Source organism: Paenibacillus sp. FSL M7-0420 (assembly GCF_038002345.1).
In the GTDB taxonomy this organism is placed as follows: Bacteria; Bacillota; Bacilli; order Paenibacillales; family Paenibacillaceae; genus Paenibacillus_AQ.
Genome location: NZ_JBBOCJ010000001.1, coordinates 2,883,188 through 2,940,636 on the forward strand (window position 1 = coordinate 2,883,188; position 57,449 = coordinate 2,940,636).

Consider the following 57,449-nt stretch of genomic DNA (forward strand, 5'->3'; position numbering starts at 1 on the left):
AAATAACATTGGAGTTGATCCCTTTGAGCACGATATCTGTTACTAGAGACACAGAGGGAAACACTGGTGTATTCTCACTCGATATTGCGAAAATAACTTTTATGGAATTTGAACGGACTATCTATCGGATCATTGTCCATACGTACGATCAGACCTTTTATACAGTAGGTACGCTGAAATATTGGCTTAATACCCTGGCCAGTTCAGGATATCACTTCGTTCTAGCAGATAGAAACACGTTAATTCAGGTTTCTAATATTATCCAGCTGGATAAGACGTTTCATATTGCTTATTTTGGGGAAGACCACAGAGGAGTCGAGCAAAAGTGTTTTCTGTCAGAGAAGGGCTACAAACAAATTCTAAAATACGTAAAAACATCCGCATCGGATGTTAAATTAGTGGAGCTGCCCCAGTGGTAGCTTATTTTTTTGGAGGTTTGTATATAAAATAAGGCTGACCCAGCGTAGTTCATTTTGTAGCGCCCGGGTCAGCCTTTGTTCGGATTATCCTAATCTGTAGCTAATCTGGAATACATACACAGATCAATGAAGCTTCCTTTGGACCGCTCACTCTGCCTCAATATTCCTTCCAGCGAAAAGTTTAATTTCTGCAGTACCTTAATAGAATTGATATTAGCAGGCTGGGCCTTTGCTTCTATTCTATTGAAGCCCAGCGTATCAAACGCATAATCTATTAGTGCGCGAAGGGCTTCAGGCACATATCCTTTTCCCCAGCACTCGCGGCTAAGGTCATAACCGATCTCTGTCTTGGCATTGTCATAGTCCAGCGCATTGAAACCACAGGAGCCGATAATCCGACCGGATTCTGCTTCCGTGATGGAATAGCGGATCGCCTGATTCTCGGTGGCTAACTTATGAAGCAGCTCAATCATTTCCACGGCCTGACTCTCATCCGTGAAGCTGCTGATATTCATGAACCGGGTGACTTCAGGATCGGACCAGATCGGGAACAGGCTGGCTGAATCGGCGGTGCGCATTTGTCTTAATACTAATCTTTCGGTTTGTAATTCTGTAATCATCAATAAGTTACCTCCATTAAATATATATGGTATTGGTGAGGTACAACTATTGATATCTGCGCATAGTTCAGTCCTTTCCGTGTGTAAGCTGCCTCTATTATATAGAATACAGGGGAGAATGTTAATCAGGGACGCGCCTGTTTCGTATTCCTCCTGACATGGTAAACTTTAGATAAAAACATCTGGGAGGGTATTATGAGAAAAACGTTACTGGTAGTATTGTTCTTGTTCGTATTGACAGCTTGTGGGGATTCCAAAGACGGGGTAACCACTAAAGACTTAGCCATCCAAAAGGTGAACGATCATAAAGCCATTGTTGAGTATGGTATGAGCCGCGCGGAAGCAGAAGAGGTATTGGGCAAAGGAGAAGATAAGGATATTGCGAATTCAGTCATGTACAGCCCTGGCGTAAGAATTATGTACCGTGAGGATAAAGTGGCAGGGATTACTCTGGCAAAGGAATCGAAAGATATGTATGAAACCACAGGCGGTTTTAAAATTGGCATGTCCAAAGATGATTTCAAGCAAATCTATGGCGATCAATATCTGAAGGATATGGAGAGGAACCTGGACTATGCTTACGATTCAGTCAACAAACGTTATTTGCAGGAAAAAGAATGGGTAGCGAAAGCTGAAGATGACACGAAAATATATGTAATATCAGCCATGTTCAACGGTAAGGGTGAAGCAGACGCCGTTGTATTGGTGGATAAGCGAATGGCGATCACGTTTAGGTAAAAGGGGAGGGCTGACGATCAAGCATGTGCTAGTATGTTTCTTTGAGCTTTGGGGACAGAATAGCAATATAGGGACCTTAAAGGCTGGCTTTGTCTACAACGAGTAGTTCCGCCATGATATAATCAATGTATATGATTGGAGTGATAATCGTGGAACTACTCGACGCACGGAATGACTTTATCTTCAAGAAAATTTTCGGCAGTGAGAATAACAAGGATGTCCTGCTGGCCTTCCTCAACAGTACCTTTATGGAGGCAGGCGAACCCCCGCTGACAGAGATTGTATTAATGAATCCGTACACTGATAAGGATGCTCCAGCGGATAAACAGTCTATTCTGGACATCAAGGCCAAGACGGCTGAGGGCAAACGGATCAACATCGAAATGCAGCTGTTCAATCCATACAATATGGAGAAGCGGACACTGTTCTACTGGAGCGAGATGTATTACCACCAGATTCAAAAAGGCGACGATTACAGTCAATTGAAGAAGTGTGTGACGATCAATATACTGAACTATTCCTGTCTTCCTAATGACCGCCATCATAATGTGTTTCATCTTCGGGAAGATCACACCGGAATTCAGTTGAACAACGATCTGGAGATTCATGTGATGGAATTAACAAAGCTTGAGGAGCAGGCCGTTCCATTAACTGGTGGTCTGATCAACTGGCTGTTATTCCTGAAGGGTGTTGAACAACCAAATTGGGAGGTGCTGACCATGAATGAACCGATGTTGAAAAAAGCAATGGATACGCTGGAGTTCCTGAGTCAGGATGCCGCTACACGTATGGAATATGATGCCCGGATGAAGTATTTGCGGGATGAGGCGTCACGAATGAATGGTGCTAAGGCTGAGGGGCGAGCTGAGGGACGAGCAGAAGGTGAGCGGAATAAGGCAGAGGCAATGGTGCGTGAACTTCTTGCTCTTGGAGTGGAAACCTCAATTATTGTTAGAGCCTCAGGTCTCTCAGAGCAAGAAGTTTTAAGCTTGAAAACACAAATGGGTAGACACTGACCATGAATGAACCGATGAGAAAAAAGAGAAACTGCTAGAAAGCTCTTGGCAATGGGGCAATGGAATTCAAAATTTAAAACTGCTGCAATGATAACAACGAAAAACGAAGCCGATCATATGATCGGCTTCGTTTCTTTAAGGCTTTCCATTTATAGGACGGATGGGGTTCGAACCCATGACCCCTACCCTGTCAAGATGAAATGGTAGGAAATGTGATTCGGCCTTACTCCGACAACGTTTATAATTAATCGACCATCAAATTTAAGAACTCGTTAGTGTTATTATATGGTGGTCTATTCTGAAAGTAAAGTGGTCTGTCCAAAAAAGGAAGATAGTGGTCTGAAATATCGGTCTACAACACTGATCTCAATTTAATCCGCTGCCATACGAATATTGACGGATCGCTATTAAGCGTACATTTCAACTGTACGTAGAACGTGTATTTTATTCCCTTCAATGTTATTGTCGATGCTGTAGTGGCTGTAATCTGTACATTCGCTGTATCATATGGACTAACCTGGTCATCAGCATACAACGCCCATGTGACAGGCTCTGATCCATCTGTGATTAATGTAGCACCATCATAGATATTGGCCGTTATAGTTTTTGACTGAGTTGCTTTTAATTCTGTGATTGGAGAGGTATTTGCAGTCAGTACAATTGACTTGGACACTGGAACATCTTCAACCGCTAGAATTACAGTATCTGTGATACGCCCATTTGTAGCATTGGCAATTGTAATAGTAACACTACCTACTGAATGACCTGTCACAAGCCCTGTAGCGTTCACTGTAGCGATTGCACTATTAGAGGATGTAAATGTTACAGGTGCATTGCTTGTGCTTGTATAGACTAACTGGAGTGTAGAGCCGAGAACAACAGAAGTTGGTTCTGTCGTAATATCAACTGGACACGCAAGGCCACCAGCAATTCCATTAGCAACGTCATCTGTACCGCTGTTAATCAGATCCTTTTCACATGACAAATTAGCAATTCCTTTTTGAGAAAATGTATCTATCCCAGTGATCTTAAACATCTGACCATCGACAAAGAATCTATTACCGATTTCTAGCCCCAAATCCTTATAATAATTGTTAGTAAAAACATTGATACTGCCATCCACTACACTTATTACCTTCCCCGATGTTACCCCTAAATCTCCAACAGTAATATAACAATCCACATGAATAAAACGACATGAGGAATTGACAATTATAGTTTGCGGCAATCTTCGGATGATCCCCTTGTATTTGTTGTAGCGCTCACTGTTTATTTCACTGATAAGCATGTATTTATTGCCTTCATAAACAACAATATCGCCACGATGGATAGGAGTAAGGGAAGTGATTTTCTTATCGTCATAATTTTGTTCAAGATTCGTGTTAGTAATGACTACTCGCGTAGGTGTAGCAGAACGATTTATATAGACATCCGTACCAATTTGACTCTGAATAAATTCAAAATCGGCTGTATCGTTGACACTGAATAAATCAAACATTGAATCACTCCTTTCATTAAGAATTGAATAACATAAAGGTTGAACTATTACTGGATGAATCATCTGTAACTGCCATCATGCGGATTTTTCGTTCAAGTTGGTCAATACGATTCTGGAGAGAATCAGCAAAATCAGTGATAGTGATATCATCGGATTTGTATGACTTCATCAACGCTGGATTATTAGCAATACTGTTCAGAACAGATAGCGCTGCTGAATAGATATTGCGTTTATCTGTATTAGAGGACGGAGAGTATTCCGCTTCAGGATCGGTAACTCCTTCTTCTGCAAGGTATACGGACAATTCAGCAGAGGATAAGGTGATTCCCTGTGTTTCAAGTTGAAGGCGTTCTGTAAATTTCATATTATTGCTCCTTTTGTATAGGGATTTTTGGGCATAGAAAAAGACATCGCTTGGATGTCTTGGTATACTTTTTATTCGAAATACTTATTTAAGTTATTTGTTAATTTGTCCTTAATTAACAAGATGTCTTCTTGGCTGATATGTGCTCCACCTTCGATTATGTATTCACCGTTTTCGTTTTTGTCTAATAGTGGTTCCTCGTATTTTGTTCCATCAACGATAACAGTAAATATACTTGCCAAATCCAAAAGCGAATTAAATTTGTTGTCATTATCCATAGAGAGTTGAGCACTGGTTTGTATAATATTCAGTGCTTCTAATAAATCATCGTCCATTTCTATTAGATTAGTATCTTTATCCCTATTGTTATATTTATTCACGATAGAAGTATAAACCTTACTAATTGCATCCTCAACAATTGTATCGTCAATAATAGATGCGTATTCTTGTTTCAGTTTTAGTTCTTTGGAAATATTAATCAAATCCTTATTCCTACTCCCTGAACATCCACTAATCCCTAAAATAACCATCAAACCGACAATGCACATTATAAATTTATTTGTCATCTTATTCACCCAATGATCCGCCTAACATTTCTTCTAATTCGGCTTGAATTTCTTCTTGTGTCATTTCATCAACGGGTTTATATTCCCCATCAAAATTATAATCTTCAGGGTTGTCACTAATTCCGTTTTCAGGAACATATTGACCATCGCTATTATAATCGTTGGGATTTGTCGATGGCGCTCTAGGATCAGTTACAAGTTCCTGCTCGGTAATTTTGTTGTATGTACTCGATGTTTCGCTAGACTCATTATTAATGACTTTAGCATCTGAATTAACTGCTACTTCCTTTGTAGTTAAAATAGTATTCCCCCAGGTAGGGTCAGAAATCACTATATTTCCTTCTAAATTCGCACCGTTTTCACCAATGAGTTCTTTTACATGGTAAGGTTGAACGTTGGCAGTTGGTGAAGTTACTTCTAATGAATATGCTCCCTTTTCTAGGCCATTGCCATTATCAGAAAAAGAACTACTTGTAAATGATCCATTAAGAACTATGGCTTTCTCTTGAGCAGAATAGTTATTCGAAGTATTCTTTAGAGTTAGCATTAACTCCATTCCACTTGGAAGGTTGGTTTTGCCACTAACAGTTACGGTATTTTCTGGGCTAATATCTGTTGAGATATCTAATTTAACATCAATTGTAGATGCTTTAGTACTCATATCGTTTGTTACCAAAACATTTTCAGACTCATTAGTTAATGTAACTTCTGATGTTTGATTTGAATTTGAACAGCCAGCCAGTAAACAAAACATTATTGATGAAATTAATATTATTCCACACTTATTCATTTGCCCATCCCCCAATATATTTTACCTAAATTCTACCATCAGGTGAGTTGATAGGTCTATAGAATTAGGAAATTATATGGATAGTGGTCTGAAAGTATGAGGGAGGACAAAATAAAAAGCACCCTGGGGAGAGTGCTTCGAATAATAAATCAACGGGAATTTAAATCTCTAAATAAATCGGCTTGTTTTTTTGCATTTTGCTGTTTAGTTTCCTCAATTTTTTTAACGGATTTAATCGTAGCCGCTAAAGAATCAAAAGAATCTAGCGAGTAAGATTGAAACGATATTATCAACCGTTTAAAATCCTCTTTTTCAGTAATAAACTGTTTGGTATACTCCAGTTTCGGATGGAAAGATTCAAGAAATACCTGACAGTCAGATAACCACGAAAAAATATCTGCGTTATTTTCTTCCTTTTTAACATTTTCTCTGGTTGCTTCAATACCTTCAACAAGATTATTAATGTCCATATTATTCACCTCCCATAATTATCAAAATTCGACAGGAGGGAACAATTCCCTTTTTTTATTTTTTATTCAATGTGTAAATCCATACGATGCAGGACTGTTTTCCAGTTTTGGGGTATCCAAACCAATTTTAAAGCCGATTCAGCACCGTGCCATATGCATAATAGTACAAATCAGAGTCCAAAATCATCAAATTGGATAAATATAGTCGATAAATAGACCACTAACTAGACCAGATAGCGGTTCGGATAGCATACAACTATACTTATGTGCTATCTAGGGCTGATTTCATCATATATCACTCATAAATGGTAAATAATAGTAAAATTTGATTAAAAATTGAGTGAAAATTTGAATGAAAAATTAGCCAAATGACACCATATATATAATAATAGTAGCCAGTAGCAATTTACGCACACCTATAATCAATATATAACGTGTGCGCGAATCACTATTGTTCCACGGGAAATGTTCCACGTTATATCTACTCTTTTATATATTCAATGCCATATCTTTGCTTACTATTAGTTAGTCACTGTTTTATTGTCATTGTCATTACTCGTATCATTATTTACACGCTCACCACTTAATCTAACTAATTCGCTGTTCACATCTGTCGTATACGGTGAATGTCCTAATACACTTTCTACACTAATAGCACTCATCTCTCTCAACTTACTGAGATTATCAATAATATCCTTTTCAGATTGTGGCATAGCATATTGGAATACGATATCCAATGTATCCCATTCTTCATCTTTGAATACAATCCCTTGCAACTCCAGTAAGCGTCTAACCTTGTTATAGCGCATCTTCATACTGTCTTTAATATACTTCTCACTGATCATGGCTTTAAGGTTACTGAGTGAGAACAGTAGTTTAATACTAACTTCACTCAGATTACTTATGTCTGTCTTACCCAATACGATACCAGGCGTTGAACTGATATCAAGTAAACTGGTCATAAGGTGCTTATACAATGTCTCAAACGCTTGATGATCAAATTGATTCTGAACAAATGCAAACTCTGAATCTGAATCTAACACCAGTCCAGCACCAATGATAGATGCAGGGAGTTTATCGCCTGTTAATTGCTGGCCTTTAATTACCGGAATACCTGTTATGTATTTGTAGAAAGCATCTACACTCCGACTAATAAGATCTTCCATACTGTCGAGGATGCTTTTGTAATCTTCCAAATCACTACGTCCATACACATCATCAATAGGATTATCATTGCGATATAGCACAGGCAATCCAGTTAAATTGTCAAATGTTCCACGACTTTGTAATGTTCCACCGCTGTTACTATACTTCTCAACACGATCAGGATAGTAGACGCTATAGAAAGTAACATTGTTAATCGTATAGGCTTCAACAAATGCGACATATTCATTATCTGCTGTCACAACTGGATAAGAATCCGCTACATCAATCAATTTACTTGTGATCTTGCCATCCTTAACATGAACATATTCATAAGCATTGCCGTAACGATTGACACTATGTACTAAATCAAAATCCAGTTTATCATAACCATTTTTATAAACAGTTTTAATTGCTTCTACAACCTTCTCATTTCCCGTTAGAGTGACTTTATTACCGATAAGATATGCAGTCCCAAACTCAAGTAATTTCTTGGCATATTGAAGCACAATGCGTCTAGGAACGAACTCTTTCCCGTTAAACATCTCACTTGGTCTAGTATTAATTAAATGTTTACCAGATATGTATTCTTTAATGTCGAGTATGTTCATGATCCTCATTTGGTTGTTGACTTCATCCACATACTCAACAAACCAAGTGTTACTATATCCGAAATCATTTATAAAGTCATTGATTGTACCCATCTGTACACGCTCCTTTTATTATACGTACCATTTTTTTGCTTGAATCGCCGCTACACTCAAAGCATGGCTAATCACGAGATCATCGTGTAAATTTTTTCCTTTAACATTGCCCATCTTGCCATCATTCTCAACAAAAATAATCATTTGCTGTAAGGTATCCCTGTCTTCAATAAGGATTAGTCCTTTTTCAAATGATTCTTTAAAGTCAGATATGAGAGTGGCCTTTGTCGCAGAAGTGGTTAGAAATCCTAATACTAATTTCTTGTTACCTTTTTTATCAAACGATCTATGTTTATATAGATTCATATATCCGTGGTCTTCACGTAGCCGTTGAATTACAGGCAAACCGTAACTGTTCTTTTCGACCGCTAAGAACGCATAATTATAGAATCTACCAATATCATTTAGGAATGCTGCAAACTCATATACGCTTATTTTATTACTAGCAAACGCTAGTACTTGAACTCCGTCAGCATCCATCAATGTTAAAGATGAACTATCACCGCCTGAACCACTTGAAACGTCACTGCCACCGTAATATTTAACATTACGCTTCGGCAAATGGTAGACACTCAAACCTTTGCCTATATATTGGAGTACAGTTTCGGGTAATTCGGTTTTAAGTTGATCCTTAGACATAGGAGGGAGGACGTTTTCTAGTCGTTCCAGCACCTTAGTTTGATCAAATACATTGCGTCCGCTTGTCTTAAACGATTCTTCGGGGAACGATGGGAATTCGGTCTGGAAATCTATCAGTTTCATTGTGGAGAGTTTCCATTGCCGCCACATCAATGCACGTAATGATCCACCACTGTCATGGATGCGTTTTTCTTCTTCCGTTAAATCCTTGGTACTCAAACGCTGGCCTTTATTTGATGCTTTAAACCATTCCTCTGCAATATCCCACTCGTACTTGAACTGATTTTTATATGCTGCTGATAACCAACCATAGAAGAATGCTTTATAATTGGTTTTACCTTTCCAACTCTTCATAAATAACTCATAGTAATGGTTGTTTGTGCCGTTCGAAGTGGATTCAATCACGATCTTACTGTCTGGATTCTTCGCCAATGCTTGTGTAACCGAAGTTAATAGTTTAGATTGATCAAGGTCATAGAAGGCAAACTCCGATAACAACACATATTGGAATGTACTACCCCGTCCGAGGTTAACATTTGGTGGGCTGACCTGAATTCGGCTACCATTCGACAACACTAATTCATCTCGATTATCACGAACTGTTTCAGGGAACTTGTATTTTGTTCTTGGCAAATTATCATTCATTAATTTTAAGCGTCCAAATAGTACGCTAACTTGCTTGCTATCTTGAGACACAATCATATAACTGGAGTTAGGGCGATTAATTGCATTCCAGATACAGTATGAAAGTGATATGGTAGAAAATCCGATTTGGCGGCTCTTGCTTATGATATTGTATCGGCCCATCTGTTTCACAAATTCCGCTTGTTCCTGATTGAAGACGAAGGGAATAAGGTTTCCCAAATTGTCTACGATTTTAACAAAGTTCTTCGAGAATAAAGTGAAATCTTCCATAACTAAATCAAATTTGCTTTTCTTATTCACAGTTTCAACAGCCATATATTTTCCTTTCCAGAACGCAAAAAAGGACTCAGCAAAATTACCAAGTCCTCTTCATACATTCTTATGTATTTTTATTCTTCTTTCTCTTTATTCTTCAGCACAAGGATAATATCTTTCACCTTCTGAGGTAGTGGGATACCCAATTTACCGCCATTTTCTGTGATCGAAGTAAACTCAATCAAACAAAATGCACCACTAACACCATCAGTCACAACACCATTGCCTTTGAGTACAGCAACTTCAATTAGATAAACGGCTCCGATCAAGAGAACAACATATATTTTCCTGATTAGCCCTAACGTTCCGATTCGACTATTTATGTTTTTTTGGTAAATACCGACCATAAATCCGGTTATAAAATCCAACATCATGAGTCCCAGGAGTACAGTGAATACTAATCCAAATCCTCCAACCATCCACGACACGATTCCTGTCACGGCTCCAATTGCCAATTTAACTACAATATCAACACGTTCCAATTTGACACCTCCTTTCAGATTATCAGAGGTGCATTTTGCGCTTCTGATTTTCTACATTTCCAAATCATCTTCTTCATCATCCTTGCCACTTGCCGAAAAGAAACGTTCCGCTTCCTTATTGTGCAGATTGATCTCTTTCATGAGTTTCAACATCATCTCAATATCTTTAGGATTAGGATCAGATTCAACTTTCTTTTTTAGATTCTCATATATAGTCAACAAGTCATTTGCCTGTTTAGCCGCTAACACAATTGAAACGATGTGTTTATACTCAGGACTTCGCTCCCAACGGTAATAGGTTCCCATGCCTTTCAAATCAACCTGTTTCAAGAATTCTTCCTCAGTCATATTCCGCTCATTTTGCATCCAGATATTGAATTTGTACTTTATGTATAGTTGCTTTTTGTATGGCAACTTCTTTAACACATCATAAATAGTCATAGCCATGTCTTAACCTCCCACGCAAATATGATAGATACCTTTGATAACATCACAGACAGTAAAAACAAATGTGCTAATCAAATAACCAGCACAAACGTAAACAACTACTTTGACCAATTTATTACCGATTTTCTTCATTACATTTTTCATTTAAATTATCTCCTTCGATTTCCTTATAATTGAATAACAAAAAGAAGGGTCAACTGCTCACCCTCCCAATCACCCTACCTATATAGTTGATGTTCAAATTCATACAATAACTCTTATGAATTTTTGCTTAGAATTGATATGCTGCAAACACATTAACGAATCTTGAATTTATCCTTAACTTCTGCTCGAATATCATTGACTACATCGATCGTTAGTAATTCATTCTTACAAACAATTTCAACATATTTATCTACTGTATAGTTCCAAATATCTACATTAACATACTTTTTATCCTCGGAAGTGGCTGCAAGATAAATCATTGGACCGTGTTCTTTGGTTGTTCCGCTTTTAATATAATAAACTTCAATATCCATATTGCCTTTCATAACATTGACATATTTACTTATGTTGTCTTTGTTTAAGACAATAATTTCTTCATCAATGATTATAGCGTGGTTCACAGTTTTCAAAAGTTCTTGTAGTTCTTCTTGTATTTTTTCCTCTTTCAACATTTCAATCTTTCTTTCCTTTACTTTCTCATATTGATCAATCCAAGAGTTGATGTCATTCATATCAAATGTTCTTGCCATAGAAGTAATAGCGTTTCTAGATTTCTTAGTAAACGCTGGTTCAATTCCCAACTCTTCGCAAGTCATCATAATATTAATATCATCTTCAACAAGAGCAGCATTAACAGTTTTACCTTGTTTATTTGTAGTCTTCTTTCCCCAATTACTATGATGAATTTTACGTTGTAAATATTCAAGTGTTACCTCACCATACATAGTCATAAACAATTCTGAATCAGTGGGGGTGTTGGTTGAAACTACATCCTCAGTAACCGTTGTATCAGGTTCAGTATCAACTTCAAATACACCACGAATAAAGTATGTGTTAGGTTTTTTACTATATTGACCGTTCTTGCCTTGGAAAACTTCTCCTTGAACATACTTGATTAACTTTTTCTCTTTCATAGTTGCAATAGTTCGTTCTGCTGTTTTAATATTACAATCAAATAGAGTTGCAATTTGCTCCATACTATGATTGAAACCCTTTGAATTGAAACGTTGTAATACACACATAAAATACAATTCATTTGGATCAGTAGTTCTATTATAAACATCGTTGTAGATTGATTCCGATTGAACATAATCAGTGAAAGAAATCAGTAACGTTCTATCATAGTTTGTTTTACCATTAACCGTTAATTCATCGTAGTTACTAATTGTAATTACACCTTTAGATTGTAAATTTGTAATTTGCTTTAGAGTATTAACCTTGTCATTGGTTGGTCTTTTCTTATCCTTGTAAACAGTTTGAACTTCAGATATTCTAGAAATAGTTGTTTCAGCCATATTCAAAAATGGATTCCATCTTGCTGCTAGAAGAGAATAGAAGTACCATTCTTTAGGTGTCAACTTAAACTCTCCATTTTCCATAAAACAATTATAAAATTTAATAAAACCCTTCTCGTAACTCATTAGACATTTCTCCTTGTTATAGATGCTTTTCATTTTTTCATGTTTTGACCTTGAACTTGATCTTTCCAATAGCGTAGCGAAAAACAAACAAACTTTCCTCTTTATGTTGGTAGGTTTTATGTTAATAGGTCTTATGTTGATATCGCCCCAGTAAACACTCATTGCAATGTATATTAACTGGGGCATAGGAATGCTCACTTCAATGTATATTTATCGGGGTATCGGTATACTCATTTTAATGTATATTATGTGGGGTGTCGGTGACGTTAATCACTCACTTACATGTATATTCGTTGGGGTAATGGTTTTCTTTGCAATAATATATTCATTAATGCACTCAAACAGATATTCGGATTTGGTAAATTGCCAAAACTGATCTTTTGTTTTTACATTAAGACCCGAACAATTCCACTCGATATTCTTATCAAATCTCAAAAACTTTCTCAATCCATTGTCATACACGTAGAAGAAACCTTTGTCGCTTACTTGATTTTCCATTATTATTATCTCCTTTGAGTTGAATAGTAGGAGAGGTAAGCGAATTTTCACGCTCACCTCACCAATTTAGTTAATCTACTTTATGTCCTGCTGCTGTATATTTGTATTCATTGCGACTGGTTAAAGCAAAACTGAATACATTGGGCTTTGAAATCCCAATAGAAGAATGTCTGCCACGATCATCAAACGCATAACTTTTTTTAAAGCACTCTTCTGACAGTTTCAGGTCAACGTCAAATAAGCCTTGCATGGCTGCAAGGTCAATTGTTGTTTCTAGAAGTCCGTTGTTGACAAGAATCTTGCCGTTTAGATTAAACTTGCGCTTAACATCATAATACGCCTGTGTAGACGTTTCATGCTCCAGCGTGTCTATTAGTTCATTTAATTCTAACTCTTTCATATAGCGGCTATGAGTGTCCCTAAAATCACTGTTGTAATGTCCCATGTAACTGGAATCAATGGCTAGGAGGATTAAACGGGCTTCTTTGCTCTTAGGAATGGGGATATTGTAATAGGATATGATTTGTAGGAGGGTAGAACCTGCATATTTAGTGAAATAGTTCCTGCGGTTGATACCATTGATTGCGTTAATGTTGGCTGATTCAGTATTCACTTTGTCATCTGGCATTATTTTAACTACATGATTATCCCATGTCATTCCTTGTTCAACGGCAATATCAACGCATACTGTAGGTTTATGTATATGTTCCGTGGAATAGATTGAATTGAAATCATAAAAGTATTTGACTTCATAGCCGAATAATTGATTTAGAATAGCGCAAGAGAAAAGGGAATCCAAATCATCAGACATACATAAATTAAATTTGCCTTGTTCTTGATTATTACACCATGCTGGAAATTGTGCTTTAAGTTCATTTTTCATAATTAGATGAAATGAAAATCATCTAACCCATACTTTTGATACTCCCTATCAAAATGACTGGTTTGAATTTACCTGCTACAGTACCCAATCGTTTCAACAAAAGGAGTTAAAATGTAAATTCATTCATTTTTTACACCTGCCTCAATAAAGTTTTTATATTGCTTAACCCTGTACTCTGACATTTCGCCTTTGTTATTCTCATATAAAGATATGAGAGTGCTGGAACATCCTATGTGTGCTGCAACGATATTTTGTTTAATTTGCTGCTGAATCCTTTTGATTTTCCACTCCATTCGATCATTCATTATAGTTATCTCCCTAAAATTTTTTATGAAAAAAGAGGGGGTCAGCCCAAAGTTGGAGACACCCCTCTTGAATATGTATTAGGCTTTCAGAGTATACTGGGCAACGGCTTTCTTGGAACCTACACGAAGAGTTGCTTCAGCAGTAACCAAACCACGGATACTATCTCCGGTTTTAGCAAGTGCTTCAAACTCAGGTTGACGCAAGTAGTCAAGGGCAAGAGCACCCGCATCAAAGATTGTCATCTTGTTAGCGGCTGCATGACGGGACAGAACAAAGTTAACCGAACCGTAATTGGTTCTCACAATGTCTACAATCAAACCGAAGACATTTTGCTGTGCAATGTAACTGTATTTATCTTTGTACAGAGCATCTACTTGTTCTTTCAGATCAGCGTTAACCAGTGCGAAGTATTGACCGGATTGATTACCTTGATCCCACAACTTTTTAACAGTTGCTTTGATTTCATCTTCAGTAATTACACCGCTTGCTGCACCTGTCAGAACGTTAGAAGTATGCGCCCACTTCTCGATACCGTCCATCTTACGGATAAATGGAGTCAGGGAACCATCGTTACGAGCGCCAGAAGTGATTGCTTTTTCCATTGCCACTTTTACTTCAAGCAGACGGTCAGCAACTTCACCGGAGAAGAGATTACCCTGACCAGTAACATTGATTGCATTTGCTGTTCCGCTAATGGAAGCCCCTTTCTGGAAGATTTGCAGAATGTTATTGAGTTCAGCACGACCTGATTCATAGAAAACAGGGGATTCATTGCCTTCAACAACACTGATATCATCAGTAGTATCAAGTGTTTTTTCTCTCCACGTTTGAACAGTACTATTCGCTTTGCCTACAAGACCTTTAGCCATCAATAGGGAAGTCAGAGGAGTGTCCTGGATACCGATTTTTGTAATTTCATTGACCAAACTAATTTTTTCGCCAGCAGTAAGATTCGAAGTTTTAAACATTAATAATCAACCTTTTCTAATTTTAGTTTTTGTTTTAGTTGAACAGTTTTGCTAATTTTGCGCCGATCATTTCAGTTACATTTCCACTAGCGGCTGCTTGATCATAGGCCGTTGTTTGTTTGTGAGTGTCAGGGACATAACCATTGTTGATTTTACGAGCGTCAAGAATCTTGGACAGTTGTGTAATCTTGGCTTTCAATTCATCAGCGTTGCTGACATTGAGGAATTCGGCAAAATCATCGAGTTTATTTGCTTTCAACTCAATGCCGATTTCCTTTTTAAACAATTCCTGTTCACGTTGTTCCAGTGCTTTCTCCGCATCTGTCTTATCAGCAGGTTTAAATTGCAGCAACTCATCACGTTCAGTGGTTAGCGGTGTAAGTACCTCAGTTTCCCAAGTTGTCTTCGTGTCTGCTAACATCTGGTCGATGTGTGCTTGTTGTTCTGGCGTAAATTCCATTCATATCATCCTCTCATTAATGTTTTGTCGATTCTCTCATGTAAATTTTTTTATACAAAAAAAGACGCACCAATTAAGGAGCATCTTTGAGAGAACAAGAAGGTAACGTTAAGTCCTTCATTCACATCACATCAAATGATATGCGGTCAATGAAGGAATTACTGTTTCTTTCATATATATAAAATTTATTGGAGTGCTAAAAATATCAGGTTTTATAAGGTTATTTCAGCGATTTCTAAACATACACGTTTATCTCCCCTTAAACACCATTAAGCAAACGTTGATTTCTAGGGCTATTAGTCAAATTAAGACTCCTTCATCGTGCAAGAGCGACTATAAAACGTTGATTTCTAGCCATAACGCTTTTCTCTGGAATGTCCACACATACCCCCTATCTATCCCTAATAGCAGTTTTAATATTTGTTCAAATAATTCAATACCCATATGACTAATTTGTATGTTCACGTTTTATAATCACTGTTTCTTCCCTATTAGTAGTTTTGCCATACAGCGAAAAAACCTATGCTGCATATGATGATTTTGGGGCTGAGTTTTTTCAAGAATATTGTATCCCCCTAAAACACATATCTAATTTTCAGGGAATATTGAATAAAGCCATATAAAACATGGTATATGGTGACTTAAACTAAATTTCGTTTTCGTCGTTTTGATTACCATACTGATAAATACCAAATAACAACTTCACACATCCATACTGATAAATAAGGTTCTATTTCCTAACACTATCTATCCCTTATTAGGTGTTTCAATAATTGGCTAAAAAGTCCAGTGTTTATAAGGGGATTTTGATGTTTTCTAAACATCTAGTTTTATAATCATGACCCCTATCATATGGGAACCTTTGACCCTATCAAATTAATCAATGATACCAAGGGTTTTTTGATGCTCAAAAAATAAAAGTGTGTCGTTTTTGATGAAAAATGGGCTAAATGCAACTTAATAAAACTGTTGTTTTACGAGGTCATAAAAACTTAAATGAGGATAGCGGGGGAGTGTCCACTGTTTAATGCAAACCCTTAAATATTATTTCTTTATATATCATATTAGGTGTTTTGAGATTTGCTCAATTTAGCAGCATAAACAGTAGAGTTTAAGCGTGTTTCTAAATAGTCTTAATTCGATTCCTAATTGATTAGGTTTCTTTCCATTTATAATAAATAGACTCGACCCATCAATGAGCCATATAAAACCTAGAGTTTTAAAGGGTTCTAAACATCGAGTTTTAAATTTCTAAATGTGGACATGAATTTTATCGCTATATTCTCCTTATTAGGGTTTTTAACTTTTGTCTGTTTTACCCTTATAATATGCGGAGTTTAAGGGGATTTCTAAACTATGACGGTACTTTTCAAGGGGGAATTATTTCCACTTGTTCTATCTTCACCAGTCAAGGGTGCATTTTGTAAAGTTGCAAATTTGCAATACCATGTCTCCCATACTGATAAATACCACGAACTGTCCACACATCCATACTGATAAATAAAGCCCTAACTGGTAAAATTAACATTTCAATTTACCTTCTTATCATATATATAAAAAATTTGAGTTGGTGAAATGGAGTAGGAAATACATAGATAAATTGGAGGTTTCTAAATGTCGGATTTTCGATTTCTATTTTTCTTCCTCAATAGTTTTTGGTGACTCAAATAATTTTAGTCACCAACTTTAACGCTGGTTCAAGGATGAACCTGCGACTCACCACTATATAAAAAAAATCCTCAACACAAATAACCCAGGAATCATATGGCTGATTTGACCGTTTTCATTTATGGACAGTTTAATGTTCCCTTAAAGACAATTATCTATATATGCTAATTATCTAAAAAATGCTGGTATATCAATGCTTTGCGATGTTGATATAAACTAGGGCGTGTTCTATTTTCCTAAATTGTCATGCTTCCCTTAAACACCATTTCATTTTTGTAACTTTTTGCAATTTACGTTGATTTTATTGACTCCCCAAAATTGGATAGTAAGAATAGAGGTGTGTTATACCGCGAAAAATCAACGTATAACGAAAAATTCCTAAAAAGTAACGCTTTTTTCAATCCTTACTATCCCTTATTAGGTGTTTTAGATTTAGGACGAAAAACCCTTGATATAACTGGAGAAATAGAAAAATCCTAAAGCGTTACAGAGCATAAAAACTCATTTTGCACGTCCAAAAAACACCTACATTTTCATTGCTGTTATCATCAATAATATACGGCTCGCCACCATCAGGAAGTGATGCATTAACAACTTTGCTTCGTTTAATCGGATACATCTTACCGACTGTAACAGCGTCATTTTGAGGATTACTCATGATCCGTACAAATTGTGCTTCATCTTCATTTTTAGTAAGGGTAACAGTTGCTTTCATTATTTGGACTCCTCCGTATAAAATAATATAAGATTTAGTTACGTAGGGTAGAAGGTGCTGCTAACACCCTCATACCCAATGATACGTTCTAAATCATGATGAATTTATAAGAAAATTGGACTAAGAATTGATTTCAGGGTAGTGATAAGAACCAATCTCTTCAGCAAGTTTAAAAATGGCAGTTGTACTTTTTTGATTACCTTTATAGCCATTGATCCAGCGTGTTACGAACTCTTGACGATCTTTCTGGGTGATAAGCAAAGATTTAAGTTTGTTGTAAACTGCACCAGCAGTTTTAGATGTTTCAGTCATACCCATAATGTACTCAATTGTAATTTCCTTGGCTGGCTTCATTGTAATTGTCATGTTAAATCTCTCCCTAAAGTTATTTGATTAATAAAGCATATTACTAAATAAAGTAAATTTACAGTCTTGATATACACAAATATATTTCGCCGTGTCGAATGATGTCGCTATTTTCAACTATTTATAAATCAATGGAGTTTAATGGATTGTATTTTTCATTTTGGGAAGCAAGTGCCACACCCCATAGCGCAAAATACCTAAGCGTCATGGAGACGTTGTTATGTCTTAGGATTTTCTGCACAGTTCCGATATCACAACCTGAAACAATCATGCGGTGGGCTGCGGTATGTCTGAATGTATGGGCTGACAATCTCACATTTTTGAAGTTCATGATTGCTTTAAGATGTTTGAATACCATTTTTAAAGCATTATCAGTAAGTTGCTTTCCGTCTCTGTCTGTAAAAACATACTCAGGGAGAGAAGAGAAATACTTTTCCGCAAACATCCGGTATTCAACAAATTCACGCTTTAATTTGTCCGTCATTGGAATGCTGCTGGCAACTTTCTTTTTGCCGTTAACAGTGATGATTTGATTTGTAAGATCAACATCTGACCATCTCAAATTTACGGTTTCGCCTAAACGACAGGCAGACCCAATAAGGAAGATGATTAGAAAGTAGTCACGATAGGAGTAGATGGATTTATCACGAAACTTCAACTTCTGATAGAACCGAAGCATCTGCTTGATTTGCTCATCTGTAAACACTTCGATTTTAACGTTCTCTTTTGCGAAAGTGATTCGTTTTGTAGGATTAGTTTTAGGGGTGAAGAGTTCCATTTCCGATTCAAAGTAATTAAAGAATATCTTGAGGATATGCAACTTGGTGTTGATAGTCGTGGGATTATTACCTTTTTCCTTTGCGGCAAGGAGATACTGCTTAACGAGGGATGCTGTACAGTCTTCAACATTAATAATTTCATTATTGATACAGTACTCATGAAACTTTCCCATTTCAGCCATATAAGCAGCGAGGGTACGATCAGATACATTACGATATTCGCGGTCAGATTTAAACTCAGATAATGCAAACTTCATCAACATGCGAAAAGCCACCACCTTTGAAGGATTTGTGTCCTTAAAGATGATGGCTTCTTCAGTTATAAACGTGTCACAGTGTGACCACTAATTATAGATAAGGGAAGAATATGCTTCAAACCCTTGCTACAATTGAATGTATAGGACGGATGGGGTTCGAACCCATGACCCCTACCCTGTCAAGATAGTGCTCTCCCGCTGAGCTACCGTCCTGCAACGAAATTTATAATAACACAGGACGTGAGGGAATGGCAAGAGATTTTTTAATACGCATAGATGATACCGTTAAGCACGACCCTGTCACACCGCCGCAGTGACAAAAACCCACGACACCCCATCCATAGTATATTACAATATTGGCGCTTGTCTGGAAGTTACTCCGCTATGCATCTATTCAGTCAGAAGTAGTGAACTGGCAGAGAGCTACGGGATGTTGTATTATGCAGATGTCAAAAGGTTCGGAAATTTGCCCCCGTACGAAATGGCGGAGCTTCGAAGCTTCAGCGAGCTGCCGCAGGCGGTGACATACCCTGGGATTTACCCCACGCTATATGCGAGAGTATGTGAACATGTGAAGTATCTGTGAATCAATTGTAATGCTGAAAGGAGGCCCAGCTCATGAGTTACGAGATTACGAGGTTTAGGCGTCTTGGCGACTACCTGAGATCACGGCGGGAACGTCTGCAGCCTGAAGCTGTAGGGATCAAGGAAACGAACAGTCAGCGCAGAACTCCAGGGCTGCGGCGGGAGGAGGTTGCAGTTCTGGCTGGTCTCAGCAGCACCTATTATACTTGGCTGGAGCAGGGCAGGGAGGTTACCGCCTCCAGAGAGGTCATGGAGAGTCTCAGTCAGGCGCTGCGGTTGTCGGCAGATGAGCACAAGCATCTGTTCGAGCTATGGAATCCGGGCTTGCCGGATACACTTGCTTCTATAGATACAGCCAGTCCGGAGCTGAATCCGCAGTGGCGGGATATTATCCGCCAATTGACTTATCCGTCTTTTATTACGAATGAGCGGTCTGAGGTACTGGCCTGGAATGATAGGGCGAGTGAAGTCCTTAGTGATTTCGGAAGTCTGCCTGCTTCAGAGCGCATTATGCTGCGTCTTCTGTTCCTGGACCTGGAGCTGCGCCGCCGGATGCTGAATTGGGAGGAGTTCGCGCTCTATTCAGTAGGGGTGTACAGAACCTATTATGACATGAACCTGCACGATCCCTGGTACAAGGAGATGGTCGATCAGCTCTTGGAGGACAGTGCGGATTTCGCTGAGATGTGGAAGCAGCACAATATACTGGGCAAAAAGGTTAACCGTGTGGTCATAGAGAGTCTGGGAACGAGCCGGCCTGTAGTCTACGATATCAATTCTATGGCGAATCTGGCAGATCACCCGGGTGTGCATATTTGTATCTATACCCCTGTCTTAACCTAGCAGAGGATCATCTGAAGGCGCATTTTTACAGGTCTGTTGCCGCTCCCTGGTAATGATCTTACTAGCATGAACGTACTGTGGCTGCTCCACGGCAGGACGGTTAGAATAAGGACATGTTCGTAAGATCTATTACAGGTACAAGAGGGAGGCAACCATATGCATACAAGAATACTCGGGAACGAAGGGCTGAGCGTATCTGCTCTGGGACTCGGAACGATGATGATGCCGGATAACGAAGAGTCGGTACGAACCATTCATGGCGCGCTTGACCAGGGAGTAACTCTGCTGGATACAGCGGATATCTATGGAGCCTTCGAGCAGCAGCGCTTCGGCGGGAATGAACGGCTTCTCGGGCGGGCGCTTAAGGGCCGGAGAGATCAGGCTGTGATTGCGACCAAATTCGGCATTACGCATACTCAGGGACCCAAGGGAGACCCGGCCTATATCAAAAAATCCGTAGACGCCAGCCTCTATCAACTTGGCACAGATTATATCGATCTGTACTATCAGCACCGTCCGGATCCGACCACCCCTATTGAGGAAACCGCCGGTACACTGGCTGACCTCGTCAAGGAAGGGAAGATCCGCTATATCGGCTTATCCGAGGCTTCGCCTGAACTGATCCGCCGGGCACATGCGGTGCATCCGTTGACCGCCCTGCAGACCGAGTATTCGCTCTGGAGCCGGGAGGTGGAGGATGAGATTCTGCCGCTGGTCAAGGAGCTGGGTATCGGCTTCGTTCCTTATAGCCCGCTGGGCCGCGGATTTCTGACTGGACAGATCAAGAGCTTCGAGGATCTGCCGGAGGATGATTACCGCCGCCATTACCCGCGGTTCCAGGGAGAGAACTTCGCCCGGAACCTGGAGGTCGTCTCGCTGATCGGGCAGATGGCAGCCGAGAAAGGCTACGCCCCGGCACAGCTTGCGCTGGCCTGGCTCCTTGCGCAAGGGGAGCAGATCGTGCCGATTCCCGGCACCAAGCGGCTGGAGCGGGTGCAAGAGAACCTCGGAGCGCTTGAGGTTACACTGACGGCTGAGGATCTCGCCCGGATTGAGCGGATATCCCCGCAAGGTATTGCAGCCGGAGCACGTTACCCCGGCCAGAACTAAGTCATCACACAGAGCGGACAGCCGCTGTGTATTCATCAATATTAAGACCCCGGAGCGTTCTTGCCTTCGCCGCTTGCTTTCGTAAGCGGTATGAGAGGCGGGACGCTTTTGTCTTTCATCCGCTCTATTTCCTCCTCTATGCGCTCTACATCTATCCGCTCAAACAGTAATTCAAGCTCCAATATAGGCTGCTCTGCAAGGACGGATACCGGATGCCATACAGGCTGTTCTATGGACAGGAAGCCCCTGATCTTCTCGCAGGAGAAGGGGAGGAACGGGTTCAGCAGGTTAGACAGATTGGCAATAATCTGAACACAGGTATACAGCGTGTTAGCCCCGGCCGCAGGATCATGCTTGATCTGGAGCCACGGCTGCTGCTCGTCGAAATATTTGTTGGCCTGGCGGATATGCAAGAAGATGAATTCCAGGGCTTCCTTGAAATGTCCGGCTTGGGTCAGCCTGCCTGTCTCCTTATACAGCTGCTCCAGACTGCTAACCCATGCTTCGTCCAAGACTCCTTCTGGTACTCTGCCACTCCAGAACTTATTTACGAATACGAGGCTGCGGTTAACGAAATTGCCGAACGCGCCCAGCAGCTCGCTGTTATGGCTGTAGATGAACTCTCTCCAGGAGAAGTCGGCATCCCGCTTCTCGGGACCGTTCGCAGTCAGGAAATAACGGACCGAGTCAGGGTCATACCGGCTGAGAATATCCGGCACCCAGACCGCCCAATTGCGGCTGGTGGAGAATTTCTGCCCTTCCAGGGTCAGATACTCCGAAGAGAAGATCCGGTCCGGCAGATGCAGCTCCTCAGCTCCCAGCAGGATAGCGGGCCAGATCAGGCTGTGAAAAGGAATATTGTCCTTCCCGTGCACATAGTAAGCAGTTATAGGCGGCTGTCCATGGTTATCCTGCCCGGATGGTACGGACCAGAACTCCTCCCAACGGCCTCCGGTCTCCTCTGCCCACTGCTTGCTGGCAGACAGATAGCCGCTAACGGCTTCGATCCAGACATAGATTTTTTTGTCTGCGAAGCCGTCAACAGGAACATCCACACCCCAGTCCAGATCCCGTGTTGCCGCGCGGTCCTGCAGGCCTTCCTGCAGATATCTGCGGGTTAGACGGACGGCATTGTCTCTCCAGCCCTGCGCGGAATCAGCATATTCTGTGAGTGCTTGCTGGAAGCTGGACAGCGACAGATAGTAATGCTGAGTAGAGCGCAGCACAGGCGTAGAGCCGCAGAGGGCGCATGTGCGCTCCAGCAGATCCACCGGATCAAGAATCGTTGAACAGTAATCGCACTGGTCTCCCCGGGCCTGCTGCCCGCATACCGGGCAGAGGCCATGGACATAACGGTCCGGCAAGAAGCGCTGGTCCAGCTCACAATAGCACTGGAGACCGGGTTTCTGGTACAGATACCCGTGATCCAGCAGCTTAAGGAACAGTTCCTGCACCGTTTTGGAGTGATGTGCCTGATCGGTCCGGGTATAGAGGTCATAAGTGAAGCCCAAGGCGCGGAAGCAATCGGCGAACTCCTCATGATACCGGCTGGCGAATTCACCCGGGGTTACACCCTCCTGCGCCGCTTGTACAGCAACGGGGGTGCCGTGACAGTCACTGCCGGATACATAGAGTACAGCGTCACCTTTGGCACGGTGGTAGCGGGCCAGAATATCTCCCGGAAGAATACTGGCGAGTCTGCCCAGATGCAGGGAGCCGTTGGCATAAGGCCAAGCCCCTCCAATAAAAATGTTAGTCATCTTGTTATCCTCCTCAAGTATTGTGGAACGCAAAAAAGGCACTCATCCCCCAAAAGGGACGAGAGCCTGTGCTCACGTGTTACCACCCAAATTCATCAATGCCTTACGGCATCCACCTCTTCAGGTACGTCCGCAGATGAAAGCGGGTATACCCTAGCATGGTAACGGATGCGGGTTCCGGCGCAGCCTACGACCCGTTCATGCCAGGGTTCGGTGCGCAGCTCTGAGACCATATTCCCGAGGGTTTTCTTTGCTCCTTTTCACCGGCCGGAGCTCTCTGTGGAAGAATTGCCAGGGTACTCTTTCTCTTCGCAGCTATTGTGGTTATCCTAATTACTGGATATCATATACGCAGGCCGGGAGATTTGTCAACATCATAAGTCTATTTGCAATCCACTGCACTCCTGTGCGACAGTAGAGAGTAAGGGCTAACGGGAAGCAGAGGAGTGCCTGGTCCGTGGGCTGGAAGACAAGCGACATAGTGATTAAAAGGAGATTGAGACTATTGCAGGAAAACAAACAGGAGAAAAAAAGCTCGGGGGCATGGGGGTGGCTGGGCAGCGGGGCAGTACTGCTACTCCTTAAGGGAAAGGCTATTATCTCTCTGCTTAAGCTGGGGAAAATCGCAGGTCCGCTGATCTCCATGATGGTATCCATCTGGGCTTATGCCCTGATCTCGCCATGGCAATTCGCGGTGGGCTTCGTTGCCTTAATGTTCGTTCATGAGATCGGCCATGTGATCGCTGCCAAGCGGATTGGGCTGCCGGTGAGCGCGCCGCTGTTCATTCCTTTTATGGGCGCCCTGATTACGATGAAGCGGCAGCCGCTGGATGCCAGACAGGAAGCTTATGTAGCTTTTGGCGGTCCTATACTCGGGAGTATTGGTGCGGTTGTAGTATTCGGAGCGGCTTATTATTATCATAGTCCTTTGTTATACTCGCTGGCATACGTCGGGTTCTTGCTTAACTTGATTAACCTGCTGCCGATCCATCCGCTGGATGGGGGGCGAATTGCCACGGCGGTAACACGCTGGTTATGGCTGGTAGGGCTCGTTGGCGGCCTGGCTGTAATTATTTATCTGAAATCCATCCTGTTCTCCATCATCTGGGTAATGTTCGCTTATGATATGTATAAGAAGTACATCAGCCGGCGGACGAAGAATCAGATGCATACGGTGCTCAAAAGCTTCCTGATCCCCATCGGGGATCTGCAGGAGCAAGGATATCTGATCCCCGGCCCCGAGCATAAGCGGGAGCTGCCGTTCACCACCTACAGTGATTTGAACCGCCAGCAGTTTGTCGGCGTACGCTGGGATAACCTGGATTACTATGGAACGACGACCATGCCGGTGCAGTCGCTGATTGGAAAAGTCAAAGTCGTGCAGCTCGATCAGCTGTATGTGGATGCCAGCCTGCAGATGAAGATGACCTGTGAGATCAGCTTCACGGTATATGACAATGATAAGTACTATGAAGTACCGGCTGCTACCCGCTGGAGATATGGGGCCGCGTATTTTGCCCTTGCCGGAGTTCTTGGGGGTATGATGTATCTTGTCCATGTAGTTGGCAATGTAAATCTGTAAAGCTTCGTTTATGAACCTCCCGATTCGTCAAAGCTGTAAAGAGCCGAGAAGGATGAGGAGGTTAACAACAATGCGGTTGGCAAGAGGATGTCTCTTATGGATTGGAGCATGTCTCCTTCTGGGAATCGCCGGATGTACGGCAGGCAAGGAAATTCCTGAATATACGGATGTTCACAACATGACCGGACTGGACGGGAGTCTGAATTCACGGGATAGCCTGACCTCGCCGGTTCTGCGGGATGTGTATGACCGCTCGATTCCCGAGGAGGTCTATGAGACTCCGTAAATAAGGTGGTCGGAGGTTCCCTGTCCAAGGGCCTTGCCCTGAAGCTCTCAGGCTCTATACAGGATATTAATAATTCTGTATAATGCTCCATATTGATTGGAGCTATAGAGAGGAGCCAGGGAGATGGCAGTGGAAATCGTACATGTTACTACAGAGGAGCAGCTTCAAATGGCGCTGGAGATCCGCAAGAAGGTGTTTGTGGAAGAACAGAAGGTGCCGGTAGAAGAGGAGATCGATGAATATGATGCCATCAGTGAGCATGTGCATCATTTCCTGCTCATGGAGGGCGGGCAGCCGGCTGCAACCGGCCGGCTGATCTATTATAAAGCGGACACTGTCAAGATGCAGCGGATTGCCGTTCAGGAGGCCTTCCGCGCTAAGGGATGCGGACGTATCCTGCTGCTGGCTATGGAAGAGCGGGCGCGTGAGCTGGGTCTGCAGGCTTCCATTCTGGATGCCCAGTGTCAAGCAGAACCATTTTATAGCAAGCTCGGCTATGAAGTAATCTCCAAGGAGCCCTTCTATGATGCAGGGATTCTGCATGTAAGAATGAGTAAAGCCCTGTAATCTGCCGGGTACATACTCTTCCGCTGCGATGGACAAGCTAGAATCGGGCCAGGATAGCTGGCTAACTCTAGTGCGAAGGAGACGATCCTAAGTGATGAATCAAGAACGGGAACGCTTTATTGCCGCCAAACGTAACGGTGACGGGGACTTGACCGGGTTCCAGACCTCCTCCGGACGCGTGCTGGATTATCAGCAGGCACTTCAGGAGGTTCAGTCCGGCAGCATCGCAGGGGTCAATGTATTTAAGGGCAAAGACGGCGAAATGTATATCCGCGGCGATGCAGATGGAGATCCTACGAACAATCTGGATCAGCTTCCGCAATTTTAGCCGGGCATAGATAACAGGGGGAACGGCCGGACAGGCGTCTTACAGGCGCTGAAGTCCGGCCGTTTCTATGTGTTAAGGGGGACTCCGGCTTCTCTGAAAATACTTCGTTTAGGGTCTGCTGTACATGCCGAAACCGGTTGCTGAAGGGCTTGTTTTTCTTTTCTTCTGCAAAAAGAAATAAATCCCTGAATTCTGCGCAACTTGTCGAAGTCTTAGCAGTATACATTAACAGCATGAATTATTTGGAGGGGCTTTACAATGAGATGGAGAAAAATTGCTCTGTGCACGGTTGTGTTTTTCATGATGGGAAGCTCCTATTTGTTCGCGGACGCTGTGAACCAGAAGATCAAAGTATGGAGCAATGGAAAGGAAATAGCCGATGGCGGCTATTTGATTGACGGCAAGACCTACATTCCCGCCAGGGAGGCCGGGGGTGTCGTCAACTGGGACGGCTCGGGCAGAGTGACGATCCTCAAGCCGAATGTTCATATCGTCCTGTTCAAAGGCGACACGGTATTCGGCAATGTCAACACAGGCAAGCTGAAGATGAAGATTCTGACGCAGGTGGACAGCCTGAAGGACAGCATCGCTGCCGTGAAGGTGGCAATCACCGATCCTGCCGGGAATGTGAAGGATATTCTCGAGGATGCCGTCGGCTCCAAGAATGAGGATTTCTGGTTCTCCACACCGGAGTTTACCTATGATTTCAAGGAACCGGGCAAATATAGCGTAGGCTTCTTCATGAAGGCGTCGAAGAACGGAGATTACGTTCTTGTGTCCGAGAAGGTAGTTACGGCTTCATCCAAAAATTAAGTCCCTCCTGCAAATTGACCTGTCCTTATCTTACGTGTTACGATACCAAATGTAGGATAATTCAATTAAAGTGAGGTATTACAATGAGCGATCACAAACATGAGCATGGCCATGAACATGGTGAAGCATGCGGTTGCGGACATGATCACGACCATGAGCACGAGGAGTTTGTGCTGACCTTGACGAACGAGCAGGGCGAAGATGTAGAAATGGTACTGGTAGAAACGTTCGACGTAGGCGAGAAGTTGTACGCCCTGCTGCTTGAGCGCGAGAATCCGGAAGCAGACGGAATCATCCTTCGTATGGAAGAAGAAGACGAGGAAATGGTTCTGTACAACATTGAAGATGAAGCTGAATGGAAAGCTGTTGAAGAAGCTTATAACGAGCTGCTTGCCCAGCAAGAATAGATTTCAGGCATTCATGCAAAACCCCGATACTCTATACGTATCGGGGTTTTGCATGTCGCACTGCTATAGGACAAGCCTTAGGAGATCGGCTCCGCTTCGACAATGACTTTTATATTGGTAATGCTGCGGTCCTCGGGTCCCTTGACAGGCAATCCGATTTCTACATGGTCAATGATATAGTCGATATTATCCTGGGTAATAACTTCTCCAGGGAGAAGAATAGGAATTCCCGGCGGATAGACGTAGATGAATTCTGCAATAATGTAGCCGGCAGACTCCCGGAAGGGAATCAGCTGCGTATCCGCATAGAAGGCATCTCTCGGGATTAGGGCCAGCTGCGGAATATTCGGCACCTGTACCTTAAGCTCATAGATCTCACCCTTGCTGTAATGGATCGCTGAGAGCACCTGCAGCGCCGCAAGCAGCTTATCTACAGATTCCTTAGTATCTCCAGGGGTAATCAGGCAAAGAATATTATACATGTCGCTGAGTTCAACTTCGATGTTATACTTCTGCCGGAGCCAGTTCTCGGTCTCGTAACCGGTAATACCCAGATGCCTTACATGAATGTTCAGCTTCGTCGGATCATGATTGAAGGTGGCTTCAGTTCCGAGAATTTCTTTGCCGAAGCTGTACAGCCCCTCGATCTCGTTGATCGAATTGCGGGCATAATTGGACAAGGCGATGGTTCTCGCCGCCATCTCATGGCCGTTCAGGGCAAGGTTGCGTCTGGAGGTATCCAGAGAGGCAAGCAGAATATATGAGGTTGAAGTGGTGGTCAGCATGCTGAGAATGGTCTGTACCCGCTGTGGGTTGACAAGACCCGTCTTGGCATTGAGGTTCAGTACCGAGCTCTGCGTCATGGAGCCGCCCAGCTTATGCACACTGGTTGCTGCCATATCTGCACCGGCCTGCATGGCCGATACCGGTAAGTCCTCATGAAAATGAATCAGTACTCCATGTGCCTCGTCCACAAGTACGGGAACCCCGTAACTGTGGGCCAGGTCGACAATCGAACGGAGGTCGGCGCATACGCCGAAATACGTCGGATTGATAACGAGGACACCCTTGGCATCCGGATGGCGCCTTAAAGCCCGTTCCAGCGAGCTGGTGGTTATGCCGTGGTCTATCCCAAGATTCTCATCCTGTACAGGAGAGACGAAAATAGGCTTGGCTCCGGAGAAAATAATGGCCGACATTACCGATTTGTGAATATTGCGCGGCACAATAATTTTGTCTCCTTCTGAGCAGACAGAGAGGATCATAGTCATGATGGCATTGCTCGTGCCTTGTACACTGAAATACGTGTAATCGGCGCCGAAAGCCTCAGCAGCCAGCTTCTGAGCTTCAAGAATAACCCCGGTGGGCTGATGAAGATCATCAAGCGGTGCAATATTGATCAAATCTATGGATAGAGCGTTATCGCCGATAAACTCACGGAATTCGGCATCGGTCCCTAGCCCCTTCTTATGTCCCGGAATATGGAATTGAACTGGATTTCCGGCGGCATGCTTTTTGAGAGCAGTGAAGAGGGGAGTAGCTTGTTGATTCATTTAATGCTGTCACAACCTTTCGCGAAGAGTGGTTTTTTGATTTCGCTGAAGCAAAAGGCGTCCCCGGAGGGACAGAATACCTATTTCTACTTGAGCAAGCATCAGTATAACAAATCAATCAACATAATACTAGGATGTGATGAAATGTCTGGCAAAGCAGCGGAACGTATGCATATCAGTTTAGCCTCACCGTTCATATTAAAAATGTGGATCATTATTTTCCTGGTCGAATTCGTCAAAGGATCGCTGCTGGTAGCTCTGCTGCCGGTCTATATGGAGAATATTCTGGGCCTCTCTGTAACGGTGGTCGGGTTCGCCTTCGCGCTGCAGTATCTCGGGGATAACCTGTTCCGCAGCCCGTTCGGCTGGGTCATGGAGCGGATCGGCTACCGCTGGACGATGACAGGAGCGCTGCTGCTGCTCTTGGTGGCAGTCGGGCTGATTATCTATGCCAAAGATGCCGTAAGCTTGTCCCTCGCCTGTCTGATTCTGGGGATCGGCACCTCGCCGCTGTGGCCTTGTACGATGACAGGCATCACCGAGCTGGCAGGCTCTACCCGGAGCGGCAGCAGCGGCGCAGCCATGGGGGCAGTGGAGATGGCCTCACTGGCCGGAACCGGCGTCGGTCCGATTATCGTCAACTTCATGATGGATCATGGCGGACAGGGTTACCGGACGGTCTTCCTGGTGCTGATGGGCTTCGCTGCTGCTGTAGTAGCCGTGGCGTTATTCCTGCCCTCGAAGATCGGCGGTCATGCGCCGCGCGTTGTCCGAGAGATATCGGCGGAGGGGCCACCGGTGACGCGTAAGCCGGTAAGGCCCCTGGAGAGTCTGAAGCGGACCTGGCAGCAAGTCACCTCCTCCCTGAAGGTAAGCCGCCTGCTGTTCCCGGCATTGTTCCTGCAGGCTTTTGCGATCGGGCTTATGACCCCGGTGGTCACCTTGTTCGCACGTTCGGAGCTGCATGTCACCCCCAACCAGTTCAGCCTGCTGCTGATTGCCGGGGGCGGGATTACCGTGCTAACCCTTATACCCGCCGGGAAGCTGGTCGATAAGGTCGGCACCTCCATCTTCCTTAATATCGGCTTCCTGCTGGCAGCCTGCTCCATGGCTTTCTTCTCACAGGTCCGCTGGCTGCCGCTGGCCTTCGTGGCAGTGGCGCTGGTCGGGATCAGCTATGCACTGATTCTTCCGGCATGGAACGCCTTCCTGGCCAAGCAGGTGCCGGAGGGCGAGCGCGGGACCGTCTGGGGACTCTTCCTGACGCTGCAGGGCTCAGGGATGGTTGCCGGTCCGGTGGTATCAGGCAAGCTGTGGGATACGGTCAGCCACGGTGCTCCTTTTCTGGCCAGCGCGGGAGTAATGGTTGTGTTATTCGGGCTGCATCTGCTGATCGTCCACCGGACGAAGCTGAAGCACGGCACGGCGCACTGAGTAGAGCGGGCACAGGGGGAGTAAGCCGGTGTGGAAATGCAATAAGCCGTAGACTGCCTGAAAAGGAGGCGGAATGCGGCTTTATTGCTGTTTTTGCGTATAAAAGGGCTGGTCCAACTCTCCTAAAACGGGTTCCAGCGTTTGGAAAAGGCCAAAAACGGGTAAAAATAGTCAATAAACCAAGTTACCGCTACATAATATGAAGTATAAAATAAGTGTAAGCCACACAAAGAATCAAGGTGAAAGCGGAGGTCCGGCAGTCTGTTCTACTCTTAGGTTAGGCCATGAAGCTGACTATTGCTTAAATCAAGCCGTTAGGGGGGAGTGCCGTGAACAAAAACGATGAAGTGGAGTACTGCAATCTGGAGCTGCGGTTCGACAGAGAGCATATCCAGGATCTAATCAAGGACCTGATCAAGGAAGGTTATTCCCTGTACTGGAGTGAGAACGAGAGTGTTTTTCTTATTTCGGTGCGCACCGGCCGCAAGCTTGTGAAGCTGCGCTTCCAGCGGATTAAGGACGGCTTCAAGCTGGTGGGAGACTACATGATCCGTGATGCGCGCCTGTCAGAATGGATGGAGAAGCTGATTGGGGATATGAGAGGTCATGCCGTTGTCAAGCGCTTCCGCGACCGTCAGATCATTATAGAGAATATTTTATTCGGTGAAGTCATCCGCCTGGTGGAGATTTCCGGTTATCAGCAGCGTGTGCTGTACCAGAAGGGGCCGCTGCTGTCGGATCAGGAGCTGACGAAGCTGTTCTACTCCATAGAGGGCGAAGAGCGGATCCGTGACCGCAGGCTTGCCGTGGATGAACAGCTCGACTTGCTGAATGAAGCTATGCGTGAGCGCGATACCGAAGCGGTGGCGGCCAGCACAGCGAGGCTTGAGCAGTTAACCAGGGAGCTGGCAGCGCTGGAGTGGTAGTACGCAGAGTGAATAATTGCGATTAAGGGCATCCCATAGCGGGGTGTCCTTTTATTGTGCCTTTCTGGAGGAGGGGGTTCACTTCTGCGGACAAAACCGTTAAAATAGTCATTGTGAGCAATTTCCCTGATGGATCGAAGTTTGTCAATGAAATTGATCTCTCTTTCGCAGGCAGAACTTTGCTGTCTCTGACAAAGGGTGGTATTCTTATACTGCGAGAAATGGATTTCACAAAAATACAGGGTGCAAAGGGTGGAGAACCAGATGTCAAAACAACAAATCGGCGTTATTGGCTTGGCGGTAATGGGCAAAAATTTGGCTCTTAACATCGAGAGCAAAGGCTTCAGCGTATCCGTGTTTAACCGTTCCCCGGAGAAGACACATGATCTGGTCGCAGAAGCAGCAGGCAAGAACCTGGTAGGCACGTTCTCCGTTGAAGAGTTCGTACAATCACTGGAAGTACCGCGCAAGATTCTGATCATGGTTCAGGCAGGCCAGGCTACGGATGCCACCATTGAGCAGCTTCTGCCGTACTTGGATCAAGGCGATATCATCATCGATGGCGGTAACGCTTATTTCCCTGACACGGTACGCCGCAGCAAATATCTTGAAGACAAAGGCTTCCGCTTCGTCGGCACCGGCGTGTCCGGCGGTGAAGAAGGCGCACTCAAGGGCCCTTCCATTATGCCAGGCGGTCAAGAAAGCGCGTATAAGCTGGTTGAACCTATCCTTACGGCGATTTCAGCCCACGTGGGCGGAGAGCCTTGCTGTACATATATCGGGCCGGACGGTGCAGGACACTATGTCAAAATGGTGCATAACGGCATCGAGTACGGTGACATGCAGCTGATTGGCGAAGCCTACCACCTGCTGAAGGACGTCCTGGGTCTGGATGCCAAGGAGCTGCACAGCACCTTCGCAGAATGGAACAATGGCGAGCTGGACAGCTATCTGATCGAGATTACGAAGGATATCTTCGCCCAGTATGACGAAGAGACCGGCAAGCCGATGGTGGACGTCATCCTTGATGCTGCCGGACAAAAGGGTACCGGCAAGTGGACAAGCCAAAGCTCGCTGGACCTCGGCGTTCCGCTGTCCATGATTACCGAATCTGTCTTCTCCCGCTTCCTGTCTGCTATGAAGGAAGAACGCGTTGAAGCCAGCAAGGTGCTGAGCGGCCCTGCTACGGCTCCATTCGACGGTGACAAGGCTGAATTCATCGAGAACGTGCGTAAAGCGTTGTTCGCCAGCAAGATCGTATCGTACGCCCAGGGCTTCGCCCAGCTGCGTGTGGCTTCTGACGAATACGGCTGGAATCTGAAATACGGCGAGCTGGCCAAGATCTGGCGCGGCGGCTGCATCATCCGTTCCCGGTTCCTGCAGAACATTACGGATGCATATGAGAATAATGCAGAACTGAAAAACCTCCTGCTTGATCCGTTCTTCAAGGATGTTATGGACAACTACCAGTCGGCATGGCGCAAGGTTATCGCGTCGGCTGTAACTCTGGGTATTCCGGTTCCGGGATTCTCAAGCGCCCTTGCATACTACGACAGCTACCGTACAGAACGTCTTCCGGCGAACCTGCTGCAAGCCCAGCGCGATTACTTCGGCGCTCACACCTTCAAACGTGTGGACAAAGAAGGCGTGTTCCACCACAACTGGCTGGCAGAGTAACAGGTAGCGTTCAGCTTAATGCTCAGGAACCCGAGATGCTCTCCGCTTCATGCGGAGAGCTTTCGGGTTTTTTGCATCTACGAGGCACAGCTACAGCAGGCACAGTCCGCCTGAAAATGAAGGCTGCCGGGCATTGTGCAAACTTTTCACCCTGTGTTATGATATGACAAATGTCGCGGCTTGGAGGTTGTTATGGACGATCGAAATATCATTCTCGTCGGGATGATGGCTACGGGGAAATCCACAGTAGGCGCCATTCTGGCCGAGGAGCTTGACTATGAACTGGTTGATCTGGATGCAGTAATTACGGGAAGAGAAGGCCGCAGTATTGCGGATATCTTCGCAGAAGGCGGAGAGCAGGCATTCCGGAGCATTGAATCAGCGGTACTTCAGGAAATGCTGCAGGGAGAGCGCAGAGTAATCTCTACAGGCGGAGGGGCGGTGCTTGCGCCGGGGAATGCCGAAGCCATGCTGGAGCATGGCTTCGTAGTGGCCCTTACAGCCTCGGAGGATACCATTATTGAACGGGTCAGCGGGGATGAGAACCGGCCGCTGCTCGCCGGCAATGCGGCAAACCGGGTCCGTTCCATTATGGAACAGCGCAGGGAAGCTTACCGTTTCGCGCATTGCACGGTCGATACAACGGAGCTGAATGTGGCTGAGGTCTCGCAATACATTTTACTGCGTCACCGCGCTTGAGCTTTTATGTGTGTTGGCGCTTAGCATCAGGATGATGTTCAATTACGCTTCGGTATCATCCCATTCGATCATGCCGCCGCTAAGATTAGAGCCCTGAATGCCGAATTGCTGCAGATATTCACAGACCCGCTGGCTGCGGTTGCCGGAACGGCAAATGAAGATGATCTCCGTATCTGACGGAAGCTTGTCCGTATGCTGCGGGATCTGGCCCATCGGGATATGCTGCGCACCGGGAATCATGCCGAAGGCAACCTCATCCTCTTCACGGACGTCGATCAGTACAAGCTCTTCGCCGGCAGCGAGCCGTTTACGCAGCTCCTGCGGTGTAATTTGCGGAATTTCATTCATGATAGTACCCTCTTTTCTGCCTGAATGGGAATGGACTTTCTTCACGCAATGATAACACAACTGCGGATTACCCTGTCAAACAGGACCGTACATACAGACTATATATGATGAAGGAGCGCTTATACTATGGACGTTATTGTTAGGCCTACGCCGACGCTGCAAGGAGAATTCGGAGCCCTTTCCTCCAAAAACTACACCACGCGCTACCTGCTGGTAGCCGCTCTCTCTGAAGGAGTCAGCACGATCTTCCATCCTGCCCACAGCGAGGACAGCGACGCGATCCGCAGATGTATCGCCGATCTAGGCGCAGTCCTGACCGAAGATGATGAGAAAATCGTAGTGCAGGGGTTCGGCCGCCATCCCCGTGACGTCAAGGAGCTGAATGTCGGGAATGCCGGCGCAGTCCTCCGGTTCCTGATGGCGGTGGCCGCGCTTAGCCCGGAGGTTACCTTCGTGAATACGTATCCTGATTCTCTGGGCAAGCGGCCGCATGACGACCTGATTCTGGCACTTGGCCAGCTCGGCGTGGAAGTAGAGCATAATAACGGGAGACTGCCGATTACGATCCGCGGCGGCAAGCCGCAGGGCGGACGGATTACCGTCTCCGGCGCCGTCAGCTCGCAGTATCTCAGCGCACTTTTATTCCTGACCCCGCTGCTTGAAGAAGACAGTGAAATCATCGTGCTGGATGATCTGAAATCCAAGGTGGTCATCGGGCAGACGCTGGAGGTGCTGGAGCAGGCAGGGATTATCGTACATGCGGCGGACGATTATATGTCCTTCAAGGTGCCAGGACGCCAGAGCTATGCTGCCAAGACCTATACGGTGCAAGGCGATTATCCGGGATCAGCCGCAGTGCTTGCGGCCGCAGCGGTGACGAAGTCGGATGTGACCATTCACCGGCTGGCTGAGAGAAGCAAGCAGGGGGAGCGGGCCATTGTTGATGTGCTGCGGATGATGGAGGTGCCGCTCACCCATGAGAACGGAACAGTGCATGTGCAGGGGAACGGTATCCTGAAGGCGGTGGAGTTCGACGGCGATGCGGCAACTGATGCGGTCCTGGCTATGGTGGCCGCGGCGGTTTTTGCCGAAGGGACCTCACGCTTCTATAATGTGGAGAATCTGCGCTACAAGGAATGCGACCGCATCACGGACTATCTGGCAGAGCTGACCCGGGCCGGTGCGAAGGTCGAGGAACGCCGGGACGAGATCATTGTGCATGGCACACCGGAAGGCGTGGAAGGCGGCGTAACGATTAATGCCCACTATGACCACCGTGTGATTATGGCCCTTACTGTAGTTGGTCTGCGGGCCCGCCAGCCACTGCTCATCAAGGATGCCCATCATGTAGCGAAGTCCTATCCGCAGTATTTCGATCATCTGCGCTTGCTGGGTGCGGATGTGGAATGGGTGAAGTGACGAGGACAGGCCACTTAAGCATAGCTCCGCTTACCCGGGACGATGTTATCTCAGTAACGAATCTTTACAGGCTTTCGATTACGGCTGCTTTTGAAGGTGAGGGACTGGGTCACTTGGACAGTGACATTCAGCAGGAGATCGAGTCCAAGATACGGATGATTAACGCTTCCCTGAGTCCGCAGAATGCAGATACGTATTTCTGGGTGGCCAAAATGGACGGGAAGGTCGCCGGCACCATCTCTTATGCACCTTGCGGGCCGGATATCCGGGTCTGTACAGGAAACAAGCTTGATGCTGTAGGTGAGCTGGGCAGTCTATATGTTCTGCCGGATTATCAGGGGCAAGGGATTGCTTCGGCCCTGATTGCGGAACTGATGATATTTCTCAGACAACAGGGGATTACCGAGTTCTGCCTGGATAGCGGCTATAGACGGGCGCAAACCAAGTGGCTGCAGAAGTTCGGAACGCCCTATGCAGCAGTGCAGGATTACTGGGGACCGGATTCCGTTCAAATGGTATGGTTATGCAGCGTGAGGGACCCAGAGGACTCATAGAGACAGAGATGAATTAACAGGGGACGCAAGCTGATGAGAATTTGGAACTTCTGGCGCAGCGCTGTATGATGTAGTTGTTGCTGAAAATGATAAAACTGTGACTTAAGCGGCAGTAATGCAGCGGAGGGCATGGACGAAATCAGAGGGAAGGGGAAAAAGACATGAGCTTTGAGAATCCAGGCAGGGATCAAATTGGAGACATTCTGGCTGCCGCAGGCAATATTGCCGTAGTTGGCCTATCCGACAAAACAGACCGCACCTCTTATATGGTAGCCGGTGCTATGCAGAGTCGGGGCTACCGGATTATTCCGGTGAATCCATCGGTAGATGGTGAGATCCTGGGCGAGAAATGCTACCATACGCTGGCGGAGATTCCTGAGCCGGTGGATATTGTGAATGTGTTCCGCCGCAGTGAATACTGCGCGGCTGTTGCGCAGGAGGCTGCTGATATCGGCGCACGCGTGCTCTGGCTGCAGCAGGGTATCATCAGTCAGGAGGCGGCGGACATCGCCGCTGCCCATGACATGATCGCGATCATGGACCGCTGCATCAAGGTGGAGGAAGCGATCACGATGAAGGGCCGGAGCCGGGGGTAAGACAGGACGGCTGCATCGGGAGCATATTCCTGGTGGACTGGAAGTCCAGGCCGGAAGCAGAAGTGTTTTTGCCACACTGGATTTCAACAAATATTATGGCTATAATTTGAACAAGACGAAGAACGTCCTTTACTCCATTTTAAATGGGGAAAGGGCGTTTTTTTTATTTTCAGGGAGGGGGAAGGAGATATGGAATTTGAGGTGGCGCACAGCAGCTTTATAGAGGCACATACGAATGTAAGAACGGGTGAACGCCGGGGGAGGCTGCTGCGCGGACATAACTTTGCGGAGAAGTTGTTTCTGCAGAATGTATGGTGGCCGCTATTCGAGTCACTGGAGCATCTGCACCCGGAATATGAGGTGTATGACTGGAACCGGAAGTCGCAGTTTCTGGATTTTGCCTTTATGCCACAGAATGGAACACGCTTCGGAATCGAATGTGACGGTTATCAGAGCCATATTAAGGATATGGACCGGGAGAAGTTCAACTATGCGCTTAACCGGGATACCTTCCTGACAGGGATGGGCTGGAAAATGCTGCACTTCTCGTTCGATGATATCCAGCAGCGTCCTGAAGTCTGCCGGATGCTGCTGCAGCTGGCGCTGGCACCTTATTTGGCGCGGAGCAGGAGTGGTGGGGAGCTACTGTCGGCGGAAATGGATGTATTAAGGCTGGCATGGCGGATTTCCAGGCCGCTTCGGCCTAAGGATGTCACAGATTATCTGCATGTTAATTACCGGACGGCGCACAAGCTGCTGGTTGTGTTGAGTGATAAAGGCTTCATTAAACCAGTGTCTTCAAAAGAACGGGTACGGTACTACGAGGTGAATTCCATGCGGCTAGATCAAATATGGTGAAGGAGGAGCGCTGGATGTAACATATGTAATCTTTGCGATAATCGGCATAAGTGTAGTTCGTACAACTAAAATGTGCTTGATAAAGTGTTTATTAAGTTTAACTGCACTTCGTACAATTAAAAATACGCATTAGTACGATTAGAGTTAAATTGGGCGAAAATAGTTGTACAGAATGCAGTTAGAGTGAAGTGTAAGGATGTATTGCCAAATATAGTTGTACAAACTACACTTATCCAGTCGCAGGAGTCGCAGGAGTCGCAGGAGTCGCAGGAGTCGCAGGAGTCGCAGGAGTCGCAGGAGTCGCAGGAGTCGCAGGAGTCGCAGGAGTCGCAGGAGTCGCAGGAGTCGCAGGAGTCGCAGGAGTCGCAGGAGTCGCAGGAGTCGCAGGAGTCGCAGGCCCCCCCGATCACACACCAGATTCTTTTGACAAAAACTGCTGTAACGCTTACCATTCAATATAGAAAGAAAGGAGAGGGTCGCCTTGAATTGGCTCGGATCTTTGCAGCAGTTGGGCAGAGCCATTATGCTTCCTACCATGGTGCTTCCGGCGGCAGCGATTCTGCTGAGTCTGGGCAGCTTACCGTGGTCTGCATGGGGACTTTCTTCGGTATCCGAAGTGACGACGTACGCGGGGCAAGGAATATTCTATTTCATGCCTTATTTGTTTGCTGTCGGTGTGGCGTGGGGGTTGTCCAATCAGGCCGGACCGGCCGGACTGGCCGCACTCGCAGGGATGTTCACTTATGACCGGATTGTGTCCAACATGGGAGACGGGGCTGTACAGCCTGCAACATTAATTGGGATTATCCTGGGGATTGTAGCCGGTGTAGCGCATAACCGGTTTAAGAATATCAAGCTGCCGGAGGCGATCCAGTTTTTTGGCGGGTCGCGTTTTGTTTTGCTGTTCATGGGCTTATTCTCGGCGCTGTTCGCCTGGGTCATGCTCGGAGTGTCCCCGCTCCTGCAGGAGCTGCTTAATGAACTGTTCAGGGTAGTGCAGGTGACCGGCGGCTATGGAGTGTTTGTTTACGGGGTGCTGTATAGGGTGCTCACGGCCTTTGGCCTGCACCATATTCTTAATAATGTGTTCTGGTTCCAATTGGGCTCCTTTACGACGCCTGACGGCAGTGCAGTCGTACAGGGGGATTTGCCGCGTTTTTTTGCCGGTGACCCTACAGCGGGTGTGTTCATGGCCGGACTGTTCCCGATTATGATGTTCGCCCTGCCCGCGATTGCCTTTGCAATCATTCAGGAAGCGCGCGAGGACCTCAAGCCCAAGATCAAGAAGACTTTTTTGCGTGCAGCTTTAGTCTGCTTTTTGACCGGTGTGTCGGAGCAGATCGAATTCGCCTTCCTGTTCGCGTCGCCGTATTTGTTTGCGCTGCATGTGGTCATGTCCGGGCTTGCGATGGTGCTGACCTACTCGCTCGGGATTCATCACGGCTTCTCCTATTCGGCGGGGACCATCGACTTCTTCCTCAACATGCATCTGTCCCAACGGGCCTGGCTGCTGATTCCAATCGGGATCGGCTATGGCATTGTCTATTATAACGTGTTCCGCTGGGCAATCCGCCGGTTCCAGATTCCTACGCCGGGCCGTGAGGAAGGCTCTGAGCTGGGCGACTGGGCGGGCAATATCCCGTATCAGGCCCCGCTGATTCTGGAGGCGCTGGGCGGCAAGGAGAACATTGTGCAGGTGCAGGCCTGTATCACCCGGCTGAGATTAACGGTGCATAACGACCGCTTCATAGATACAGGGGCGCTTAAGGGGCTGGGCTCCGCAGGCATTATCAAGCTGGGCGGCGGCAATGTGCAGGTCGTCTTCGGGACGTATTCGGAGCTGATCCGCGAGGAGATTGACAAGCTGATGCTGCGCGATCTGCCGCAGGTGCTGTTCAGTGCGCCGATCCAGGGGCGGATGATGCCGATTGAAGAGGTGCCGGATCATATTTTTGCCGCGAAGCTGGTGGGGGATGGAGTGGCCTTTGTCCCGGAAAAGGGAGAGCTGGTCTCGCCCGTATTCGGCAAGGTGATGCACGTATACCCTACGATGCACGCAGTGGGTATTGCTACGCCCGAAGGGCTTGAGGTGCTCATGCATATCGGGATCGACACTTCGCAGCTTAAAGGGCCGTTTGAGGCGCTTGTACAGGAAGGGGACAGCGTGGAGCCGGGGCAGCTGCTGGTCAAGTTTGATCTGGCCTTCTTGAAGGAGCATGCCGCTTCGCTGGCGACACCGATGGTGATTACCAACCCGGACCGGGTCAAATCCTGGAGCTACGCGCCATTCAAAAACGTGAAAAAGGGGCAGTCTTCCGTCATGTCCGTGGTACTACATGAAAGCAATGTTGGAGGGATCGAAGCATGATACAAGGCGTAGGCGCCGCAGCAGGTGTTGCCATTGGGAAGGCCTTTGTCTTGCCGAACTGGGAATGGAGTCTGCCGGACACTCAGGTGAATCCGGTGGATCTGGCTAAGGAGTTCGAACGGTTGTACGAAGGCATTCGGACCTCCAAGGATGAAATCGAGTTTATCAAAAAAGAATTCCGCGAGGTCGTCGGACCGGAGGAATCGAGCATTTTCGATGCCCATCTGGCGATCCTGGATGATCCGGTGTTCATGAGCGAAATCCGCGGCATTATCGAACGCCAATACAAGGCAGCCGAGGTGGCGGTCAAGGAAGCGATCGACCACTTCGTGGCGATGTTCGATTTGCTCGACGATGAATATATGAAAGAACGTGCGGTGGATATCAAGGATGTCGGCAACCGCCTGCTGAAGCATCTCCTGGGTGCGCCGGAGGTTACTCTGCCGTCGGATACCCAGCCGTACATTCTGGTGGCGAAGGAGCTGTCCCCCTCACAGCTGGCGCATTTGAATCCGGCCTATGTGCTGGGCATCGTGACGATGATGGGCGGCAAAACCTCGCATTCCTCCATCATGGCCCGTGCGCTCGGCATTCCGCTGGTGGCAGGCCTGGAGAACAAAATCCTGACTCCTATCCAGACAGGGGACATGCTGGTGCTCGATGGGGAGACCGGGGCGGTCATGATTCATCCAGATGAATCTACGCTGCTGGACTTCAACACCAGACGTGCGAAGCAGCAGCGGAAGCGGGAGCAATTGGAGCTGCTGGCAACCGTCGAAGCGGTGACGAAGGACGGTGTGTCTCTGCGGCTGGCCGGCAATATCAGTTCCGTGAAGGAGCTGAACATGGCACTGAAATACGGGGCCGAGGGAGTGGGACTGTTCCGTACAGAGTTTCTGTACATGGACCGTAGTACATTTCCGACAGAGGATGAACAGTTCGAAGTCTATAAGCTGGTTGCGGAAAAAGTCGGCAAGGAGACCGTAGTCATCCGTACGCTTGATATCGGGGGAGACAAGCATCTGGATTACTTCCAGCTGCCGGAGGAGCAGAACCCGTTCCTCGGCTACCGCGCCATCCGGATCAGCCTGGACCGCAAGGACATGTTCAAAACCCAGATTACAGCCATTCTGCGGGCCAGTCATTACGGCAATGTCCGGATGATGTTCCCGATGATCTCTTCTGTCGAAGAGGTGCAGGCGGCCAAAGCGGTGCTGAACGAGGTGAAGAGCGAGCTCGACAGCCGGAGGGTACCGTATGACCGCCACATGAAGGTAGGTATAATGATCGAGGTTCCGGCCGCAGTGATGATTGCCGACCTGCTGGCGGAGGAAGTGGACTTCTTCAGTATCGGCACGAATGATCTGGTGCAGTATGTACTGGCTGTAGACCGGATGAACGAGCAGATTGCCCATATGTATCATCCGTACCATCCGGGAGTGCTGCGTATGATCCGCATGACGGTGGATGCGGCACGCAGCGTAGGTATCGATGTCAGTGTATGCGGCGAGATGGCCGCAGACGAGCGCTCACTGCCGCTCTGGCTGGAGCTGGGGATCAATGTGCTGAGCATGTCACCGCAAGCCTTGCTGAAGGTGAAGCACCGCACACTGAACACACTAGCTTCTGAAGCCAGGGAGATTGCGAAGGTCTGCTTCCGCAACCGCACCAGCTCCGAGACAGAGGAGCAGCTTACTGCTTTTATCGGACGGAGCGGATTCCCGCTGGGCGCCGGCGGTGATTCCAAAGAGAAGACATCATAGCCGAGTAACGGCTGAACGTTATCGGGTTTTCAAGGACAAGCAGTAAGAATATCTAAATTAAGTCCGGGGTGAGGGTCAAGGGGGCCATACACACCGGGCTTTTTGTTTTGAAATTATGGGGTGACAGGTCCGTTGTCAAAAAAGTAAAACCGTTTGGGCTGCGGGACAGTCAGTATATACAGAAGTCAAAAAAAGAAAGGGGAGACTAAGCCTGGATGGAGCATACGTGGGAAGGCGAGCAGGTGCGCCACTTGAATGAACAGGAGCAGTTGTTTATCAACCGGGTACTGGAGCAGAAGAAAATACTCTACAGTATTGCGTACAGCTACTTGCGCAGCGAGGCGGAGGCACTCGAGATGGTTCAGGAAACTACATACCGGGCCTGGGTGAAGCGCAGGAGCCTGAAGGATGAGGACCGGTTCGCACCCTGGCTGACCCGGATTCTGATCAACTGCTGCAAGGACGAACTGAAGCGGAGGAAGAGGCTGGCTACTCCCGTTCGGGAACAGGCAAGTGCTGGACTGCAGGAGATGACCAGTGACCGTAAGCTGGATATGGAACAGGCCCTGGAAGCAGTGAAGCCGAAATACCGTCAGGTGCTTGTGCTGAAGTACTACCGGGATATGACGCTGACAGAAATTGCCGGGGTGCTGGGCAAGCCGGAAGGAACGGTCAAGACCTGGCTGAACAAGGGACTTAAGCAGTTACGTGACAAAATGAAAATCAAAGGGGGACTATAGCATGGTCAAGACAGAAGAAGAGCTGCTGAAGGAGTACTACCACAGTCTGTCGGCAGAAGCGGAGGAGGTCCCGGAAATGCGGCTGAACACGGCAATCCGCAGAGGCATAACACGTTCCCGGAGAAGCTCTATGTCATTAAGGAAGCGTTATGCTCTGGCTACAGCGGCGGCAGTACTTGGACTTGTGCTGTTGTTCTCCTTTCCCCGGGCGAGTGAGGTGTTGAGGTCACAGGGGGCAGCTCCAGATCAGGCAGCAATATTTCAGAGCTACGGACCCTTTGAAAAGTACATTCCAGCTGTGATGACCACAAACGCTGTATCTTCGGCAATCGAGGATGGCCTTGTACAGCGCGTCACTGGTGTTACTGCGGAGCAGAACGGATTTGTTCTTACTGTAGATGGAATTGCTGCAGATCAGAAGGGGATTATCATTTTGTATTCATTGCAGAACAAGACTAAAGAGAATGCCAAAGTTGAACTTATGCAGCTTACATCAGCAGCTTTAAACCCATTGAATACTTCCAGGGAACCGGGGAGTTCAATTTCCCCAAATCGTATAACCTACGGTTATGAGGTAAGGCAGTGGGAGAGTGATGATGCAGGCGCTCTTCCCGATCAAATTAAGTTTGAGCTGGAGCTTGGTAAGTACAAGCAGTTCACGCCAGCTTCAGCAGATAGCCCTCTCGCTAAAGTTTCTGTAGCTCTTCCGCTGGACAGGGAGCAGATTGCTAAGGCAGGAGAAACCGTACATGTAGACAAAACACTGGAAATAGACGGTCAGAAAATTGAAATTAATGAGGTCTATCTGGCCGCCTCCGGCATTTATCTGGACTATACCTGCGACCCGCTGAACTCCAAACAGATCTTCTCTATGTATAAACCGGGTCTCTTAGCGGGCGGCAGTGGTGATTATACGTATCTGGCTTTACGCGCCGCCAGCTTTACGGACAGTGGGGGCAGACTGATATTTGCGAACGACAGGAGCATGGCACAATCGCTCCAGCTGCAAATCAATGGGATTCTGGCGCTGGATAAGCAGGCAACCCAATTAATTATCGATACCGACAAGCAACAAATTATTAAGGCTCCAGATCAGAATTTGCAAATGTTCATTCACAACACGGAGAGGGGCTCCACGCTGGTGCTGGAATATGATTCTCAGGCACAGAGTAACAGTATTTACAATACCTTAATGCTGGGGCAATCATTCACCGATGGAGCAGGTACAGTCCATTCAGCAGACAAGTTTGAGTTCGATATTCCGCAGCGCACTGAGTGGGAGAATGCGAAGTCAATCCCAACCATGTACTATCATGGTCTGGGCAGCAATAAATACCCGCAGCCGCTGACGTTCACCATTGAGGCGTATCCTGCCCTGATCAAAGAGAAGCTGTCTGTCCCTATCCGCTAATCCTCCTATAAAAGCGGCAACAAGCCCTGAACCCTGTCAGACGACAGGGCAGGGCTTGTTGTTTATACTAGATATTAACTGCCTGTTATTCCCCGGCCAGCGCATCGCAGAACGCTTTGCCGTAAGGCGGCAGGTCCGGCGGGCGGCGGGCGGAGATGATATGGCCGTCCCGGACGAGCGGCTCGTCCTTCCAGATGGCTCCGGCGTTCTCCATATCGTCACGGATGCCCGGCGTGGAGGTGACCGTTACGCCTTCGAGAATTTTGGCGGAGATTAAGACCCAGCCGGCATGGCAGATCTGGCCAATCGGCTTCTTCGCAGTATTGAAATCCTGCACCAGCTGCAGCACTGCGCTGTAGCGGCGGATTTTGTCGGGTGCCCAGCCTCCGGGAACAAGGATGCCGTCATAATCGGCAGCCTTCAGCTCGTCCCAGCTGTATTCAGCGGTGGCAGGTACGCCATATTTACCGACATACGTCTTGCCCTTCTCAAGGCCTGCCAGATGTACCTCAGCCCCTTCCTCACGCACGCGGTATACGGGATACCACAGCTCAAGATCTTCAAATTCATCGTCCACCAGCGCAATGACTTTTTTACCTGATAGTCTCATTCTGTACAGCTCCCTTCGGTTCGACTCATTGATATCTATGTCATTCTATCAAAAGAGACACATGAAGTCACTTTTCGATATGGAAATTCCTACGACTATTGCCAATTAAAACATGATATGCAAACTTGCAGGGATTCAGGGGGATGAAGTCGAATACTAGAAAGAGAAAAGCCAAAACTATGCGTTTTTAAAAGATCATTCTGAGGTGTGGGAGATGTATAAGGAACAATTAATGAAGAAGTCTTGTGGCTGCGGCGGGATCATGACCATACATATGCATACGCTGATTTATAGTGCGAAGATCAAAATTACGAATGTCCCTGTATATACCTGCGGGCAATGTGCCCGTTATGAGCCCTTGCCGGTTATTAAGCGTGACCTGGGCCTGCTGATCCGGGAGCTTGGAGAGCGCCCAGCGGGCAAGCTGCATCTGTCCTTTGCGGACCGTAATGAGTGGGCCAGTGTGCTGAAGGATACCTTTGCTGCGGGCTTGTTTGCCGGCGGCTTGCCGGAGCTGGAGGAGGCTATCCGCAAGGCTATGCAGAGCCGGATTGATCTGCTGCTGGATGTATACCGCACGGCGGCGGATCTGTCCGACAAGAAGTGGATGGAAGAGATCGGCCTGCGGCTCTCCCAGTTGACGGCTCATTCGGCAGAAAGTGCCAAATAAAGAAGCATTTTTTGACATTTTGAAAAAAAGTCTGCAAAAACAATGAAAAACTTTCAAAGAATGTTGGATTTTTCACGCGCTTTTTGATACGATAGAGAAAGCATACAGAATTCTTGAAATTTTAAGGGCTTTCCACTGGAAGCTATTGGAGAATCAGGAATTGGCGGAAGGCGTCAAAGCCGCGCCAGGACTGGCGTTTCAACCTTTGAAAGAAATTTTGAAAGGAAAATGAAGCGTTATCATTGCACAATTGTACAAAGTGTCGTATCATAATTTTAATTAGTCGAACGATAAAATTTATCGCAATGGAGAGAGTAATTTGACGGTAACCATTTACGATGTAGCTCGAGAAGCAGGCGTATCTATGGCTACGGTATCACGGGTTGTGAATAATAACCCCAACGTGAAACCGCAGACCCGGAAGAAGGTTTTTGAAGCGATTGAGCGTTTGGGCTATCGTCCGAATGCGGTGGCGAGAGGTCTTGCCAGCAAGAAAACGACAACCGTAGGGGTTGTTATCCCTGATATCTCAAACTCGATTTTTGCGGAAATTGCACGCGGGATTGAAGATATTGCCAATATGTATCACTACAACATTATTCTCTGTAACGCTGACAAGCGTAAAGAGAAAGAGATTCGTGTCATTAACACACTGCTCGAGAAGCAGGTGGACGGGCTGCTGTTCATGGGCGGAACCGTTACGGAAGAGCATATTCAGGCGTTCCAGACCTCTGCTGTGCCTATCGTGCTCTGTGCGACCCGCGATGAGAAGGGAACGTATCCTTCCGTGGATATCGACCACGAGACGGCTGCCTTTGATGCAGTGAATACGCTGATCCGCCACGGACACCGCGAGATCGCAATGATCAGCGGTACGCTGCAGGACCCTGCGAACGGATATGCCCGGTTCCACGGCTACAAGAAGGCGCTGGAAGCGGCAGGTATCGAGTATCAGGAGGATCTGGTGCGCATCGGTAACTATCGTTACGAATCCGGTGTCGAAGCCATGAAGTACTTCCTGGGTCTGAAGAAGAAGCCGACAGCTATCTTTGCTGCTACCGATGAGATGGCGATTGGTGCCATTCACAGCATTCAGGATGAAGGCCTTAAGGTGCCGGATGACTTCTCAATTATCAGTGTAGACAACATCCGGATGGCTTCAATGGTTCGTCCGCTCCTCACTACTGTAGCACAGCCGATGTATGATCTCGGTGCTGTAGCGATGAGACTGCTGACGAAGCTGATGAAGAAGGAGACGGTTGAGAATCCGCGGGTTATTTTGCCGCATGAGACCATTCTTCGTCTGTCTGTCAATCATGTCAACAAATAAGACTTGTATATTCAGCATGTGAATATAGGTTTCATAAGAAGCTCCTTCGGGAGCTTTTTATGTTTGCAGGCAGAAAGTTCAAGGGGGATATGAAATGAGCGGAGTGCTGGGGCTGATTGGCGCAATGGATGAAGAAATCAAGCTGCTGCTGGAAGAGATGGATAATCGGCAGACCACGGTGAAGGCCGGAATTACCTTTTATACAGGGATAGTGTTCGGGAAGGCAGCTGTAGTCTGCAAATCAGGGGTAGGGAAGGTGAACGCCGCAGTAACCACACAGATTCTGCTGGACAGCTTCGATGTAGAGCAGGTGCTGTTCACCGGAGTGGCCGGGGCGCTGCACCCTGAGCTGAACATCGGGGATATTGTTATTTCGTCATCCTGTATTCAGCATGATATGGATGCTACAGCGCTCGGCTTTGCCAGAGGAGTGATCCCATATCAGGAGATCTCCGCCTTCCAGGCAGATCCGCTGCTGGTGAAGTTAGCAGAAGAGGCCTGTCTAGAGCTGGAGCAGAAGTCTGTAACAGGCATTGTGCTGTCCGGGGATCAATTCATTGCCAGCAGGGCGTCAGTAGCTATGCTGCGTGAGCAGCTGGACGGGGCCTGTGCAGAGATGGAGGGTGCGGCGGTCGCCCAAGTCTGCCATATGAACGGGATCCCTTTTGTAATCGTACGTTCCATGTCGGACAAAGCAGACGGCTCAGCCCATGTGAATTACAGTGAGTTCACCGTCACTGCCTCGCAGCATTCGCATGCCATTCTGGAGCATATGCTTAAGGCTATGTAACCTGCAGGCTGGCCGCCTGAATTAATACATAAACCGCTGTCTGAAGCGCACCCGGTCGAAGGTCTCGCGGGAGGACAGCGGCACTTCCCGGCCCATACGCACCATGAGGCAATTGGCCGGATGCGAGCAGATCTCCGGGTCATCGGTAGCATACCACACCATATCTACCGTCTTCATCAGCTTCTCCATCATCTGGCGGTACTCCCATACATTAAGACCGCTCCCCTTGAGGTCCCAGTGCCAATAATATTCGGTTGTGAATACGATGCAGTTCTCCAGTTGTCCCTCTTCAAAAGCGCTTGAAACCAGCAGCTTCGCAAGCCCGCTCCCGCGGTACTCGTCAGCCACTTCGATGGCTCCCAGCTCAATCAGATCCTCCATCCCGCCCTGAGACCATAACTCCAGTTCATCCGGATAATGAAAAGTAACATAGCCCACGATAACGTCTGAGACCACTGCTGCTACGATGCGTCCCTCGGGTAAGCCCGATATCTCTATCAAGGCTTCGAGCTGCTCCTGCGGCTTACGGAAGGCGTCCAGATCGCGGTGCATGCTTAAGGTCTGAAGCGTTTCGGGAGATAGGGGTCCACGGACAGAAATCAGCCGGCCTTGATGCTCTATGGTATGGGATACAGGGATTTTATGGTGCTCCATGCTTGGGCTCCCTTCCGGTTCACTATAATATGGAATGTAACCGCTTCCTGTGATATACTGATTCCGACACGGAATATTCACATTTAGAGCATTGACGGAATTAATAGAATTAGAGGGTACCCTTAAAGCTTAAAGCAAACCAGTAGGGGAGGCAAGAGTAATGGGGCAAGTTCAAGGCGAAATTTTGCCGGGCCGGGTACAGCACTCGAATATGGAGGATTATTCCCGGGCAGTTGAAGAATTCCGGTGGGAGGATGTCGAGCGCAGCTTCTCCTGGCATGGGACCGGCAAGGTGAATATGGCACATGAAGCTGTAGACCGTCATGTCGAGGAGGGGCGGGGGGCTGCTACAGCGCTGATCTACAGCGATGCGGTGCGCGAGGAGCGGTACACCTTCGCCGACTTACAGGAGCGGTCGAATAAGTTCGGTAATGTACTACGCAAATATGGAATCGGTAAAGGCGACCGGGTGTTCATCTTCATGCCGCGTACCCCGGAGCTGTATTTCAGCCTGCTTGGCATTCTGAAGACGGGAGCAGTGGCAGGTCCGCTGTTCGAGGCATTCATGGAGACGGCGGTCAAGGACCGTCTGGAGGACAGTGGAGCGGTGGCGCTGGTGACTACACCGGAGCTGCTGCACCGGGTGAAGCGGGAGCAGCTCCCCGGATTGCGCCATATCTTTGTCGTCGGAGCCTCTGCTGATGAGGATTCCGGACTGTTGAGCTATGAAACGGAAATGGCCGAAGCCTCTGCCGAGCTGGAACCGGAGTGGCTGAGCCTGGAGGATGGTCTGATTATGCATTATACCTCCGGCTCCACCGGGAAGCCCAAAGGCATCTACCATGTGCAGAGAGCCATGATCCAGCAATATTATACAGGCAGGGTAGTCCTGGACTTGCGCCCGGACGATGTGTACTGGTGCACGGCCGATCCGGGTTGGGTGACCGGAACCTCTTACGGGATTTTTGCCCCTTGGCTGAATGGAGTAGCCAATGTAGTCCGGGGAGGCCGCTTCAGCCCTCTGGATTGGTATAAGACGATTGAGCGCTTCGGGGTGAGCGTATGGTACAGTGCGCCTACGGCTTTCCGGATGCTGATGGGGGCTGGCAAGGAGACGCTGGAGGGGATTGATCTCAGCAGTCTGCGTCATGTGCTGTCAGTCGGCGAGCCGCTGAACCCGGAGGTCGTGCGCTGGGGCGACAAAATCTATCAGCAGCGGATTCATGATACGTGGTGGATGACCGAGACGGGAGCGCAGCTCATCTGCAACTACCCGGGAATGGACATCAAGCCAGGCTCCATGGGCCGGCCGCTGCCGGGGATCGAAGCAGCTATCCTTGATGACCGCGGCAACGTACTGCCGCCTTATGCTATGGGCAATCTGGCCATTCGCACCCCCTGGCCGTCCATGATGGCCAAGGTGTGGAATAACCAGGCTAAATACGATGAATACTTCCGAATTCCCGGATGGTATATCTCGGGGGATTCTGCGTACATGGATGAGGACGGCTATTTCTGGTTTCAGGGCCGGATTGATGATGTGATCAATTCCTCCGGGGAGCGGATCGGACCCTTTGAGGTCGAGAGCAAGCTGGTGGAGCATCCGGCTGTAGCGGAGGCTGGGGTAATCGGCAAGCCGGATGTCATGCGCGGAGAGATCATCAAGGCCTTCATCTCGCTGCGGGATGGATACAGTCCAACCGCGGAGCTGAAGGAAGAGATCGCAGCATTTGTCAAAGCGGGCCTGTCTGCCCATGCTGCACCGCGCGAAATCGAGTTCAAGGATAAGCTGCCCAAGACCCGGTCCGGCAAAATTATGCGCCGTGTACTGAAGGCCTGGGAGCTGCATCTTCCGGCAGGCGATCTGTCTACCATCGAAGACTAGGCAGATCCGGAGTGTTGCAATCTATTGAAAAAGCCCGTTCCCCGGGATAAGGGGAACGGGCTTTTGAAGCTTATACTGAAGTCTGCCTGGTGAGCTTAACGGCCGGTATTGCCTGTTGCGTTAGTAGCGGTACTGCCTCCGGCATTGCCGCCCGTATTCCCGCTGTTTCCGCCGGCTCCATTACTGCTTGACGGAGTTGCAGGATCCACAGCAGGCGGCTGAACAATGATCATGCCCGGGTCCTCTGTACTGTCCGGGATGATTCCGGCGTCCGGTGTCGGCTCAGCGTCCGGCGTCTGTTCCGGAGTTGGTGTAGGCTCAGGTGTAGGCTTAATGCCGCCAGCCACACTTCCGGAAGCAGTCTCATGTCCGGCTACGTCCACGGCAGCCACATAGAAGGTAGCATTAGCGCCTGCCGGAGTACCCGGCCTGAATACGGTGCTCTCTCCAGCTGCGAGAACGGCCTGCTTCTGGAAAGATCCGCCGTTCAGGGAACGGTAGAGGCGGTAGCCGACAACATCCGGCGAACCGCTTGGAGTGAAGGTAACTACAGCCTTGCCTGTACTGTAGGAGACCATGACTTCACCGGGAGCACTTGGCCCGTTGCCGTCATCGACCCGCGGATCGACCTCAGTCGGATAGTCGGTTTTGGCATCCTGCGGCATGTAGTACGATAGTGACTCATGCGATTTCATCGCCGGGAAGGCGGCCAGCAGCTCTTTGACCAGCTCCTGAATCGGCTTCTCGCGCTTGACGACGATCTTTTCCTTCAAGAAATCCTCAGGAGTTCCTTCGAGAGGGATGTAGTTCACCCCGTTATAAGTGATGTATCTGGCATTGGAGATTCCGTCGTCGCTCTCCTTAGGAACAAATTTCGCGTTGAACAGATCCGTTGTGAATCTATCCGTCAGCTTGGAAGGCTTCTTGCCGCTGTATGCCGAGACGGTTGCCTTGACAATGCCCTCCGGCTGGGCAAATTCCTTCGTGGTGAACAGCTCGGGACGCTTGTCAATCACTGTATTCATAACCTTGGTCCAAAGGGTCTGCGCCTGACGCTTCTGCGTATCCCCCTGCAGGGTATTGACCTGCTCTTTGTAGCCCACCCAAATTCCAAGGGTGACATCCGGGGAATAGCCCATGAACCAGACATCCCCGTAGTTCTGGGTGGAGCCGGTTTTGCCGACAATCGGAACTTCCTTGAAATGCTTGTAGTTCCTCTTCACTGTAGTTGCTGTTCCGTCAGTAATTACGGTACGCAGCATATCCGTCATCAGATAAGCGGTCTGCTTGGAGAAGACCTGTTCCGGGTTAACTTTATGCTGGTAGACGATTTTGCCCTGACTGTCCACGATCTTCTCGATCATATAAGCATCATTGAAGGCACCGCCGTTACCGATGGAGGAGTAGGCGTTGGTCAGCTCTTCCACGGATACCCCGTAACGCAGCCCCCCGATAACCCCGGTCTGAGCGCTATAGTCATTGTCCTGGATGGTGGTAATCCCCAGCTTCTTGGAGAAGGCCCAGGCCTTCTCAATTCCCACCTTGTCATTGAACAGCTTCAAGGCCGGAAGGTTCAGGGATTTGTTCAGGGCATAACGGGCGGTAACCAGACCCTGATAACGGTTGTTGGCGTTCTTGGGAATGTGGTAGCCTTTGCCTCCGTCCTTCATGACAATCGGCGCATCATCCAGAATGCCGGCAGGCTGAATGAGCCCTGCATCCAGTGCAGGCAGGTATGCTGCAATCGGCTTCATGGTGGAGCCGGGCTGGCGGATCATCTGAGTGGCATAGTTCATCTGCTCGATGTTGAAATCGCGTCCTTCAATCATGCCGAGAATCGCGCCGGTCTTATTGTTAATCATCATGCCGGCTGTCTGTTCCTTGCCTCTAGCCTTGCTGTCCTTGGTGAAATTACTGCTGTCATCCGAGACACTGTGCATCGCACTGTACACTTTCTTATCTATGGTGGTGTACACCCGATAGCCGCCGGTCATCAGCTGCTGGCGTGCTTCCTCCAGCGCTTGGGCGGAATCGGCAGCAGTGGCTGCCTTGTCTGCCGTATCCTGGTTCAGCTTCAGCAGGATCTCGGACGCTTTGCGTTCGGTCTCCATCATGAGATAAGGGAAGGTGGCATAGGCCTTCTTCGTATGCGGTGCAAGGGAGCTCTTGATATCGAAGAGCAGCGCCTCATCGTACTGGGAAGTGGTAATCTTGTTCTCCTCCAGCATCCGCCGTAAGACCAGTTTCTGGCGGTCCATCGCCCGGCCGAAGGCCGTCTCGTTGAATTCCCCTATGCCGTTGAACGCAGAGTACTTGGAGGGGAGCTGGGGCAAGCCGGCTAGATACGCCGCCTGGGCCACATTCAGCTTCTCCAGATCATCCAGGCCGAAGATGCCTTTGGCGGCGGCCTTAATACCGAATACATTATAGCCGTTGGAACCGTTCCCGAAAGGAACCTTATTTAAATAAGCCGTTAAAATTTCCTGCTTGGACAAGAAACGTTCCAGCCGCAGAGACAGCAGGATTTCCTTCACCTTGCGGTCTTCCGTGCGGTCCAGGTTCAGAAACACGCGCCGTGCAAGCTGCTGGGTAAGGGTACTGCCCCCGGTCTGAACGGATTCATTCAGTACCTTTTGCTTGACGGCCCGCAGGGTGCCGCTGAAATCCACCCCTTTATGATTGTAGAAATTATTGTCCTCTATAGCGAGAACGGCATCAATCACAAGCTGCGGAATATCGTTGAATTCAATAAGTCTGCGGTCTTCTTCTGTGCGGAGCTGGCCAATCGGCTGTCCGTCACTGAAATAGGCAAAGCCGGTAATGGCGTTCAGCCCAACCTGCTGCTGGATTAGTTCTTCGGGCCGGACCGGGTCGTCCTTCACTATTGAAGTGACGTAGCCGGCTACAGCGCCGCCGGCGAACAGGCAGCCGAGTATACCGAGTATGAACATCCACTTCACAACTGAACCGAACCTGCGGAGCCAGGATCTGCGCGGTGGACGCTGTTTTGCGGTCTTCTTTTTCTTCTCCTCAACCATCGACGATAATCCTCCTTTTAACGGAACTATTATAGCACAATTTGGCGATTTTGAATGCGCTTCTGCCGGAGAGGATTTTTTTGCAGTTGACACGCGCTGTATTTTCAACAGGAGAGTAAGGATGGAATATTTACTTTTGAGACAGCCACATGAAGCTTCAAAAATAACTCAGGTACTTTGCAGGGGTCCCAAAACATATAAATCAGAACTAAATCACCCTGCGGGTGAACGGTGCTAATGCCTCTCTCATCGGCCGCTTTTAAGGAGCAGTAATGTTGCACTTTTTGCAGGATTTCTCTATACCTTTTACGGGTTGAAGTACAATGTTGCATGATTTGCACAAATTTCGGTGTTTAGAGCAAGTTAGCGCTGGATTTGTTGCATTTCGTGCAAGATTTCAGCATAGACCGCTTCTTTGGGGCAGTAATGTTGCACTTTTGGCAGGATTCCTCTTAAAATATTACTGGCTGTGATGCATGTGGCCCTTCCCTCCGCGCAGCGGCATCCTGAAAATACGTCTGGGACTGCGATAAACACACGGCCTACGCGGTGCACCCAGTCCAATATGTTCGGTTTCCTGTTAAAATATGTTGAATAAATGAGCAAAAAAAAGCCCCCGGATAGAAATCCGGGAGCTTTGATCAGATTCCGCTGTAAGCGAATCTTAACGGTTGTAGAATTCGACGATTTGCTTCTCATCGATATCCTGGGACAGCTCGGCACGTTCCGGCAGACGAAGGAATTTACCTTCGAATGATCCGTCAGCATATTCCAGGTAGCCTGGAAGGTGGGAGCGGTTGTCGAGAGCTTCTTTGATCGAAGCCATAGCGCGGCTTCTTTCGCGGAGTCCGATAACGTCGCCAATGCTTACACGGTAAGAAGCGATGTCGACTTTTTTGCCGTTAACGGTTACGTGGCCGTGGGATACCAACTGGCGTGCGCCTGCACGGGAGTTAGCGAATCCAAGACGGTAAACCAGGTTGTCCAGGCGGCTTTCGAGCAGGAACATGAAGTTTTCGCCCGCAATACCCTGGAGCTTTTGTGCCTTAGTGAAAAGAGTTTTAAACTGCTTTTCGCCCAGGCCGTACATGTGACGCAGTTTTTGTTTTTCCAAAAGCTGCATTCCGTAGTTACTTACTTTTCTGCGTTGGTTAGCGCCGTGCTGTCCTGGTGGGAAAGGGCGTTTCAGGTCTTTGCCTGTACCGCTAAGGGAAATGCCCAGACGGCGGCTGAGTTTGAATTTAGGTCCGGTGTAACGTGCCATATTATAGTAGACTCCTTTTAATGAAAAAATGTATTGTAGGGCCTATTTGCGCCGCAATTCGTATCCGTGAAAGCGTTAAATGGTTTCACACTGCCGAGGGAAGTTCAGCCGCTGCCCTGACAGTAACGAAATGCGTAGAGGGTGACACAACGTTACGCCCAATAAGACTTGTTACAGTCTTGTTCAACAATAAATATTATATGAAAATGACAGTCAAAGTCAAGCGCAACTTAAAAGAGTTTTTGTCTATGTTTGTCGTTAGTTCTTTGGTCCTAAAAAAAATCCCGGTTTTGCGGAAAATATAATGCAATACCTCAAGAAAGGGAGTAAAATATAACTAATTGGATGTTATCGGAAAACTGTGATTTCAAATATCCTGACTATATTTACGCTGGATTGGTAATGTCTCTACTATAGAATCAGGGGGCGTACTCCGGTCTGGCCTGATTGAAGATGCAAAGGAGGTCCTCTTTATGTCAGAGCAGGAGGCATACGGCCATAAGGATCGGGACAGCCGTATGCTGTTACAGGACATGAGGCAATCCGGCGGAGAAGATGTAGATCCCGCCGCCTGGCTGAAGGAGACGGATATCGTGTCTCACGATTTCCCCTACGCCGCCAGCTTGATTGCCGAGAGCTTCAGGGAATGGCAAGGACAGGGAGTCCCCTCCTTCGCGAAGGCCTGGAGCTGGTGTGTGCTGAATTATGAAGGTGATTGGATTGAGCCCGGCTCTGAATTCCGGCAGGGGCGCTGGAGAGCAGAGTGGGAAGAAGCGGCGGGAATCTGCCTGCAGACAGGCGGGATGTATGCCGCCGAGGTTCTGGAGGAAGGACAAGCCTATTCACTTCTGGCTTTGCCGGTATTTACGCGCGGGCACCGGGAAATCTTTGCCGTGCTTGGCTGCAGAATGCCTGCTGAGCAGTACGAGTCGGGCGGGAAGCATACGGCTGAAGCCATGTCGATGCATTTCCAGACCTGCTTTTATCACCGGTTTGAGCATGTGTTTGTCTCGGATCTTGCGGGAATTCATCTGCATGCCGAGCGTGAGGGCAGCCGCCGTTCGCTGCTTTTTCAGATTGTCCAGCGTATGCATGACAACATTGATGTAGATGCCGTGCTGACGGAGGTCATTGACAGTATCGCTGCGATGTATCCGGGGGCGCGGCTTGATTTGTTCATGTCCCAGGACCACCGCAGCACGCATCCTCAGGTCAAGCCGCTTCCGCTGACATGGGCAGGCAATGATGTCTGTGACCGGGCCTTCAAGGATGGGCGGGTCACGCTTCATGCCGGGCGTGATGAGAACGGGACTGTTGAGGTAGGGCTTCCGCTCGGCGGCAAGCAGGGGGTATACGGTGTGTTTCATATGATTATGGACAAGGCGTCCTTCCATGAGCTGGATCTTAGCTTCCTGACCATGGTCGCGGATACCGCCGGTACCGCCTTTGAGAATGCGAAGCTGTATGAACGCTCCAACCAGCTGATCAGGGAGCTGCGCATGAGCAATGAGCTTACCCAGCGGCTGAATCAGAGCCTCAGGCTCGGCGATATTTTCCAGTTTGCCTTCGAAGAGCTGCTGGCAATGTTCGAGGCGGATTATTGCTGTATCCTCCATAAGAATGAAGAGCGCGGCGGGCTTGAGGTTATCGCCTGCAATTATCTGCCGCTGCTGGGTGAAATATTGGATGGCAGTCAGGGACTCGGCGGTAAGGTCTATGCTACGGGAGAGCCGCTGCTGGTCTCCGATTACAAGTATGCTGCGGGGCAGACCTCGACGCTGATGGATGCTACCGGCTCACAGTCGCTGATCGCTACTCCGCTGAATGTGGGGGGAGAGGTGCGGGGAGCCATTATGCTGGCGCATAAGCAGGCCCACTTCTTCTCCTATGACAGCTACCGGCTGCTGCAGGCGATGGCCGGTCATATCGGGCTGGCTGTCGGAAATGCGAGGCTTCATGCCGAGGTGCACCGCCTGGCGAACCGGGATACGCTGACCGGACTTTTTGCCCGCCACTATCTGGATGAAGAGATTAAGCAGCGGCAGTCGAGTGATTTTTGCGGAACCCTGATTGTGGTGGACATTGACCAGTTCAAGATGGTGAACGATACCTATGGACATCAGAAGGGGGACAAAATCCTGAAGCAGGTCAGCGACATCGTGAAGACCTCGATCCGCCAGGGGGATGTCGCCGCCAGATGGGGCGGAGAAGAGCTTGCAGTCTATCTGCCTCAGCTTGGGGTGCAGCAGGCCGTATTCGTAGGGGAACGTATCCGCAAGCGTGTGATGGGAGAGACAGAGCCGCGTGTGACCGTGTCCTGCGGGGTCGCCGAGTGGAGCTGGACCGATGACCGGGTCAGTGTCGAATCTCTCTTTTACCGGGCGGATATGGCGCTCTACGAGGCCAAGAACAACGGGCGCAACCAGGTAGTGATCGATAACAAAACCGTAGAGAATAATTCGAAGAATCCTTGGGCTTAGGCCTTAAGGATTTTTCTTTTGTGCAAATATAAGAACTTATATGTTCCGGGGTCCCCGCAAAGTACCTGAATAGACATCGAAGTTAAAGCTCCGCTAAATGGCGGTGTTTTGCGTCATCCGGCGTATAAGCCCTGCATTCAGGGAGACCCTAGGTAGAATGCAGGTACACTCTACTTTCTTGCGGAAAGGGCTTGATGGCCATGATGAACTTACGATGCGTCCGCACGGGAATTCTTGCCCTGCTGATGCTCTCCAGCCTTGCATTCAGTGGATGCGCGGGTGTGAAGGACAAACCGGCTGCGGAGGATTTGAATCTGGTAATGGCGGGGATGGATGGCACTGACGGGGTGTCCTTTGAAGGAGCGGCTGCCCTGCTGATCGACGGGAAAACGATCCCGGAATCCTCGCTCTACTATGGTGGAAAGGTAGCGGATCATAACCGGGTCAGCCTCTATTCGCTCCTGCCGGACGGCGGACATCCCGCTTCTGCGGCGGAGTCCGGTCCGCGTTCTCTGGAGCAGGGCTCGGGAGATGCGCCCGTCTACTATACCCGGATGGTGAAGGAGGACGGAAAATGGACGATGAAGCAGGCCTCTCCGGCCTTGGGTGGCAGTAATCCCCTGGAGGCACTGAATCCGCTGCGTCAGCTGGAGGAGCTGGAGCAGATGGGCAAGAAGGTGACGGAGGAAGCGGGCAGCGCCAGAGGGACACGGGTCCTGC

General features: G+C 47.7%; 57 protein-coding genes and 1 tRNA gene (2 of these 58 running past the window's edge). 30 read left to right on the top strand and 28 right to left on the bottom strand.

The genetic code is table 11. The annotated features are described in order from the left end of the window. Positions 1 to 6 carry the 3' portion of a cyclic lactone autoinducer peptide gene (locus MKX51_RS33180; RefSeq protein WP_081751311.1) on the top strand. Its footprint begins 129 nt before the window's first position, so 6 of the gene's 135 nt are visible here — the last part of the coding sequence; its start codon lies off the left edge, out of view; it ends in the stop codon at positions 4 to 6. A gap of 17 nt (positions 7 to 23) precedes the next feature. After that, entirely contained in the window at positions 24 to 419 is a 396-nt protein-coding gene (locus MKX51_RS12040; RefSeq protein ID WP_340941388.1) for a LytTR family transcriptional regulator DNA-binding domain-containing protein, read from the top strand. Between the two features lie 89 nt (positions 420 to 508). On the opposite strand, the gene MKX51_RS12045 is transcribed toward MKX51_RS12040, so the two are convergent. Continuing rightward, positions 509 to 1,039: a GNAT family N-acetyltransferase gene (locus MKX51_RS12045; RefSeq protein ID WP_340992525.1), complete on the bottom strand. Its 531-nt coding sequence runs from the start codon at positions 1,037 to 1,039 to the stop codon at positions 509 to 511. A gap of 195 nt (positions 1,040 to 1,234) precedes the next feature. Here MKX51_RS12045 and MKX51_RS12050 point away from each other — a divergent pair, with 195 nt between their 5' ends. Together MKX51_RS12050 and MKX51_RS12055 are read left to right on the top strand one after the other, a co-directional pair. After that, positions 1,235 to 1,777 carry a hypothetical protein gene (locus MKX51_RS12050; RefSeq protein WP_340992526.1) on the top strand — a complete coding sequence of 181 codons (543 nt, stop codon included), beginning with the start codon at positions 1,235 to 1,237 and terminating at the stop codon, positions 1,775 to 1,777. A 131-nt stretch (positions 1,778 to 1,908) separates the two neighbouring features. After that, complete coding sequence (locus MKX51_RS12055) at positions 1,909 to 2,793, top strand: Rpn family recombination-promoting nuclease/putative transposase (RefSeq protein ID WP_340995595.1); 885 nt, start codon at positions 1,909 to 1,911, stop codon at positions 2,791 to 2,793. Between the two features lie 352 nt (positions 2,794 to 3,145). On the opposite strand, the gene MKX51_RS12060 is transcribed toward MKX51_RS12055, so the two are convergent. The 20 genes from MKX51_RS12060 to MKX51_RS12155 form a co-directional block, all read right to left on the bottom strand. Next, positions 3,146 to 4,291 (bottom strand): Ig-like domain-containing protein, encoded by a 1,146-nt coding sequence (locus MKX51_RS12060; protein ID WP_340992527.1) that lies wholly within the window; start codon positions 4,289 to 4,291, stop codon positions 3,146 to 3,148. Positions 4,292 to 4,307: 16 nt separating this feature from the next. Then, positions 4,308 to 4,655, bottom strand: coding sequence for a hypothetical protein (locus tag MKX51_RS12065; RefSeq protein ID WP_340992528.1), 348 nt, complete (start codon positions 4,653 to 4,655; stop codon positions 4,308 to 4,310). 71 nt (positions 4,656 to 4,726) lie between these two features. Then, a complete protein-coding gene (locus tag MKX51_RS12070) occupies positions 4,727 to 5,230 on the bottom strand; it encodes a hypothetical protein (RefSeq protein WP_340992529.1) in 504 nt (167 codons plus the stop codon). After that, the gene (locus MKX51_RS12075; protein ID WP_340992530.1) at positions 5,223 to 6,011 is read right to left on the bottom strand and encodes a hypothetical protein; all 789 of its coding nucleotides are present in this window, start codon (positions 6,009 to 6,011) and stop codon (positions 5,223 to 5,225) included. The genes MKX51_RS12070 and MKX51_RS12075 overlap by 8 nt, the downstream gene beginning before the upstream one ends. A 149-nt stretch (positions 6,012 to 6,160) precedes the next feature. After that, the gene (locus MKX51_RS12080) at positions 6,161 to 6,481 is read right to left on the bottom strand and encodes a hypothetical protein (RefSeq protein ID WP_340992531.1); all 321 of its coding nucleotides are present in this window, start codon (positions 6,479 to 6,481) and stop codon (positions 6,161 to 6,163) included. 521 nt (positions 6,482 to 7,002) lie between these two features. Beyond that, positions 7,003 to 8,328 (bottom strand): phage portal protein, encoded by a 1,326-nt coding sequence (locus MKX51_RS12085; protein WP_340992532.1) that lies wholly within the window; start codon positions 8,326 to 8,328, stop codon positions 7,003 to 7,005. Positions 8,329 to 8,346: 18 nt separating this feature from the next. Next, positions 8,347 to 9,927, bottom strand: a complete 1,581-nt coding sequence (locus tag MKX51_RS12090) for a DNA packaging protein (protein WP_340992533.1) — start codon at positions 9,925 to 9,927, stop codon at positions 8,347 to 8,349. A 74-nt stretch (positions 9,928 to 10,001) separates the two neighbouring features. Further along, complete coding sequence (locus MKX51_RS12095; RefSeq protein ID WP_340992534.1) at positions 10,002 to 10,409, bottom strand: phage holin family protein; 408 nt, start codon at positions 10,407 to 10,409, stop codon at positions 10,002 to 10,004. Between the two features lie 51 nt (positions 10,410 to 10,460). After that, entirely contained in the window at positions 10,461 to 10,856 is a 396-nt protein-coding gene (locus MKX51_RS12100) for a hypothetical protein (RefSeq protein WP_340992535.1), read from the bottom strand. 3 nt (positions 10,857 to 10,859) lie between these two features. Beyond that, positions 10,860 to 11,000: a hypothetical protein gene (locus MKX51_RS12105; protein ID WP_340992536.1), complete on the bottom strand. Its 141-nt coding sequence runs from the start codon at positions 10,998 to 11,000 to the stop codon at positions 10,860 to 10,862. Between the two features lie 152 nt (positions 11,001 to 11,152). Continuing rightward, positions 11,153 to 12,481 carry a hypothetical protein gene (locus tag MKX51_RS12110; RefSeq protein ID WP_340992537.1) on the bottom strand — a complete coding sequence of 443 codons (1,329 nt, stop codon included), beginning with the start codon at positions 12,479 to 12,481 and terminating at the stop codon, positions 11,153 to 11,155. Positions 12,482 to 12,751: 270 nt separating this feature from the next. Next, positions 12,752 to 12,979 carry a hypothetical protein gene (locus MKX51_RS12115; protein ID WP_340992538.1) on the bottom strand — a complete coding sequence of 76 codons (228 nt, stop codon included), beginning with the start codon at positions 12,977 to 12,979 and terminating at the stop codon, positions 12,752 to 12,754. A gap of 70 nt (positions 12,980 to 13,049) precedes the next feature. Continuing rightward, positions 13,050 to 13,862, bottom strand: a complete 813-nt coding sequence (locus tag MKX51_RS12120; protein WP_340992539.1) for a hypothetical protein — start codon at positions 13,860 to 13,862, stop codon at positions 13,050 to 13,052. Between the two features lie 119 nt (positions 13,863 to 13,981). Further along, positions 13,982 to 14,167: an XRE family transcriptional regulator gene (locus MKX51_RS12125; RefSeq protein ID WP_340992540.1), complete on the bottom strand. Its 186-nt coding sequence runs from the start codon at positions 14,165 to 14,167 to the stop codon at positions 13,982 to 13,984. Positions 14,168 to 14,245: 78 nt separating this feature from the next. Continuing rightward, complete coding sequence (locus MKX51_RS12130) at positions 14,246 to 15,136, bottom strand: SU10 major capsid protein (RefSeq protein WP_340992541.1); 891 nt, start codon at positions 15,134 to 15,136, stop codon at positions 14,246 to 14,248. A 34-nt stretch (positions 15,137 to 15,170) separates the two neighbouring features. After that, positions 15,171 to 15,596: a hypothetical protein gene (locus tag MKX51_RS12135; protein ID WP_340992542.1), complete on the bottom strand. Its 426-nt coding sequence runs from the start codon at positions 15,594 to 15,596 to the stop codon at positions 15,171 to 15,173. Between the two features lie 2,152 nt (positions 15,597 to 17,748). Further along, positions 17,749 to 17,979 (bottom strand): hypothetical protein, encoded by a 231-nt coding sequence (locus MKX51_RS12140; protein ID WP_340992543.1) that lies wholly within the window; start codon positions 17,977 to 17,979, stop codon positions 17,749 to 17,751. Between the two features lie 120 nt (positions 17,980 to 18,099). Next, entirely contained in the window at positions 18,100 to 18,345 is a 246-nt protein-coding gene (locus MKX51_RS12145; RefSeq protein ID WP_340992544.1) for a hypothetical protein, read from the bottom strand. A gap of 121 nt (positions 18,346 to 18,466) precedes the next feature. Next, on the bottom strand, positions 18,467 to 19,387 hold the full coding sequence (locus MKX51_RS12150) for a tyrosine-type recombinase/integrase (RefSeq protein WP_340992545.1): 921 nt from the start codon (positions 19,385 to 19,387) through the stop codon (positions 18,467 to 18,469). A 135-nt stretch (positions 19,388 to 19,522) separates the two neighbouring features. After that, positions 19,523 to 19,594, bottom strand: a tRNA-Val gene (locus MKX51_RS12155). A gap of 405 nt (positions 19,595 to 19,999) precedes the next feature. On the opposite strand from MKX51_RS12155, the gene MKX51_RS12160 reads away from it, so the two are divergent. Together MKX51_RS12160 and MKX51_RS12165 are read left to right on the top strand one after the other, a co-directional pair. Beyond that, positions 20,000 to 20,809, top strand: a complete 810-nt coding sequence (locus tag MKX51_RS12160; protein ID WP_340992546.1) for a helix-turn-helix transcriptional regulator — start codon at positions 20,000 to 20,002, stop codon at positions 20,807 to 20,809. A 156-nt stretch (positions 20,810 to 20,965) separates the two neighbouring features. After that, positions 20,966 to 21,919: an aldo/keto reductase gene (locus MKX51_RS12165; protein WP_340992547.1), complete on the top strand. Its 954-nt coding sequence runs from the start codon at positions 20,966 to 20,968 to the stop codon at positions 21,917 to 21,919. A gap of 41 nt (positions 21,920 to 21,960) precedes the next feature. On the opposite strand, the gene metG is transcribed toward MKX51_RS12165, so the two are convergent. Further along, a complete protein-coding gene (metG, locus tag MKX51_RS12170) occupies positions 21,961 to 23,679 on the bottom strand; it encodes a methionine--tRNA ligase (protein ID WP_340992548.1) in 1,719 nt (572 codons plus the stop codon). A 505-nt stretch (positions 23,680 to 24,184) separates the two neighbouring features. Between metG and MKX51_RS12175 the strand changes: the two genes are divergently transcribed. The 6 genes from MKX51_RS12175 to MKX51_RS12200 all read left to right on the top strand — a co-directional run bounded on the left by MKX51_RS12175 (position 24,185) and on the right by MKX51_RS12200 (position 27,662). Then, complete coding sequence (locus MKX51_RS12175) at positions 24,185 to 25,261, top strand: site-2 protease family protein (protein ID WP_340992549.1); 1,077 nt, start codon at positions 24,185 to 24,187, stop codon at positions 25,259 to 25,261. 70 nt (positions 25,262 to 25,331) lie between these two features. Beyond that, on the top strand, positions 25,332 to 25,547 hold the full coding sequence (locus tag MKX51_RS12180) for a hypothetical protein (protein WP_340992550.1): 216 nt from the start codon (positions 25,332 to 25,334) through the stop codon (positions 25,545 to 25,547). Between the two features lie 123 nt (positions 25,548 to 25,670). Continuing rightward, positions 25,671 to 26,114: a GNAT family N-acetyltransferase gene (locus MKX51_RS12185; RefSeq protein WP_340992551.1), complete on the top strand. Its 444-nt coding sequence runs from the start codon at positions 25,671 to 25,673 to the stop codon at positions 26,112 to 26,114. 91 nt (positions 26,115 to 26,205) lie between these two features. After that, positions 26,206 to 26,442: a DUF3892 domain-containing protein gene (locus MKX51_RS12190; protein ID WP_036695032.1), complete on the top strand. Its 237-nt coding sequence runs from the start codon at positions 26,206 to 26,208 to the stop codon at positions 26,440 to 26,442. Positions 26,443 to 26,700: 258 nt separating this feature from the next. Continuing rightward, positions 26,701 to 27,255, top strand: a complete 555-nt coding sequence (locus tag MKX51_RS12195; protein ID WP_340941378.1) for a copper amine oxidase — start codon at positions 26,701 to 26,703, stop codon at positions 27,253 to 27,255. Between the two features lie 83 nt (positions 27,256 to 27,338). Continuing rightward, positions 27,339 to 27,662 carry a DUF1292 domain-containing protein gene (locus MKX51_RS12200; RefSeq protein ID WP_019911532.1) on the top strand — a complete coding sequence of 108 codons (324 nt, stop codon included), beginning with the start codon at positions 27,339 to 27,341 and terminating at the stop codon, positions 27,660 to 27,662. 77 nt (positions 27,663 to 27,739) lie between these two features. Here MKX51_RS12200 and MKX51_RS12205 read toward each other — a convergent pair whose 3' ends face one another. Further along, on the bottom strand, positions 27,740 to 29,215 hold the full coding sequence (locus tag MKX51_RS12205) for an aminotransferase class I/II-fold pyridoxal phosphate-dependent enzyme (RefSeq protein WP_036729506.1): 1,476 nt from the start codon (positions 29,213 to 29,215) through the stop codon (positions 27,740 to 27,742). Between the two features lie 144 nt (positions 29,216 to 29,359). Between MKX51_RS12205 and MKX51_RS12210 the strand changes: the two genes are divergently transcribed. The 4 genes from MKX51_RS12210 to MKX51_RS12225 all read left to right on the top strand — a co-directional run bounded on the left by MKX51_RS12210 (position 29,360) and on the right by MKX51_RS12225 (position 33,951). Next, positions 29,360 to 30,649, top strand: coding sequence for an MFS transporter (locus MKX51_RS12210; RefSeq protein ID WP_340941377.1), 1,290 nt, complete (start codon positions 29,360 to 29,362; stop codon positions 30,647 to 30,649). 329 nt (positions 30,650 to 30,978) lie between these two features. Then, a complete protein-coding gene (locus MKX51_RS12215; RefSeq protein ID WP_340941376.1) occupies positions 30,979 to 31,575 on the top strand; it encodes a hypothetical protein in 597 nt (198 codons plus the stop codon). A gap of 264 nt (positions 31,576 to 31,839) precedes the next feature. Continuing rightward, a complete protein-coding gene (gndA, locus tag MKX51_RS12220) occupies positions 31,840 to 33,252 on the top strand; it encodes an NADP-dependent phosphogluconate dehydrogenase (protein ID WP_340992552.1) in 1,413 nt (470 codons plus the stop codon). Positions 33,253 to 33,444: 192 nt separating this feature from the next. After that, positions 33,445 to 33,951, top strand: a complete 507-nt coding sequence (locus tag MKX51_RS12225) for a shikimate kinase (protein ID WP_340941374.1) — start codon at positions 33,445 to 33,447, stop codon at positions 33,949 to 33,951. Between the two features lie 42 nt (positions 33,952 to 33,993). Here the strand turns inward: MKX51_RS12225 and MKX51_RS12230 are convergent, their stop codons facing one another. Then, positions 33,994 to 34,299, bottom strand: coding sequence for a rhodanese-like domain-containing protein (locus MKX51_RS12230; RefSeq protein WP_340992553.1), 306 nt, complete (start codon positions 34,297 to 34,299; stop codon positions 33,994 to 33,996). A gap of 126 nt (positions 34,300 to 34,425) precedes the next feature. Between MKX51_RS12230 and aroA the strand changes: the two genes are divergently transcribed. From aroA to MKX51_RS12270, 8 genes are all read left to right on the top strand, one after another. After that, entirely contained in the window at positions 34,426 to 35,718 is a 1,293-nt protein-coding gene (aroA, locus tag MKX51_RS12235; protein ID WP_340992554.1) for a 3-phosphoshikimate 1-carboxyvinyltransferase, read from the top strand. Then, on the top strand, positions 35,706 to 36,272 hold the full coding sequence (locus MKX51_RS12240; RefSeq protein ID WP_340992555.1) for a GNAT family N-acetyltransferase: 567 nt from the start codon (positions 35,706 to 35,708) through the stop codon (positions 36,270 to 36,272). Before aroA ends, MKX51_RS12240 begins: the two co-directional genes overlap by 13 nt. A gap of 161 nt (positions 36,273 to 36,433) precedes the next feature. Then, positions 36,434 to 36,868, top strand: coding sequence for a CoA-binding protein (locus tag MKX51_RS12245; protein WP_340992556.1), 435 nt, complete (start codon positions 36,434 to 36,436; stop codon positions 36,866 to 36,868). Between the two features lie 189 nt (positions 36,869 to 37,057). After that, the gene (locus MKX51_RS12250; protein WP_340992557.1) at positions 37,058 to 37,726 is read left to right on the top strand and encodes a hypothetical protein; all 669 of its coding nucleotides are present in this window, start codon (positions 37,058 to 37,060) and stop codon (positions 37,724 to 37,726) included. A gap of 481 nt (positions 37,727 to 38,207) precedes the next feature. Then, complete coding sequence (locus tag MKX51_RS12255; RefSeq protein ID WP_036729487.1) at positions 38,208 to 40,094, top strand: glucose PTS transporter subunit IIA; 1,887 nt, start codon at positions 38,208 to 38,210, stop codon at positions 40,092 to 40,094. Further along, positions 40,091 to 41,857, top strand: coding sequence for a phosphoenolpyruvate--protein phosphotransferase (gene ptsP / locus MKX51_RS12260; RefSeq protein ID WP_340992558.1), 1,767 nt, complete (start codon positions 40,091 to 40,093; stop codon positions 41,855 to 41,857). Before MKX51_RS12255 ends, ptsP begins: the two co-directional genes overlap by 4 nt. A gap of 215 nt (positions 41,858 to 42,072) precedes the next feature. Next, complete coding sequence (locus MKX51_RS12265; protein ID WP_340992559.1) at positions 42,073 to 42,597, top strand: sigma-70 family RNA polymerase sigma factor; 525 nt, start codon at positions 42,073 to 42,075, stop codon at positions 42,595 to 42,597. A gap of 1 nt (position 42,598) precedes the next feature. Then, positions 42,599 to 44,008: a DUF4179 domain-containing protein gene (locus tag MKX51_RS12270; RefSeq protein WP_340992560.1), complete on the top strand. Its 1,410-nt coding sequence runs from the start codon at positions 42,599 to 42,601 to the stop codon at positions 44,006 to 44,008. Between the two features lie 85 nt (positions 44,009 to 44,093). On the opposite strand, the gene MKX51_RS12275 is transcribed toward MKX51_RS12270, so the two are convergent. After that, positions 44,094 to 44,618, bottom strand: coding sequence for a type 1 glutamine amidotransferase domain-containing protein (locus MKX51_RS12275; protein WP_340941364.1), 525 nt, complete (start codon positions 44,616 to 44,618; stop codon positions 44,094 to 44,096). Between the two features lie 232 nt (positions 44,619 to 44,850). Between MKX51_RS12275 and MKX51_RS12280 the strand changes: the two genes are divergently transcribed. The 3 genes from MKX51_RS12280 to MKX51_RS12290 all read left to right on the top strand — a co-directional run bounded on the left by MKX51_RS12280 (position 44,851) and on the right by MKX51_RS12290 (position 47,408). Further along, positions 44,851 to 45,288 carry a hypothetical protein gene (locus MKX51_RS12280; RefSeq protein ID WP_076074887.1) on the top strand — a complete coding sequence of 146 codons (438 nt, stop codon included), beginning with the start codon at positions 44,851 to 44,853 and terminating at the stop codon, positions 45,286 to 45,288. Positions 45,289 to 45,607: 319 nt separating this feature from the next. After that, positions 45,608 to 46,618: a catabolite control protein A gene (gene ccpA / locus MKX51_RS12285; protein WP_036695017.1), complete on the top strand. Its 1,011-nt coding sequence runs from the start codon at positions 45,608 to 45,610 to the stop codon at positions 46,616 to 46,618. Between the two features lie 94 nt (positions 46,619 to 46,712). Next, positions 46,713 to 47,408, top strand: a complete 696-nt coding sequence (locus MKX51_RS12290) for a 5'-methylthioadenosine/adenosylhomocysteine nucleosidase (protein ID WP_340992561.1) — start codon at positions 46,713 to 46,715, stop codon at positions 47,406 to 47,408. Positions 47,409 to 47,429: 21 nt separating this feature from the next. Here the strand turns inward: MKX51_RS12290 and MKX51_RS12295 are convergent, their stop codons facing one another. Further along, positions 47,430 to 48,062: a GNAT family N-acetyltransferase gene (locus MKX51_RS12295; protein WP_340992562.1), complete on the bottom strand. Its 633-nt coding sequence runs from the start codon at positions 48,060 to 48,062 to the stop codon at positions 47,430 to 47,432. 160 nt (positions 48,063 to 48,222) lie between these two features. Here MKX51_RS12295 and acsA point away from each other — a divergent pair, with 160 nt between their 5' ends. Beyond that, on the top strand, positions 48,223 to 49,947 hold the full coding sequence (acsA, locus tag MKX51_RS12300; RefSeq protein ID WP_340992563.1) for an acetate--CoA ligase: 1,725 nt from the start codon (positions 48,223 to 48,225) through the stop codon (positions 49,945 to 49,947). Positions 49,948 to 50,042: 95 nt separating this feature from the next. On the opposite strand, the gene MKX51_RS12305 is transcribed toward acsA, so the two are convergent. Further along, positions 50,043 to 52,985: a transglycosylase domain-containing protein gene (locus MKX51_RS12305; RefSeq protein ID WP_340992564.1), complete on the bottom strand. Its 2,943-nt coding sequence runs from the start codon at positions 52,983 to 52,985 to the stop codon at positions 50,043 to 50,045. Positions 52,986 to 53,649: 664 nt separating this feature from the next. After that, complete coding sequence (rpsD, locus tag MKX51_RS12310; protein ID WP_340941356.1) at positions 53,650 to 54,249, bottom strand: 30S ribosomal protein S4; 600 nt, start codon at positions 54,247 to 54,249, stop codon at positions 53,650 to 53,652. Positions 54,250 to 54,722: 473 nt separating this feature from the next. Here rpsD and MKX51_RS12315 point away from each other — a divergent pair, with 473 nt between their 5' ends. Both MKX51_RS12315 and MKX51_RS12320 read left to right on the top strand, forming a co-directional pair. After that, a complete protein-coding gene (locus MKX51_RS12315) occupies positions 54,723 to 56,729 on the top strand; it encodes a sensor domain-containing diguanylate cyclase (RefSeq protein WP_340992565.1) in 2,007 nt (668 codons plus the stop codon). A gap of 200 nt (positions 56,730 to 56,929) precedes the next feature. Next, on the top strand, positions 56,930 to 57,449 hold the 5' portion of the coding sequence (locus MKX51_RS12320) for a hypothetical protein (protein WP_340992566.1). The gene runs 344 nt beyond the window's last position; only the first 520 of its 864 coding nucleotides appear in the window; the start codon lies at positions 56,930 to 56,932; the stop codon falls past the right edge of the window.

What these genes read in the sequence shown, in the direction of transcription:
- MKX51_RS12250 (WP_340992557.1), top strand. Translation starts at nt 37,058, where the DNA reads ATGGAATTTGAGGTGGCGCACAGCAGCTTTATAGAGGCACATACGAAT.
- MKX51_RS12205 (WP_036729506.1), bottom strand. Translation starts at nt 29,215, where the DNA reads ATGAATCAACAAGCTACTCCCCTCTTCACTGCTCTCAAAAAGCATGCC.
- MKX51_RS12210 (WP_340941377.1), top strand. Translation starts at nt 29,360, where the DNA reads ATGTCTGGCAAAGCAGCGGAACGTATGCATATCAGTTTAGCCTCACCG.
- rpsD (WP_340941356.1), bottom strand. Translation starts at nt 54,249, where the DNA reads ATGGCACGTTACACCGGACCTAAATTCAAACTCAGCCGCCGTCTGGGC.
- MKX51_RS12080 (WP_340992531.1), bottom strand. Translation starts at nt 6,481, where the DNA reads ATGGACATTAATAATCTTGTTGAAGGTATTGAAGCAACCAGAGAAAAT.
- MKX51_RS12180 (WP_340992550.1), top strand. Translation starts at nt 25,332, where the DNA reads ATGCGGTTGGCAAGAGGATGTCTCTTATGGATTGGAGCATGTCTCCTT.
- MKX51_RS12060 (WP_340992527.1), bottom strand. Translation starts at nt 4,291, where the DNA reads ATGTTTGATTTATTCAGTGTCAACGATACAGCCGATTTTGAATTTATT.
- MKX51_RS12295 (WP_340992562.1), bottom strand. Translation starts at nt 48,062, where the DNA reads ATGGAGCACCATAAAATCCCTGTATCCCATACCATAGAGCATCAAGGC.
- MKX51_RS12085 (WP_340992532.1), bottom strand. Translation starts at nt 8,328, where the DNA reads ATGGGTACAATCAATGACTTTATAAATGATTTCGGATATAGTAACACT.
- MKX51_RS12185 (WP_340992551.1), top strand. Translation starts at nt 25,671, where the DNA reads ATGGCAGTGGAAATCGTACATGTTACTACAGAGGAGCAGCTTCAAATG.
- MKX51_RS12195 (WP_340941378.1), top strand. Translation starts at nt 26,701, where the DNA reads ATGAGATGGAGAAAAATTGCTCTGTGCACGGTTGTGTTTTTCATGATG.
- MKX51_RS12130 (WP_340992541.1), bottom strand. Translation starts at nt 15,136, where the DNA reads ATGTTTAAAACTTCGAATCTTACTGCTGGCGAAAAAATTAGTTTGGTC.
- MKX51_RS12165 (WP_340992547.1), top strand. Translation starts at nt 20,966, where the DNA reads ATGCATACAAGAATACTCGGGAACGAAGGGCTGAGCGTATCTGCTCTG.
- MKX51_RS12135 (WP_340992542.1), bottom strand. Translation starts at nt 15,596, where the DNA reads ATGGAATTTACGCCAGAACAACAAGCACACATCGACCAGATGTTAGCA.
- MKX51_RS12265 (WP_340992559.1), top strand. Translation starts at nt 42,073, where the DNA reads ATGGAGCATACGTGGGAAGGCGAGCAGGTGCGCCACTTGAATGAACAG.
- acsA (WP_340992563.1), top strand. Translation starts at nt 48,223, where the DNA reads ATGGGGCAAGTTCAAGGCGAAATTTTGCCGGGCCGGGTACAGCACTCG.
- MKX51_RS12050 (WP_340992526.1), top strand. Translation starts at nt 1,235, where the DNA reads ATGAGAAAAACGTTACTGGTAGTATTGTTCTTGTTCGTATTGACAGCT.
- MKX51_RS12145 (WP_340992544.1), bottom strand. Translation starts at nt 18,345, where the DNA reads ATGACAATTACAATGAAGCCAGCCAAGGAAATTACAATTGAGTACATT.
- MKX51_RS12055 (WP_340995595.1), top strand. Translation starts at nt 1,909, where the DNA reads ATGATTGGAGTGATAATCGTGGAACTACTCGACGCACGGAATGACTTT.
- MKX51_RS12225 (WP_340941374.1), top strand. Translation starts at nt 33,445, where the DNA reads ATGGACGATCGAAATATCATTCTCGTCGGGATGATGGCTACGGGGAAA.
- MKX51_RS12140 (WP_340992543.1), bottom strand. Translation starts at nt 17,979, where the DNA reads ATGAAAGCAACTGTTACCCTTACTAAAAATGAAGATGAAGCACAATTT.
- MKX51_RS12075 (WP_340992530.1), bottom strand. Translation starts at nt 6,011, where the DNA reads ATGAATAAGTGTGGAATAATATTAATTTCATCAATAATGTTTTGTTTA.
- MKX51_RS12275 (WP_340941364.1), bottom strand. Translation starts at nt 44,618, where the DNA reads ATGAGACTATCAGGTAAAAAAGTCATTGCGCTGGTGGACGATGAATTT.
- aroA (WP_340992554.1), top strand. Translation starts at nt 34,426, where the DNA reads ATGGACGTTATTGTTAGGCCTACGCCGACGCTGCAAGGAGAATTCGGA.
- MKX51_RS12045 (WP_340992525.1), bottom strand. Translation starts at nt 1,039, where the DNA reads ATGATTACAGAATTACAAACCGAAAGATTAGTATTAAGACAAATGCGC.
- MKX51_RS12105 (WP_340992536.1), bottom strand. Translation starts at nt 11,000, where the DNA reads ATGAAAAATGTAATGAAGAAAATCGGTAATAAATTGGTCAAAGTAGTT.
- MKX51_RS12270 (WP_340992560.1), top strand. Translation starts at nt 42,599, where the DNA reads ATGGTCAAGACAGAAGAAGAGCTGCTGAAGGAGTACTACCACAGTCTG.
- MKX51_RS12290 (WP_340992561.1), top strand. Translation starts at nt 46,713, where the DNA reads ATGAGCGGAGTGCTGGGGCTGATTGGCGCAATGGATGAAGAAATCAAG.
- MKX51_RS12125 (WP_340992540.1), bottom strand. Translation starts at nt 14,167, where the DNA reads ATGAATGATCGAATGGAGTGGAAAATCAAAAGGATTCAGCAGCAAATT.
- MKX51_RS12150 (WP_340992545.1), bottom strand. Translation starts at nt 19,387, where the DNA reads ATGTTGATGAAGTTTGCATTATCTGAGTTTAAATCTGACCGCGAATAT.
- MKX51_RS12240 (WP_340992555.1), top strand. Translation starts at nt 35,706, where the DNA reads ATGGGTGAAGTGACGAGGACAGGCCACTTAAGCATAGCTCCGCTTACC.
- MKX51_RS12100 (WP_340992535.1), bottom strand. Translation starts at nt 10,856, where the DNA reads ATGGCTATGACTATTTATGATGTGTTAAAGAAGTTGCCATACAAAAAG.
- ptsP (WP_340992558.1), top strand. Translation starts at nt 40,091, where the DNA reads ATGATACAAGGCGTAGGCGCCGCAGCAGGTGTTGCCATTGGGAAGGCC.
- MKX51_RS12065 (WP_340992528.1), bottom strand. Translation starts at nt 4,655, where the DNA reads ATGAAATTTACAGAACGCCTTCAACTTGAAACACAGGGAATCACCTTA.
- MKX51_RS12115 (WP_340992538.1), bottom strand. Translation starts at nt 12,979, where the DNA reads ATGGAAAATCAAGTAAGCGACAAAGGTTTCTTCTACGTGTATGACAAT.
- MKX51_RS12245 (WP_340992556.1), top strand. Translation starts at nt 36,434, where the DNA reads ATGAGCTTTGAGAATCCAGGCAGGGATCAAATTGGAGACATTCTGGCT.
- MKX51_RS12120 (WP_340992539.1), bottom strand. Translation starts at nt 13,862, where the DNA reads ATGAAAAATGAACTTAAAGCACAATTTCCAGCATGGTGTAATAATCAA.
- MKX51_RS12110 (WP_340992537.1), bottom strand. Translation starts at nt 12,481, where the DNA reads ATGAGTTACGAGAAGGGTTTTATTAAATTTTATAATTGTTTTATGGAA.
- MKX51_RS12315 (WP_340992565.1), top strand. Translation starts at nt 54,723, where the DNA reads ATGTCAGAGCAGGAGGCATACGGCCATAAGGATCGGGACAGCCGTATG.
- MKX51_RS12090 (WP_340992533.1), bottom strand. Translation starts at nt 9,927, where the DNA reads ATGGCTGTTGAAACTGTGAATAAGAAAAGCAAATTTGATTTAGTTATG.
- MKX51_RS12160 (WP_340992546.1), top strand. Translation starts at nt 20,000, where the DNA reads ATGAGTTACGAGATTACGAGGTTTAGGCGTCTTGGCGACTACCTGAGA.
- MKX51_RS12230 (WP_340992553.1), bottom strand. Translation starts at nt 34,299, where the DNA reads ATGAATGAAATTCCGCAAATTACACCGCAGGAGCTGCGTAAACGGCTC.
- MKX51_RS12305 (WP_340992564.1), bottom strand. Translation starts at nt 52,985, where the DNA reads ATGGTTGAGGAGAAGAAAAAGAAGACCGCAAAACAGCGTCCACCGCGC.
- MKX51_RS12200 (WP_019911532.1), top strand. Translation starts at nt 27,339, where the DNA reads ATGAGCGATCACAAACATGAGCATGGCCATGAACATGGTGAAGCATGC.
- metG (WP_340992548.1), bottom strand. Translation starts at nt 23,679, where the DNA reads ATGACTAACATTTTTATTGGAGGGGCTTGGCCTTATGCCAACGGCTCC.
- MKX51_RS12280 (WP_076074887.1), top strand. Translation starts at nt 44,851, where the DNA reads ATGAAGAAGTCTTGTGGCTGCGGCGGGATCATGACCATACATATGCAT.
- gndA (WP_340992552.1), top strand. Translation starts at nt 31,840, where the DNA reads ATGTCAAAACAACAAATCGGCGTTATTGGCTTGGCGGTAATGGGCAAA.